Source organism: Secundilactobacillus silagincola, assembly GCF_002583405.1.
GTDB lineage: Bacteria > Bacillota > Bacilli > Lactobacillales > Lactobacillaceae > Secundilactobacillus > Secundilactobacillus silagincola.
This window is the reverse complement of record NZ_BCMJ01000003.1, coordinates 57,672-115,342: the sequence shown is the minus strand read 5'-3', so window position 1 is coordinate 115,342 and position 57,671 is coordinate 57,672. Positions and strand designations below refer to the sequence as shown.

55 protein-coding genes, 1 pseudogene and 2 other annotated features (2 of these 58 cut by a window edge) are annotated in these 57,671 nt (G+C 42.4%); of the genes and pseudogenes, 7 read left to right on the top strand and 49 right to left on the bottom strand.

Translation table 11 applies throughout. The features are described from left to right. From pheT to CES82_RS04425, 5 genes are all read right to left on the bottom strand, one after another. Positions 1-1,282: the 5' portion of a phenylalanine--tRNA ligase subunit beta gene (pheT, locus tag CES82_RS04445; protein WP_098824118.1), read on the bottom strand. Its footprint begins 1,133 nt before the window's first position; the window shows 1,282 of its 2,415 coding nt (coding positions 1-1,282); the start codon lies at positions 1,280-1,282; the stop codon falls past the left edge of the window. 9 nt (positions 1,283-1,291) lie between these two features. Next, positions 1,292-2,338, bottom strand: a complete 1,047-nt coding sequence (gene pheS / locus CES82_RS04440) for a phenylalanine--tRNA ligase subunit alpha (RefSeq protein ID WP_098824117.1) — start codon at positions 2,336-2,338, stop codon at positions 1,292-1,294. A 43-nt stretch (positions 2,339-2,381) separates the two neighbouring features. Continuing rightward, positions 2,382-2,600: a binding site (T-box leader), on the bottom strand. A gap of 20 nt (positions 2,601-2,620) precedes the next feature. After that, on the bottom strand, positions 2,621-3,004 hold the full coding sequence (locus CES82_RS04435) for a winged helix-turn-helix transcriptional regulator (RefSeq protein WP_098824116.1): 384 nt from the start codon (positions 3,002-3,004) through the stop codon (positions 2,621-2,623). A gap of 25 nt (positions 3,005-3,029) precedes the next feature. Then, a complete protein-coding gene (locus tag CES82_RS04430; protein ID WP_098824115.1) occupies positions 3,030-3,545 on the bottom strand; it encodes an HD domain-containing protein in 516 nt (171 codons plus the stop codon). Positions 3,546-3,637: 92 nt separating this feature from the next. Further along, positions 3,638-4,414 (bottom strand): TrmH family RNA methyltransferase, encoded by a 777-nt coding sequence (locus CES82_RS04425; RefSeq protein WP_098824367.1) that lies wholly within the window; start codon positions 4,412-4,414, stop codon positions 3,638-3,640. 68 nt (positions 4,415-4,482) lie between these two features. On the opposite strand from CES82_RS04425, the gene CES82_RS04420 reads away from it, so the two are divergent. Then, positions 4,483-4,755, top strand: a complete 273-nt coding sequence (locus CES82_RS04420; protein WP_225364838.1) for an acylphosphatase — start codon at positions 4,483-4,485, stop codon at positions 4,753-4,755. 107 nt (positions 4,756-4,862) lie between these two features. After that, entirely contained in the window at positions 4,863-5,798 is a 936-nt protein-coding gene (gene yidC / locus CES82_RS04415) for a membrane protein insertase YidC (protein ID WP_098824113.1), read from the top strand. Between the two features lie 55 nt (positions 5,799-5,853). Here yidC and CES82_RS04410 read toward each other — a convergent pair whose 3' ends face one another. From CES82_RS04410 to CES82_RS04385, 6 genes are all read right to left on the bottom strand, one after another. Beyond that, positions 5,854-6,801: a zinc ribbon domain-containing protein gene (locus CES82_RS04410; RefSeq protein ID WP_098824112.1), complete on the bottom strand. Its 948-nt coding sequence runs from the start codon at positions 6,799-6,801 to the stop codon at positions 5,854-5,856. Positions 6,802-7,172: 371 nt separating this feature from the next. Further along, on the bottom strand, positions 7,173-8,417 hold the full coding sequence (locus CES82_RS04405; protein WP_098824111.1) for an acyltransferase family protein: 1,245 nt from the start codon (positions 8,415-8,417) through the stop codon (positions 7,173-7,175). A gap of 63 nt (positions 8,418-8,480) precedes the next feature. After that, complete coding sequence (locus CES82_RS04400; protein ID WP_098824366.1) at positions 8,481-9,665, bottom strand: alpha/beta hydrolase; 1,185 nt, start codon at positions 9,663-9,665, stop codon at positions 8,481-8,483. Positions 9,666-9,804: 139 nt separating this feature from the next. Beyond that, on the bottom strand, positions 9,805-11,019 hold the full coding sequence (locus tag CES82_RS04395; protein ID WP_098824110.1) for an acyltransferase family protein: 1,215 nt from the start codon (positions 11,017-11,019) through the stop codon (positions 9,805-9,807). Between the two features lie 199 nt (positions 11,020-11,218). After that, on the bottom strand, positions 11,219-12,925 hold the full coding sequence (locus tag CES82_RS04390) for a HAMP domain-containing sensor histidine kinase (RefSeq protein ID WP_098824109.1): 1,707 nt from the start codon (positions 12,923-12,925) through the stop codon (positions 11,219-11,221). Then, on the bottom strand, positions 12,922-13,608 hold the full coding sequence (locus CES82_RS04385) for a response regulator transcription factor (protein WP_098824108.1): 687 nt from the start codon (positions 13,606-13,608) through the stop codon (positions 12,922-12,924). The genes CES82_RS04390 and CES82_RS04385 overlap by 4 nt, the downstream gene beginning before the upstream one ends. Before the next feature lie 375 nt (positions 13,609-13,983). On the opposite strand from CES82_RS04385, the gene adhP reads away from it, so the two are divergent. After that, on the top strand, positions 13,984-15,003 hold the full coding sequence (gene adhP / locus CES82_RS04380) for an alcohol dehydrogenase AdhP (protein WP_098824107.1): 1,020 nt from the start codon (positions 13,984-13,986) through the stop codon (positions 15,001-15,003). A gap of 280 nt (positions 15,004-15,283) precedes the next feature. Here the strand turns inward: adhP and rpmF are convergent, their stop codons facing one another. The 28 genes and pseudogenes from rpmF to CES82_RS04245 all read right to left on the bottom strand — a co-directional run bounded on the left by rpmF (position 15,284) and on the right by CES82_RS04245 (position 42,342). Next, positions 15,284-15,463, bottom strand: a complete 180-nt coding sequence (rpmF, locus tag CES82_RS04375) for a 50S ribosomal protein L32 (RefSeq protein WP_054655005.1) — start codon at positions 15,461-15,463, stop codon at positions 15,284-15,286. Positions 15,464-15,516: 53 nt separating this feature from the next. Further along, the gene (locus CES82_RS04370) at positions 15,517-16,074 is read right to left on the bottom strand and encodes a DUF177 domain-containing protein (RefSeq protein WP_098824106.1); all 558 of its coding nucleotides are present in this window, start codon (positions 16,072-16,074) and stop codon (positions 15,517-15,519) included. Between the two features lie 134 nt (positions 16,075-16,208). Further along, the gene (locus CES82_RS04365; RefSeq protein ID WP_098824105.1) at positions 16,209-17,345 is read right to left on the bottom strand and encodes a nucleotidyltransferase; all 1,137 of its coding nucleotides are present in this window, start codon (positions 17,343-17,345) and stop codon (positions 16,209-16,211) included. A 30-nt stretch (positions 17,346-17,375) separates the two neighbouring features. Next, positions 17,376-18,110 carry a class I SAM-dependent DNA methyltransferase gene (locus CES82_RS04360; protein ID WP_098824104.1) on the bottom strand — a complete coding sequence of 245 codons (735 nt, stop codon included), beginning with the start codon at positions 18,108-18,110 and terminating at the stop codon, positions 17,376-17,378. After that, positions 18,107-18,463, bottom strand: a complete 357-nt coding sequence (gene rsfS / locus CES82_RS04355; protein WP_098824103.1) for a ribosome silencing factor — start codon at positions 18,461-18,463, stop codon at positions 18,107-18,109. The genes CES82_RS04360 and rsfS overlap by 4 nt, the downstream gene beginning before the upstream one ends. Before the next feature lie 12 nt (positions 18,464-18,475). Continuing rightward, positions 18,476-19,087: a bis(5'-nucleosyl)-tetraphosphatase (symmetrical) YqeK gene (gene yqeK, locus CES82_RS04350; RefSeq protein ID WP_098824102.1), complete on the bottom strand. Its 612-nt coding sequence runs from the start codon at positions 19,085-19,087 to the stop codon at positions 18,476-18,478. Next, positions 19,080-19,712 carry a nicotinate-nucleotide adenylyltransferase gene (locus CES82_RS04345; protein WP_098824101.1) on the bottom strand — a complete coding sequence of 211 codons (633 nt, stop codon included), beginning with the start codon at positions 19,710-19,712 and terminating at the stop codon, positions 19,080-19,082. The genes yqeK and CES82_RS04345 overlap by 8 nt, the downstream gene beginning before the upstream one ends. Before the next feature lie 26 nt (positions 19,713-19,738). Continuing rightward, positions 19,739-20,053 (bottom strand): ribosome assembly RNA-binding protein YhbY, encoded by a 315-nt coding sequence (gene yhbY / locus CES82_RS04340; protein WP_098824100.1) that lies wholly within the window; start codon positions 20,051-20,053, stop codon positions 19,739-19,741. A 12-nt stretch (positions 20,054-20,065) separates the two neighbouring features. Beyond that, positions 20,066-21,205 carry a ribosome biogenesis GTPase YqeH gene (yqeH, locus tag CES82_RS04335; protein WP_098824099.1) on the bottom strand — a complete coding sequence of 380 codons (1,140 nt, stop codon included), beginning with the start codon at positions 21,203-21,205 and terminating at the stop codon, positions 20,066-20,068. Next, complete coding sequence (locus CES82_RS04330; RefSeq protein WP_098824098.1) at positions 21,189-21,731, bottom strand: YqeG family HAD IIIA-type phosphatase; 543 nt, start codon at positions 21,729-21,731, stop codon at positions 21,189-21,191. The genes yqeH and CES82_RS04330 overlap by 17 nt, the downstream gene beginning before the upstream one ends. Positions 21,732-21,867: 136 nt before the next feature. Continuing rightward, the gene (rplT, locus tag CES82_RS04325) at positions 21,868-22,221 is read right to left on the bottom strand and encodes a 50S ribosomal protein L20 (protein ID WP_098824097.1); all 354 of its coding nucleotides are present in this window, start codon (positions 22,219-22,221) and stop codon (positions 21,868-21,870) included. Between the two features lie 72 nt (positions 22,222-22,293). Further along, positions 22,294-22,491, bottom strand: a complete 198-nt coding sequence (gene rpmI / locus CES82_RS04320; protein ID WP_054654993.1) for a 50S ribosomal protein L35 — start codon at positions 22,489-22,491, stop codon at positions 22,294-22,296. Between the two features lie 30 nt (positions 22,492-22,521). After that, positions 22,522-23,043 carry a translation initiation factor IF-3 gene (gene infC / locus CES82_RS04315; RefSeq protein ID WP_098824096.1) on the bottom strand — a complete coding sequence of 174 codons (522 nt, stop codon included), beginning with the start codon at positions 23,041-23,043 and terminating at the stop codon, positions 22,522-22,524. 40 nt (positions 23,044-23,083) lie between these two features. Next, positions 23,084-23,213 (bottom strand) — a sequence feature (ribosomal protein L20 leader region). Positions 23,214-23,327: 114 nt separating this feature from the next. Further along, positions 23,328-25,265: a threonine--tRNA ligase gene (gene thrS, locus CES82_RS04310; protein ID WP_098824095.1), complete on the bottom strand. Its 1,938-nt coding sequence runs from the start codon at positions 25,263-25,265 to the stop codon at positions 23,328-23,330. Positions 25,266-25,623: 358 nt separating this feature from the next. Continuing rightward, the gene (dnaI, locus tag CES82_RS04305; RefSeq protein ID WP_098824094.1) at positions 25,624-26,550 is read right to left on the bottom strand and encodes a primosomal protein DnaI; all 927 of its coding nucleotides are present in this window, start codon (positions 26,548-26,550) and stop codon (positions 25,624-25,626) included. Between the two features lies 1 nt (position 26,551). Then, on the bottom strand, positions 26,552-27,913 hold the full coding sequence (locus CES82_RS04300; protein WP_180245661.1) for a DnaD domain protein: 1,362 nt from the start codon (positions 27,911-27,913) through the stop codon (positions 26,552-26,554). Between the two features lie 14 nt (positions 27,914-27,927). After that, complete coding sequence (gene nrdR, locus CES82_RS04295) at positions 27,928-28,416, bottom strand: transcriptional regulator NrdR (protein ID WP_098824092.1); 489 nt, start codon at positions 28,414-28,416, stop codon at positions 27,928-27,930. A 41-nt stretch (positions 28,417-28,457) separates the two neighbouring features. After that, complete coding sequence (gene coaE / locus CES82_RS12690) at positions 28,458-29,075, bottom strand: dephospho-CoA kinase (RefSeq protein ID WP_225364848.1); 618 nt, start codon at positions 29,073-29,075, stop codon at positions 28,458-28,460. A 36-nt stretch (positions 29,076-29,111) separates the two neighbouring features. Next, positions 29,112-29,921 (bottom strand): annotated as a pseudogene (gene mutM / locus CES82_RS12685) (DNA-formamidopyrimidine glycosylase); the annotation flags it as partial. A gap of 21 nt (positions 29,922-29,942) precedes the next feature. Beyond that, entirely contained in the window at positions 29,943-32,603 is a 2,661-nt protein-coding gene (gene polA, locus CES82_RS04285; protein ID WP_098824091.1) for a DNA polymerase I, read from the bottom strand. A 163-nt stretch (positions 32,604-32,766) separates the two neighbouring features. Continuing rightward, complete coding sequence (locus CES82_RS04280) at positions 32,767-33,642, bottom strand: PfkB family carbohydrate kinase (protein ID WP_098824090.1); 876 nt, start codon at positions 33,640-33,642, stop codon at positions 32,767-32,769. Continuing rightward, positions 33,642-35,006, bottom strand: a complete 1,365-nt coding sequence (locus tag CES82_RS04275; protein WP_098824089.1) for a purine-cytosine permease family protein — start codon at positions 35,004-35,006, stop codon at positions 33,642-33,644. The genes CES82_RS04280 and CES82_RS04275 overlap by 1 nt, the downstream gene beginning before the upstream one ends. A 14-nt stretch (positions 35,007-35,020) precedes the next feature. Beyond that, a complete protein-coding gene (locus tag CES82_RS04270; protein ID WP_098824088.1) occupies positions 35,021-36,028 on the bottom strand; it encodes an ADP-ribosylglycohydrolase family protein in 1,008 nt (335 codons plus the stop codon). 416 nt (positions 36,029-36,444) lie between these two features. Further along, entirely contained in the window at positions 36,445-37,149 is a 705-nt protein-coding gene (locus tag CES82_RS04265; protein WP_098824087.1) for a Bax inhibitor-1/YccA family protein, read from the bottom strand. 119 nt (positions 37,150-37,268) lie between these two features. Beyond that, complete coding sequence (gene murC, locus CES82_RS04260) at positions 37,269-38,600, bottom strand: UDP-N-acetylmuramate--L-alanine ligase (protein ID WP_098824086.1); 1,332 nt, start codon at positions 38,598-38,600, stop codon at positions 37,269-37,271. Positions 38,601-38,750: 150 nt separating this feature from the next. Next, a complete protein-coding gene (locus tag CES82_RS04255; RefSeq protein WP_098824085.1) occupies positions 38,751-41,264 on the bottom strand; it encodes a DNA translocase FtsK in 2,514 nt (837 codons plus the stop codon). A gap of 98 nt (positions 41,265-41,362) precedes the next feature. Further along, positions 41,363-41,998: a YtpR family tRNA-binding protein gene (gene ytpR, locus CES82_RS04250; protein WP_098824084.1), complete on the bottom strand. Its 636-nt coding sequence runs from the start codon at positions 41,996-41,998 to the stop codon at positions 41,363-41,365. Positions 41,999-42,024: 26 nt separating this feature from the next. After that, positions 42,025-42,342, bottom strand: coding sequence for a thioredoxin family protein (locus CES82_RS04245; protein ID WP_098824083.1), 318 nt, complete (start codon positions 42,340-42,342; stop codon positions 42,025-42,027). Between the two features lie 130 nt (positions 42,343-42,472). Here CES82_RS04245 and CES82_RS04240 point away from each other — a divergent pair, with 130 nt between their 5' ends. Further along, positions 42,473-42,799, top strand: a complete 327-nt coding sequence (locus CES82_RS04240; protein WP_098824082.1) for a hypothetical protein — start codon at positions 42,473-42,475, stop codon at positions 42,797-42,799. Between the two features lie 58 nt (positions 42,800-42,857). On the opposite strand, the gene trmB is transcribed toward CES82_RS04240, so the two are convergent. The 3 genes from trmB to CES82_RS04225 form a co-directional block, all read right to left on the bottom strand. Continuing rightward, on the bottom strand, positions 42,858-43,508 hold the full coding sequence (gene trmB, locus CES82_RS04235) for a tRNA (guanosine(46)-N7)-methyltransferase TrmB (protein WP_098824081.1): 651 nt from the start codon (positions 43,506-43,508) through the stop codon (positions 42,858-42,860). 107 nt (positions 43,509-43,615) lie between these two features. Then, the gene (locus CES82_RS04230; RefSeq protein WP_098824080.1) at positions 43,616-44,827 is read right to left on the bottom strand and encodes an ABC transporter permease; all 1,212 of its coding nucleotides are present in this window, start codon (positions 44,825-44,827) and stop codon (positions 43,616-43,618) included. After that, positions 44,820-45,557: an ABC transporter ATP-binding protein gene (locus CES82_RS04225; protein WP_098824079.1), complete on the bottom strand. Its 738-nt coding sequence runs from the start codon at positions 45,555-45,557 to the stop codon at positions 44,820-44,822. Before CES82_RS04225 ends, CES82_RS04230 begins: the two co-directional genes overlap by 8 nt. Positions 45,558-45,686: 129 nt before the next feature. Between CES82_RS04225 and CES82_RS04220 the strand changes: the two genes are divergently transcribed. From CES82_RS04220 to CES82_RS04210, 3 genes are all read left to right on the top strand, one after another. Continuing rightward, the gene (locus tag CES82_RS04220) at positions 45,687-46,124 is read left to right on the top strand and encodes an HIT family protein (RefSeq protein WP_098824078.1); all 438 of its coding nucleotides are present in this window, start codon (positions 45,687-45,689) and stop codon (positions 46,122-46,124) included. 14 nt (positions 46,125-46,138) lie between these two features. Next, positions 46,139-46,465 (top strand): hypothetical protein, encoded by a 327-nt coding sequence (locus CES82_RS04215; RefSeq protein WP_098824077.1) that lies wholly within the window; start codon positions 46,139-46,141, stop codon positions 46,463-46,465. Positions 46,466-46,585: 120 nt separating this feature from the next. Then, complete coding sequence (locus tag CES82_RS04210; protein WP_098824076.1) at positions 46,586-47,476, top strand: peptidylprolyl isomerase PrsA; 891 nt, start codon at positions 46,586-46,588, stop codon at positions 47,474-47,476. A 77-nt stretch (positions 47,477-47,553) separates the two neighbouring features. On the opposite strand, the gene CES82_RS04205 is transcribed toward CES82_RS04210, so the two are convergent. The 7 genes from CES82_RS04205 to argS form a co-directional block, all read right to left on the bottom strand. Next, positions 47,554-48,531, bottom strand: a complete 978-nt coding sequence (locus CES82_RS04205; RefSeq protein ID WP_098824075.1) for a 3'-5' exoribonuclease YhaM family protein — start codon at positions 48,529-48,531, stop codon at positions 47,554-47,556. Positions 48,532-48,568: 37 nt separating this feature from the next. Beyond that, complete coding sequence (locus tag CES82_RS04200; RefSeq protein ID WP_098824074.1) at positions 48,569-51,223, bottom strand: ATP-binding protein; 2,655 nt, start codon at positions 51,221-51,223, stop codon at positions 48,569-48,571. Next, entirely contained in the window at positions 51,204-52,433 is a 1,230-nt protein-coding gene (locus tag CES82_RS04195; protein ID WP_180245658.1) for a metallophosphoesterase family protein, read from the bottom strand. Before CES82_RS04195 ends, CES82_RS04200 begins: the two co-directional genes overlap by 20 nt. A gap of 78 nt (positions 52,434-52,511) precedes the next feature. Next, positions 52,512-52,853: a YlbF family regulator gene (locus CES82_RS04190; protein WP_098824072.1), complete on the bottom strand. Its 342-nt coding sequence runs from the start codon at positions 52,851-52,853 to the stop codon at positions 52,512-52,514. A gap of 245 nt (positions 52,854-53,098) precedes the next feature. Further along, positions 53,099-55,219 carry a transglycosylase domain-containing protein gene (locus CES82_RS04185; protein WP_098824071.1) on the bottom strand — a complete coding sequence of 707 codons (2,121 nt, stop codon included), beginning with the start codon at positions 55,217-55,219 and terminating at the stop codon, positions 53,099-53,101. A 340-nt stretch (positions 55,220-55,559) separates the two neighbouring features. Next, positions 55,560-56,027, bottom strand: coding sequence for an arginine repressor (argR, locus tag CES82_RS04180; RefSeq protein WP_098824070.1), 468 nt, complete (start codon positions 56,025-56,027; stop codon positions 55,560-55,562). A gap of 366 nt (positions 56,028-56,393) precedes the next feature. Beyond that, positions 56,394-57,671, bottom strand: partial view of an arginine--tRNA ligase gene (gene argS / locus CES82_RS04175; RefSeq protein WP_098824069.1) — the 3' portion only. The gene runs 414 nt beyond the window's last position; only the last 1,278 of its 1,692 coding nucleotides appear in the window; its start codon lies off the right edge, out of view — the gene reads right to left on this strand; its stop codon occupies positions 56,394-56,396.

Genomic DNA, 57,671 nt, shown 5'->3' with positions numbered 1-57,671 from the left:
TCAATTCAGTACCCAGCACGTGGTTCACACGTGATAACGTCACTTCAACCACTGCGTCTTTAACGTCATAGCTTGATCCAGTGACAATCCCCTTCAAGACATCACCATCAGCAAGTTCATGCATCATTTGAGCTGCTGCGTTAACGGCTTCTTCAACTCCGCCACGGTCAACACCACGTTCAAAATGTTGTGATGCATCAGTATGCAAATTTTGACGCTGAGCAGTTTTCCGAATCAGAGTTGGTGTGAAAACAGCTGATTCAATGGCAACCGTTGTAGTTTGGTCATCAATTTCAGAATTGAGACCACCCATGACACCAGCCAACGCAATTGGCTTTTGGTCATCAGCAATCACAATATCTTTTTCGTTTAATTCGTGCTCTGCTTCATCCAAAGTGGTGAGCTTTTCACCTTTTTGTGCATAGCGTGCTTTGATGGTTGATCCTGAAACCTTACCGTAATCAAAAGCATGTAATGGTTGACCATACTTCAATAAAATGTAGTTAGTGACATCAACCACGTTGTTGATTGGCCGCATGCCAGCATTCCACAATTTAATTTGCAGCCATACAGGACTCGGTTGAATCTTCACATTTTCAACGATACGCATCTTATAGATTGGCGCTAAATCTTTATCAACATCAAGTGCAACCTTATCAGCAGCGGATGTTGCTACTTCTTCGACCTTGGGATGATTTAATTTTGGCGTCTGACCATAAATCGCACCTAAATCTCGAGCAACACCGTAAACACTCAGCATGTCACCACGGTTAGGCGTAACATCGACGTCAATAAGATGATCATCCATTCCCAGATAAGGAAAAACGGGATCACCAATCTTAGCATCATCAGGTAAGAAGTAAATACCATCTGCCCATTCCTTAGGGACAACGTCTTTTGAAAAACCAATTTCGTCAAGGGCGCAGATCATGCCGTTAGACACCACGCCACGCATCTTAGAACGCTTGATTTTAACGTTGTCACCAATTCTTGAACCGGGCAAAGCCACGATAACTTTCTTATCTGCTGCAACATTAGGGGCACCACAAACGATTTGGGACAATTCGTCCTCACCGATGTCAACGCTGCAAATCTTCAAATGATCTGAATCAGGGTGTGATTCCATGGATACAATTTTACCAACGACGATTTTCTTTAAGCCATCGCTGGGTTGAGTAACAGAGTCAACTTCAACTGATGAACGTTCAATTTTTTCGGCCAAATCCTTAGGCGAGACTTGGAGATCTAAATATTCTTGTAACCAACTGTAAGAGATTTTCATTTTGGCTGATTATCCTTTCTTTGAGAATTGAGTGAGGAAGCGAATATCATTTAAGTAGAAGTTCCTGATATCATCCACACCATATTTCAGCATTGCAAACCGATCAGGACCAAGGCCAAAGGCAAAACCACCGTAAACTTCGGCGTCTACACCAGCCATTTCGAGAACGTTTGGATGAACCATACCGGCTCCTAAAACTTCGATCCAACCAGTGTACTTGCAGACTGCACAGCCCTTACCACCACAGTTAAAGCAGGTAATATCCGCTTCAACTGAAGGTTCAGTAAATGGGAAGTAGCTTGGTCGTAAACGAATGTCAAATCGGTCACCAAAGAGTTCATGTGCAACCAGCTCTAAAGTGCCCTTCAAATCAGCCATAGTGATATGCTTGTCGATCACAATTCCTTCAACTTGATGGAATTGATGTGAATGAGTCGGATCATCGGTATCACGACGGTAAACAACACCTGGTGAAATCATTTTTAAAGGTCCCTGACTAAAGTCGTGCTTTTCTAGCGTTCTCGCTTGCATCGGTGAAGTTTGCGTCCGCATGAGGATCTCTTTTGTAATATAGAACGTATCCTGCATATCACGAGCCGGATGATCTTTGGGCAGGTTCATCATTTCAAAGTTATATTTATCCTCTTCAACTTCAGGACCAGATAAAACTTGGTAGCCCATCCCAATAAACAAGTCCTCAATTTGATCAATAATTTGTTGAATGACGTGAGGCTGGCCTTGAGCAACTGGCTTACCTGGCAACGTCACATCAATTTTTTCGTGCTCTAGCTGCTTATTGAGCATGTCTTTCTTTAATTCATCACGGCGGGTCTCAATGGCACTTTGCAGTTCATCTCTAACACTGTTAGCGAATTGACCAAAACTTGGCCGTTCGTCAGCAGGTAAATCGCGCATTCCTCGCAAAGCCTGCGTAATCGGGCCCTTCTTACCTAACAGTTCCACTCGTAGTGAATCCAGTTTCTTTAGATCGACTACGTCTTTGATGTCTTCTTTTCGTTCTTGCCGGATTTTATCCAGCTGGTCTTTCAGTGTCATGTCTGATCCTCCTTAACAAAATAAAAAAGCTTCGCCCCTAACATAAAGGGACGAAGCTTTCGCGGTACCACCCTTGTTTACTTTAATAAAGTACACTCGGTAATTTGATAACGGTCATCAACCGGAAGATTTTTTGTTACCTGAGTAACGCCCAACCTCTGCTTAAAGAGTGAATTCATTCTTAACAAACTGCGGGTTTCCACCAAACACCCGCTTCTCTATGATTGTGTCGGAAATACTAATCTCTCGTCATTGCATTTTTCAATTTGCACAATCACTAGTTTACAGCGGTTGGTGACATTGGTCAACCTCTGATGTGGTTTGATTGTCACACCATTTTTCCGACCAGCCATGAATTGACCGCATCACGTTTGCTAAATCCTGACCCTTTTCCGTTAACGCATACTCAATCAAAGCTGAGTTACGGTAAGTCTTCCGCATAACGATGCCGTCACTTTCTAATTCCTTCAGGCGTTCAACTAATACCCGATCAGAACACCTACTAACCTTATTGGCGATGTCCTTAAACCGTTGTGGCCCAAGGTTTAATAAAACATCAATAATCAGGCCGTTCCATTTTTTCCCTAAAATTGAAAACGTCCATTCAAACTTCGGACAAAGCTCAAAGTCAATGGCGTCTGTTGTCTTTTCTGCAACTTGATCCATATACGCACCCCTAATCTAATCCAACTTACTTGTCTAATAAATTCAATACACGGTCAACATTACGTTTCCGCCAAGCCATGGCGCGCTTTTTCATCGGTGATAAAAATTCCACAACAGCATCCTTATCATCCACCAAGCTAACAACAACGCTTTCGCGATACTTTGGTAGTGCAGCTGTTGCACCCCACATATGTTTAAGAATAATATCTTTTTCCATAGGGCTAAGTTCCGTTAATTTCTCTGCGTTTCGTAAAGCTACTCGCGGATGAATGAAGGCGTGAGACCCCAAGTTAAACTTGGTTGTCCGCCAATCATAGTAAAATAAATCGTGGAGCAAGCCCGCCCGTGCAGTCGCACGAACGTTTAAATGATGCTTTTTAGCAATTAAATAGCTATCGTAAGAAACGGAGATGGAATGATCTAACCGATTGGAGTGATGATGCTGGGTATAATTAGCCAATTTTTGAACTTCTGGCTTAGCCAACAAATCAGCAACTAAAGCAACGTATTCCGAGTCTTGGCGCCAATCATTTCGTGTCATACAACGCTTCCTTTACTTTTTGTAAGTTTATCTGAGTAAACTATACTGAATATACCATTATATTGCAAGCAAAATACTCTAAAGACAAAGATTTAAGCTAAATTTTGATTTAATTTAAACATTAGTATACCCGCGGCAACCGCAACGTTCAACGATTCAGCTTGACCTTTGATTGGAATGTATAGATTAGTTGTTGTTTGCGTCATTAGTTTTTCAGACATCCCCTGACCTTCATTGCCCAAAATTAAACCAAATTCTGATTGTGGCGTAACCGTACTATAATCTTTGGCCTCCGCATTGAGCGCTGAACCATAAACTGGGATTTTTCTGGCTTCTAAAGCACTTACCCATTCTTCAAGGTTACCGTGAGTGATTTGAATGTGAAATTGACTGCCCTGCATTGCGCGAACAACCTTTGGCGTATACTGGCTAGATGTACCATTACCAAATACAACGCCTCTAAAACCGGCTGCATCTGCCGTTCGCACCATTGTTCCAATGTTACCTGGATCTTGGATACGGTCCAATAACAGCCATGCACCAGTTGCCGTTTCAGGATCAACGTGCTCAGCAGCCAAAATATCCAGAACGGCAAAAATTCCCTGCGGTGTCACCGTATCGGATAGTTTTTTGGCAATCTCATCCGTAATTTCAAACGTTTCAACGTTTTCCGGAAATTGATGTTGATGCAGGTTTAACTGTTCAGCAGTTGCGATGATTTGAACCACCGGCTGTTCAGCTGTAATGGCATCGCCAACTATATGCCAACCTTCTACCAAATACTGATGATACTTTTGATGCCCCTTCTTAGTGGTTAAATGTTGCCATTTTTTAACCTTTGCATTTTGAGTTGATGTAATTTCTTCAATCATGAACTGCCTCTTCTTTCCGATTTTTGATACTATTATATATAGTATCACGATTAGGGAGTGTAATGATGAAATCAGTAACAATTTCAATTCATGGGCGAGTCCAAGGTGTCGGTTTTCGATGGACGACTGCTCATTTAGCTAACCGAATGCACGTCGTAGGCTGGGTCAAAAATGAACTAGATGGATCCGTAACGGTTCGCGCACAGGCTGACGATAATAGTCTAAACGCTTTCATCGAGGCCATAAGACATTCACCAACACCTTACGCCCGAGTAAATGACGTGAAGGTTACTCTTAGTAATATTGAAGACTTTAAGAAATTTACCATTACCGATTGAAAAACCCTTCCATATCAAGTAAGATTTATCTTGTTGTCATCTTTAGAGAACTTCGCTACTATATTATAAATCATGAATTTGTTTAGAAGGGATTTGAGTAATAGTCAATGAAATCAAAAAAGCCTTTACAGTTAGGTCTTGTGGTGGCTGCACTGCTACCACTGCTAAGCGGCTGTGTGCAACGAACCAAGAGCGGTAAGCCATACGGGATCGTGTATGATTACCTTGCTGTTCCAGGACAGCACGTTATGGAATGGTTAGCCAATATGTTAGGCCATTCATACGGTTGGGCCATTATTGTCGTGACTGTGGTCGTTCGAATGGTACTGTTACCACTGATGGTAAGACAGTTACGTAGCTCAACGATTCAGCAAGAAAAAATTGCGGCTATCAAGCCACAAATGACTGAAATTCAAAAACGTCAAAAAGCAGCTACCACTACTGAAGAACAAAACGCTGTTGGTCAAGAAATGATGGCACTTTACCGGGATAACGGTATCAGTATGACTGGTGGAATCGGCTGTTTACCATTGCTGATTCAAATGCCGATTTTTGCAGGATTGTACGCTGCGATTCAATACTCACCAGAACTATCATCATCAACTTTCATGGGTATCCCACTTGGGAAGTCTTCAGTTTTGCTGGCCATACTTTCGTTCTTAGTCTATCTTCTGCAAGGTTACCTCTCGATGATTGGTATGCCCGCTGACCAGAAAAAGACCATGCGGATGACCATGATTGCCAGTCCAGTCATGATTTTGTTCTTCACGATTTCGACCTCTGCTGGCTTAGGTCTCTACTTCTTCATCGGTGGGATTTTCGCCTGTGTCCAAACGCTGATCATTAATCTCTATCGGCCACGGATTCGTCGCGAGATTGAAGCCGAAATGAAAAAGAACCCGCCAAAGGTTGTTAAACCTAGACCGGTAGTTGCTGCAGAAACAACCTCAACTACTAGTGCGAAGTCGACGGTTCAACCAAGTACCGTTTCTCAGGATAACCGTAACCGGAATCGTAACGCCGGTAAGCAACGGCACCATTAATAAACGTGCATCAAACAAAAAACTTTCCTCGTAATTGGGGAAAGTTTTTTTGGTTCTAAATCATTTTTTGCGGGGTAAGCAGATTTTTCACGATGCCCAGTCCATAAAAGATCGCTGCTAACCAAGGCAAGAACGGCATTAAAAACGCGCCAACAGCACTCACTATGGCTCCCGCCGATGTCGCAGTAACGGTATCTTGATACATAGCCACAGCCAATAGAATGGTTAATACAGCGGTGATTACTCCCCACCGCTTGAATTTCTGTCCACCAAAGGGATGGTGAACCATTGATTTGACTAAACCACCAAGAATCATGGCAGTCGCAATGCCTAAAACGCCTAAACTAATGAAATAAACATCAGCAGTGGTTCCTAGGCTAGTTTGATTAAAAATTTGATCAATTTGAATGCCACGCTTACTGATGAGTTGTTTAGCCACTAAATAGCAGACTAAACTAGGAATAATCAAGATACTCCCTGTTTGAAACTCAAGATTAGACTTAAAATGAAAACGACCTGATTTAGCTGGTTTACGAAACTGAGTCTGTTGCGCTGTCGTCTTCGATTGATTCTTGACTACTTGTTCTGGTTCATCAAACTGCTGATCAGCAGGGACGTCTCGGCGTGATGGATGACGTTGTGGGCGTCCAAAAGAATCTTGACCAGTCAATAACGGATACAAATAACTGCTCAGAATAAACAAAGCAAATATTCCCCAGCGCCATTGATTGAATATCAAACTGATCACGTAAATGAATAATAGAAACCAGCCGTTATTAACAATGAACCGACCAACCCGTTTTAAATTTGTTACGTTAGGAATCAATCGTCTCTGCCAAGAATTAGTTACCCGCTGACGCCGATGTAGCTGAGTACTCTCCTCTTCAGCTAAACGTGATGACCTGTGTGTTTCATTTTCAGTTAACTTAAAGCCACAATCCGGGCAGAATGTTGATTCTGTAGGAATTGAGTGGCCACAGCTTGGACAAATCATTGTTGCCATTTTCGTCACTCCGATCTACGAATAGGTCATTGAATCTACAAATACTATAAGCAATTTAAACAGTTGATGAAACTAAAAGACGGAAAATTAAGGGAAACGAAAGAGTCTAACTAGTGACTAAAGGACTGTGACATAAGTCTATATTGATAAAAGTTTTATCTAGTTTCTTTACTGAAAGATAACTAAGAATTTGCTCATGTGCACCACTTTAATCTAGCCTAAATATGCTCCACAACTCGGTAGATTCCGGCCATTTAACCCGAAGAAACGCCATCCCGACAAAAAGCATCGGAATGACGTTTCTTCGGGTTAAATTCTGGAATCTACCGAGTTGTGTCACACGTTCTTCAGTTTAATAGCGATCGTTTTGACTACAACTTATCATTTTCTTGCGGCTTAGCTACTGGTGACTGAATCATGCTTTTCAACTGTTCACCAACCTGAGTGCGCTGAAATTTTTTGTAGGCCATCCCAATTAGTAACGGAACAGCCACCGCTATCAGTGCCTGAACCCAAAACGAACTGACAACCTGGGTAATATCTAAAACATCTAAAACGATTTTGTGCATATACATAATAATTAAAGTGTGATTGCCAGTAACGAACAATGTTTTAGCAATTAATCGAACGGGTGACAACACAATCTTTGCAAATAACTGGGTGAATCCTAATGAATACGCAATTATTCGACTTATCCCAAACACGGTCAGACTACAGAAAATTGGCACAAGGCCAACCATTAAGGCCAATTGAACATGAGTGAAAGGCACGTTTTGATAATAGCCAGAAAATTGATGGCTACGCATAAAAAGCCCAAACGCCAGTCTAAGTGTCTTAAGCTGAATGAACAGCCAGCCTACGATGACGAAAGACGGTAGAAAAACGTACCATTTGGTCAAATAATGTTTCCCAAAGTAAAACATATTGTAGCCAATCAGCATATAAGCCATCACCAACACAGCAACATCCATATCCCAAGGTGCCGTCACCACACCAAACGCTTTAAAACTCGTTAACTGCGTGTAACTGGTAGACCAGTAAACAAAGTAAGCTGCAATAATGAGTTGCAAGGGTTTAAATCGGATAAGACTAATAATGACGGTTGTACCGATAATCCCTAAAATATAAGTTTCTGGATACCAGAAAATAGTGGTGTAATGGGTTAAAGTTTTACCACCGTAAAACAGCTTTAGGACATAAATCAAACTATATGTAATCGACTTATTATGAATAAACTTATATCCAGTAATCAGTAAAAGACCAGCGATAAAATAACTACGTAATAACGGTGTAACGCGTTTTTTTAAAAAGGCAATGACCCTTTGAATATCCCTCAAATTAATGGGCTTTAAGAAAAAACCGGCAATTAAAAAGAATAGCGGCATATGCCACCAATAAAGAAAATCGTACCAAAACCGATTTTCTTTAACGTGCAGAACATAATCTGGCATGTTATGCCCAAAAACCACCGCAATCATGGCAATTCCTTTAGCAATATCCAACCAGATAATTCGTTTCCGCTTCTTTTTGATAGGATGCTGATCAGTCTCCTGATTTGAATCACTGTTACGTTCTAATGATAAAAATTGATGTTTACTATCTAAAGTAGGATTCATAATAAGAAATTATTCACCACCATATACGCTGCCCACCCATAACGGTTAGGTAGTTAGATTAAATTATTTATATAATAAAAAGTCCTTAATTAAATGATTAACTTTCAAATTATTATAATGTAACAAGCTGTGTTGCGCTTTTGGACCAGTAACTTGGCTTTCCTGATAGCCAACTTTGACGTGACTGGTTTTAACTAAATAACCTAAAGATCTGGCACTAGTCGTTGTCACAAGCCCATCACTGTCGGTACCATCTTTCAAATTACCATAAATATTCAAAATATCTAAACCAGCCGGCAGACGATGTTTATACTTTAAAAGATGCTTAAATTCCGCTCGTTCGATTTTCGGACGGCCATTCTTATCTAAAGAATTTTCGCCTACTTGGTCATCCCATAAACGACCAACTTTTGATTTAAATATTGGCTGATCAGGTTTGTGGCGGTCTAAAATACCATTAAACGGCCCCGCAATTGTGACGACACGATGTGGCTTGATCTGAGCAACTTGTTTTGGATGGGTTTCAAAATAATTGATCCAAGCATACGAACCCATCGAATGCCCCACCGCATCATAACTCTTAATATGATATCTCCGATTAAGCCTCGGCATAATCTTTGCTAGCATCGCACTATAGTAAATCTCACCGGCATGATTATTCTTAATGACAATGGGGATAACTACTTTATGACTGGCACTTGGTTGATATTTACCAATGAGGTGGATACGACTAGACCGATCCACATAAACCATTAATTGCTGCTTTGCCAAATGTGTTTGAACGAGGCTGGCCGAAATATACCTCTCTGAGTTATACGAACCGCCAAAACCGTGTAGCAGTAAAATTGGTCGTTTTGAATTCTGTGGCACTTTTGAAGCAGGTTCTTGAATGGACTGCCCATGCGTTGCGGCAACCTGATTTTCGTGTCTCAAACTCTTAATCGCCTGAGACAGCTCTCTTTGAATGCGCATTTCCTGCTTGTGTAACTGATACTGATAAGAAACACCGAATAGTACACAGAAAAACAAAATACCTGATAGTGAGATAAACCACCTTTGTTTTACTAATGAACGACCAATTTTTTTGAGATGGGCAAAGCGGCCCTGCCCCTGAAATTCCCCCTTATCCTTTGATTTTTGCGAAATATTTTCTGCTTTGGTCGGGGTTAAGTGGTAACCGCAATTTGGACAGATAGTAGAACTTTCAGGGATTGATTTACCACAATTTGGGCAAATAATCGTTGCCATTTTTTTCACTCCGATCTGCGAATAGCTTACTAAATATATTACCACTATCCCAAATTTTTGTGTATGATGGCATGAACAGTTAATCTATTTGAAATATCAAAAATTTTGGTAAGAAAAAATAAATTGTAAGCCAGCGATATTAAACCGGTTGTTTGATAACTTCGAATCTACCGGCCTTGGCTAATTGATATTGTTTAAAGAAAACACCAATGATGAGTGGTATTGCAGCAGCAATGAGAACCTGTAACCAATATAAATCGGTCACATGATTCACATCAAGCAGATCCAAAATCATTTTATGCATATACATCATAATGAGCGTATGATTACCAGCCACTGATAAAATCCGGGCAATCAATCTCACCGGAAATAAACCGACTTTTGCCACTGAACGTGTGACCTCCAAAGGATAAGCAACAATCTGACTCACCCCAAAAATCACTAAACAGCACAACACTGGGATGATTCCTACCATTAACGCTAACTCATTGTGACCTAGCGAGAGATGCTGATAAGCACCAGAAAATTGGTGACTACGCATGAACAGTGAGAATGACAGTTTTTGATTTTTCAACTGAAGAAATAGCCAACTAACCGTCAGTAAAGCCGGTAAAAAAATATACCATTTTGTCAGGTACTGTTTACCGAAATAAAACAAGTTGTAACCAATCAGCATATACGCCATTACCAACACAGCAACGTCCATATCCCAAGGTGCTGTCACCACACCAAACGCTTTAAAATTGGTCAATTGCTGATAGCTAGTCGACCAATAAACAAAACTACCCGCAATGATAAGTTGTATCGATTTCAAACGAATAGCACTAATAATAATCGTTGTTCCCATTACACCTAATAGATAAGTTTCTGGATACCAGAATACCGTGGTGTAATCACTTAAAGTTTTGCCGCCATAAAGTAATTTTAAAAGATAAGTCAAACTGTATGTGACAGACGTTTTATGAATCAACATATACGCGATGATAAGCAACAGGCCAGCGAGAAAATAACTAGATAATAATGACCTAACCCTTTTCTTCAAGAAAGTAGTAACCGTTTTAAAATCCAGTAAATTAATCGGTTTTAAGAAAAAACCACCAATTAAAAAGAATAACGGCATATGCCACCAGTAAATAAAATCGTACCAGTACCGATTAGCTTGAACATTGAGAATATAATCGGGCATGTTATGTCCGCAAATGACTGCAAGAATCCCGATTCCTTTGGCAATATCTAACCAAGTTAACCGTTTATGCACCGAATTTTTTGATCGTTGCTTATCAGTTCTGGTATAAACACCAATCATTGAATTAGACGTTAAATAGCGATTTTTTCGATTAATGCTTAAATCCATAACGAGAAGTAACTCACCCCACTAATTATCCGAATTGTTTTTCATCCTTTAGAAATCAGACCAGCCGGTAAACTACCGACCTTTTATCTTCTGCTTTCATTGCATAAATGTGATTGTAGACGACTTAAATTAAACGAACCTAAAAAAGCAGGCTCCTGATTACAGGAACCTGCTTTAATGGTTAATTCGTATGATTTTGTTAATGCGTTGGCTTGGACTCATCATCCTGCGACTCAGAACTATCCGGTTTAGATGGTTCCGAGTTGGTTTGATCACTAGCGCGATAAACGCCTGGGATAGCCAATGAATCAGTTGGGTTAGCGCCTAAATTAGTGGCTAAAGGATCACTAACCGTTCGCTCCTCTTCGTCTTCTTCCTTGGCGTGATCCAGTTGGATCTTGATATCTTCTGAAATCAACGGCAATTCAATCTGAAAAATTGAACCATAGCCAAGTGCACTTTCAATACTAATCTTACCGTGATAAGCCTCTACCAAACGTTTGGCAATGGACAGTCCTAAACCGTTCCCACCTTTATTTCGACTACGAGCCTTATCCACCCGATAAAATCGGTTAAACACTCGTTCACGGTTTTCTTCGGAAAGGCCTTCGCCAAAGTCTTGAACAGCAATTTGAGCAACGTGCCCGCTAGATGATAAGGACAAGTGGATTTCCTTACGTTTAACCGAATATTTAACGGCGTTATCCAGTAAAATAATCAGTACCTGTTCAAGGTGATTCCGGTAAATCTGCGAATAGGCGTGTTTTTTGACGTCGTCATCTAAAATGAACGTAAAGTCTGGATGAATCATCTTAAAATCGTTGAAAACTTGGTTCACAACTTCTTTAATATCGGAAGTTTCGTGATTCATCGTGATTTGAATCTGTTCAGCTCGGGTCAGATCCAGCATTTCGGTAACCAGACTCTGCATCCGCTTGGTTTCCTGCATAGCCGCTGAAAGTGATTCATTCAGCACTTCAGGATCATCTTTCCCCCACCGCTGGAGTAATTCAATATGTCCCTGGATAACGGCAACAGGCGTCCGCAGTTCATGAGAAACATCACCAACAAATTGCTGTTGCTGATCGATATAACGCTGCATCTGATCCAGCATATCATTAAACAACTCGCTTAAATCAGATAGTTCGTCATTTCGACGCGTTTCAGGCACCCGTTCATCAGACTGGGGGTCTGAACGAACTGCCTGCATGGTCTTGTTGAGGTCAATGATTGGTTTTAGCAATAAATCTGCTAAGAAATAACTGAACACAGAAGCTGCGAACACAACCGAAATCACAAGCACAATCAGGATCAACGAGAAACGGTGACGAGCAGCTTTGTACTCTGTCATGGCATTAGCCACTTGTACGTAGCCAAGTAGCTTATGTCCACTCTGACTATAAATTGGTGCTCGTCCAACCAGCCCATCAAAACTGCGGGTCTTTTCCATTTTCATCTCACGTTTTTCCGACAATCGACTATTATCAACGTGCGAATTACGAGAATTAAAAATTTCTTTTTTCTGAGCGTTATAAACAGAAACCCCCGTACTATCACGAGACAAATCTGTGATCACGGAATTTTGATAGATATTTGCGTGATCCGAAACTGATCCGCTGGGTTGATTCAGATTAGGTTGCAAAGCATTACTGACCGAATCAGCCGTAAAATGCCCCTGCAAGGTATCGACTCGGCTAATCACCGTGTCCAGCGTACTGCTGACGTGCGTTCGTTCCTGTTGAAGCAAGACCCCTGATAGGCCTTGAAACATCAACACGGAAAAAACGACAAAGATAACAAAAACGCCGGTTGCACTACCCAGCGCCCACTTCCACTTCATCGATAATCGATGATGCTTTTTTAAAGTTGATTCATTTTTGTTAACTGGGGTATCTGTTTCATTCATGAACGCATCACGTACCCAGTACCACGAACCGTTTGAATGTAACTCTTTTCACCCGGTCGATCAATCTTATTACGTAAGTAACGAACGTATACATCAACCACGTTAGTTTCAACTTCTGATTCGTAGCCCCAAACTTTGTTCAAGAGAACATCGCGGGCAAGGACAACGTTGACGTTTTCCATCAAGGTCAATAGCAGTTCGTATTCACGTTTAGTCAAGTTAATCACTTCATCGCCACGACGAACAACCCGATTTTCCTTTTCAATAGTTAAATCTTTGTAAGTCACCGTGGTTTGCTTAAAGTCTTTTTGTTCGCTTTCAATGTGAATCCGACGAAGCAATGCCCGAACACGCGCTAATAGCTCTTCAATCGCGAAAGGTTTAACAATGTAATCATCAGCACCATGATCAAAACCAGAAACCCGGTCAATAACGGAATCACGGGCGGTCATCATGATAATTGGTGTATTCTTCACTTCACGAATACGGCGAGCAACGTCAATACCGTTAAGTTCAGGTAACATCAAATCCAGTAATATAACGTCAAAATCTTCAGCCAAAGCAGCATCTAAGCCAGTATTACCGTTAAACTGGACCTCGGTATCGTAACCTTCATGCTTTAATTCTAGCTCCACGAAACGGGCTAAGTTCTTTTCATCTTCAATAATTAAAATTCGACTCATTTTTAATGAACTCCTCTTACTTATAATTTTCTTATTTACGTTTAGAAAAAACTTCTGGCACATCGCTAATAGTGTACCATACTGTCAATCAAATTACTTTTCCATCTTACTATATAAATTAAAATTTGGCGAATCTATTCTGATTCATTGAAAAAAATTATCAGTAAAAATACTTAGTGAAAAAATTTTTATCAACAATCAAATTTATAAACAATTCAAAAAATCGCCATGGTACCGGATAATCAAGCTTTCTTATTTGAACATGATTTTTGCAAACATTTGCAATTGCTCAAAAAATCACTTGAACTTTTTGAAACTGTGTGTTTAAATTACATTGTGAAAACATACACACATACGAAAGAGGTAATTGTAAAAATGAAAGCTGCTGTTGTACGCGACCCAGTTGATGGGTATGTAGATATTAAAGATGTCAAGCTTCGTGATTTAAACTATGGTGAAGCCTTAGTTGACGTTGAATACTGTGGCCTGTGCCACACCGACCTTCACGTTGCTGCTGGTGACTTTGGTAAAGTTCCTGGCCGTATCATTGGTCACGAAGGTGTTGGGATCGTTTCTAAACTTGGCGAAGGTGTCGAGAACTTAAAAGTCGGCGATCGTGTATCTATCGCTTGGTTCTTCAAAGGCTGTGGCCACTGTGAATATTGTTTGACTGGCCGCGAAACTCTTTGCCGCAATGTTCAAAACTCTGGTTTCACTGTTGATGGTGCTATGGCACAACAAGTTATTGTTGACGCTAACTACGCTGTTAAAGTACCAGAAGGTTTGGATCCAGTTGAAGCCACTAGTTTAACTTGTGCCGGTGTTACCATGTACAAAGCTCTTAAAGTCGGCGAAACAAAACCAGGCCAATGGGTTGAAGTTGTTGGTGCCGGTGGTTTAGGTAACTTAGCTATCCAATATGCTAAGCACGTCTTTGGCGCACACGTTGTTGCCGTTGATGGTAACCCTGATAAATTGAAAGCTGCTAAAGAAATGGGCGCTGATATCTTAATCAACCGTAAGACCCAAAACGTTTCTGAAGAAATTCAAAAACAAGTCGGTGGCGTTCACAATGCCCAAGTAACAGCTGTTAACGATGCAGCATTCACTCAATCAGTTAATGCGCTTCGTCCAGATGGTCGTTTAGTCGCCGTTGCCCTTCCACAAGGTAACATGGAATTAAACATTGCTAAGACTGTTTTGGATGGCATCCAAGTGGCTGGTTCACTTGTTGGTACCCGTCAAGACTTAGCTGAAACTTTCCAATTTGGTGCTGAAGGTTTGGTACATCCAATCGTTCAGACTCGTCGTTTAAGCGAAATCAATGATATTATTGACGAAATGAAAGCTGGTAAAATCACTGGCCGTATGGTTGTTGACTTTACTAAGGAATAAACTAGTTCAATCTTAATCGAACAAGAGGAACTGGAGATTTAATTATCTCCGGTTCTTTTTTTCGGTACTTAATCACACATCACTAATAGATACAAGTAAGAAACGTCATAATTACCTTGTAAATGCTCATATGCACTATCCTGATGTTTTCCCTACTGACAAGGCTAAACCGTATCAGACAAGCAATTTGACCCTCTTGATTTGATTACCAGGCTATAAATAAACAAAAAAAGAAGCATCCAGAGACCGCGGTTCTCTTGGATGCTTCTTTTTTTATTAACTAGTTGTTAGTCTTAACAACCTGACGACCATCATAGAAGCCGCAGTTAGGGCAAACAACGTGTGATTTACGTAATTCACCACAGTTTGGGCAAGCACTCAAATTAGGTACTTGCAACTTAATGTTTCCTCGACGCATACGTTTCTTCGTCTTAGAAGTCTTACGTGCTGGTACAGCCAATGGAAACACCTCCTTAAATTTAAAATTATCCACTAGTGAAAGATTTTTAAGTCCTACTGTTCATCGTCTTTCGACGAATCATCAAAGAAGTTTTTTAACTTAGCAAGACGTGGATCAACAGTTTTAGAATCTGACTCCTCAGCTTCGCCTTCAATGGTTACCTGCCAGTCTTGACCTTCGGGTAATTCATCTTCAGACTGTTCAGCCTTCGTCAGTACTTGCATCGGAATCTGTAGTAACAGATTGTCAGCAATTGCTTTGTCTACATCAATCACATCGTCCTCTACCACGAGAACCACGTCGGTTTTTTCGTAACGGGTTAAAGCTGCCTGAGAGGCAACGTAAAACTCGGTAACATCAAAATCCGTGGGTAACTCAACCGGTGTAAGTGAACGTGTCGACGGTACCGTCAATGTAGCCGAAACGTGAGTATAAAGCAGCACGTCCCCACCATCTTCAACACTAACCATCCCATTGATGTGAACTGGTGTTACGTCAAGCACTTCGTCAGGATAACGATCCATCAGATCTGCTTTCAAATCCAGGGCTTCATCGAATTTGAGTGGTTCATGCCGGTACTCTTTTTGTAACTCGGATAACGACAACTTCAATTCAGTATCCTCCTAACGCAACTTTATTATTATAACTATGGGTTGTGACGATGTCAAGGGAATTTACATGACACGTTGAAAACAACTTCAAAGTCATCATAAAAAGTTGATCTTATTCAAAACGGACAGGGCAACTATACAATGACGGCATGCTGTAAGCGATCTTGATCAACTTTAGTCAGCATTTGACGCATTAGACCCGCCTGATAATCAAGCCGGTACGGACCATTGATCCAGTCATCCGTCACACGCGATATTAAGGGCAGTTTAGAGCGTTTTTTTACCTGGTTCAGGTACCGCTGCCCCAAGCGGTCAAAACCCAGTACGTGCGCATATCTGACTTCTGTTGGTAGCTCCACCCGATTGACCTGTAACAAAATGTATACACATAATCGTTGCAGTCGCGCATAAGTAAACCGTTTGGTCTTTGCCGCACGCAAAAATTCATCAAAATTAGTGCTGGTTAACGCAGCCTGCTTTAGCCGATACTCAATACCTTCGCTCATTTGGTAAACCTCATGCAGATCAGCCAGCGAAGTTGAAAGTAACTGGTAACGTAAATACGGCCAATAATCGCTCCACGTCACCTGCTGATTTTTTTGAAGTGCGGCTAACGTCTCAGCTGGAACCATACGTGCAACTGACGGCCAGTCACCAGATTGGACGGCATAACGGATCGCTGCTCCACTAGCAACCGTTGCCTCTGAATCAAGTTGCGTCTCCTGGTGGGAACTCCCCCGTCTTTGAATCGGCAAGATTTCCAACGGCCGTTCTAATTGACGATTAGCAGCAACGTAACTAAACCCTAAGATATCGTTTGAAGCGCGCAGATTCATACCCGTCTGTGCCTGCAAGTAATCATTAAACAAGGTGGGATAAGTCTCATCAAATTGCTTAAAATGGCTACTAGCATTCGTTGGCTGATTAGCTACCAAGGTCTCAAAGTCCAAGTCCGGGTGTTCAGCACCGAAAGCAAGCGTCGTACACCCTAACGCTGACAGCAGCTGGATAGCACCCTGAGCAAATAAATGAGCAGGCTGGACCGCAAACTGAAAGGGCAATTCGATAACCAAATCAACACCACCAAGAAGCGCCAGTCTAGTTCGCTGCCACTTGTCTATTAAAGCGGGTTCACCGCGTTGCATCCAGTTACCACTCATTACAACCACCGTCACATCGGCTTGCGACTGCTGCTTAGCCTGTCGCAATTGGTAGGCATGACCGTTATGAAACGGATTATATTCTGCAACAATGCCCAAAACAGTTGCCATCATGCCACCTCCGTAGGATCAAGCTTAATTTTACTTACTGCAAACGAAGAACCAACGCGTTGTATCAGCCTGAATATCAGACTTACCAAAATCAGCACTCACCTTAACCTGCTTAAAACCAGCAGTCTTCAGTAACCGTTGATACGTCGATAGCTCATAGGTTCGTTCATGATGTAACTCAGCCACCTCATCATAAGCATCTTTAGCTTCATTATAGGTAAAGAACGTCAGATCATGGTCAACTGAATGCGGTTCTTCCCCTGTCTCGCTAGACCAGAGAAAGGCACGATCAGCATCACGATAGTTGTACATATAGCCAGGATAAACCCGATCCGTTTGATATGGTGAAATCACGTCAAACAAAAATTGCCCATCATCATCCAGATGACGTGCAACTTGTTCAAATGTCGTTGACAGTGATTCTTCGTTGGGTAAATAACACAGCGAATCAGCGAAACAAGTCACCGTGTGGTACGTTTCCAAATCACTCAAATCAAGCATATTGCCCTCGATTAAGGGTAACGTCACGTCTGCTTCACGCGCATGCTGATCAGCTAAACTTAGCATCTCATCCGAAAGGTCAAAACCACTCACATTATAGCCGTCTTGCGCTAACAATACGGCTAATCGGCCAGCACCACAGGCCAGTTCCAACAGCGGTTGCTGCTTATCAGTGACCTGTTGCTCAACAAAGGACCGCCATTCAAGATACAATTCACTGTCAAACAGCTCATCATACAATTTGGCGAAAGTTTGATAAATCATGCTTCTACCCAGTCATCAACGTTAACTAAGGGTGCTTCTGACCACAATTTTTCCAAATTATAGTGAGCCCGTTCGTCCTTCTGGAAAACGTGCACCATGACATCACCAAGGTCGATTAAAACCCAGCGAGCTGAGTCACGACCCTCAATTCGTTTAACTGGAATATCAGCCTTTTCACATGCTTCTTGAATGTTATCAGTAATCGCTTGTACTTGACGGCCAGAGGTGGCGTCGGTGATCATGAAATAGTCCGTAATCAAACTAACATTCTGCATGTCTAGGGCAACGGTATCTTCCGCCCGCTTATCTGAAGCAGCTTTAACAGCAACTTCTAAAATATCTTTACTATTCATTAAATACCTCCATTAATCTTTCAATCCGCTTTGGGGAACCCAAGCGTTATACGTTTCAATCGTTTTCGGGTAAACTCGTTGATTATTCTCCAACAAGTATAGCAAGGTGTGTTTGGTTTGGTAAGCCACCGCCAGTTCGAGGCTTTGTGAAGTGAGCAACCGTGCTTTTTCCACCCCATCAAAATCACGCGCTGGTTCAATGTAGTCTGCCATATAAATAATTTGCGCTAATTTAGTCATATACCGGTTACCAGTCGTATGATAACGAACAGCATTCAAAATGTCTTCATCATCGATACCCAGCTCGGCCTTGATGAGTTCAGCCCCAACTACCCCATGCCAAATGGCGTTGTTCCAATTAACCAAATCAGTATCTAGCTGATAGTGGTGAATGGCGGCAATAAAGTCCTCATCAGGTCGTTGCTTGGCGTAATCGTGAACTAAACCAGCAATCGAAGCCTTTTCAACCTCGACGCCATACTGTTTTGCCAGTTGAATAGCAGTTTTCTCCACCCGTTGCACGTGGGCAAAACGAGCCGGTTTTAACTGCTCTGAAATTTTGGCCAATAACTGGTCACGACTATCAGTAGTGTAACGGCCAGTATACGATACTTCTTCATTCATGATATAACTGTCGCTCCTTAATATACTTCGCTACTGGATCCTTCACAAAGTATCTGATTGACTGTCCCTGTCTGACTCGGCTGCGAATCATTGAAGAACTAATATCAATCGAGGGGATATCGACCCAGAGAACTGGATACTTAGAGGTTACTGGATAGTCTTCACGACGAACACCAACAAACTGCACCAGTTTAATTAAATCGTCGATTCGATACCATTTTGGCAGGTAATCAACCATATCGGCACCAACAATAAAATAATATTCATTCTCAGGGTGCTTGCGTTTCAATTCCAACATCGTGTCGTAGGTATAACTGATACCACCCCGCTGAACCTCAGCCAGTTCGATACCAAAATTGGGATTGTCCGCAATACTGTCTGCTACCATCTTAACGCGGTCGGCAGCGTCAATGGCTACTTTCCGGTCAACGTGTGGTGGATTGGCATCCGGCATGAACAAAACGCGATCAAGTCCCAACTGCGTCATGACTTGGTCCGCCATGATCAAATGCCCAATGTGGGGTGGATTGAACGTTCCGCCGAGAATACCAATTCTTTTTTTCTTGATAGTGGCTGCCAGCTGTTCAACAACCTGTGTCTTCGTCTGTTCAACTACCTTAACCATCGTGATTTCCCCTTATTTCAAAATGATTATGCTAATTTTGCTACTTGTAATGAAAGATCTTGATATTTTTCTTCAGATGCTGGCTGGAATAAAACCAGTACCCGACCAATGGTTTGGACAACCTGAATCTGAGTGTTGTCTTCAATGTAAGCCTGAACTTCGTCAACCGTTTCGTCAGCACTTTGCTGAAGATTGATTTTGATGAGTTCGCGCTTTTGAAGCGCACCATCTAATTGAGCTAACCAGGTTTGGTTAAGCCCGTTTTTGCCAACCGAAAAGATTGGGTTCAAATGGTGTGCTTGGGCACGTAAAAACCGTTTTTGTTTACCTTTTAAATTCAAATTAATTTCTCCTTATATCATTGCTCGACGAACCACAACACCAACACCTTTAGGCGCATAGCCGGCAACGACTACACCAGCAGGTACGGTGATCCAACCAAGCCCTTCAAACACTAAATCACTTTTGTCAGTAATCTTAAATTCGTGTCTTTCTAAAGGCGGCAGATCATTATCTGGGCTTTCAGGTGGTGTCAACAAATCGCCAACGTGTTTACTGTAAAAGTTATCCGCATTTTCCAGCTTAGTCCGATGCAACGGTAAGTTGTTTTCAACGTACACCGTAAAACCATGTTTAGGGCCAGAAACATAATCAAAACGCGCAACACCAGCTAAGAAAATGGTTTGCTGATCATTTAACTGATAAACTTTTGGCTTGATTTGCTTTTGTGGTGTCACAATTTTTAATTCTTTACCCGATAAGTAATGGGCCATCTGTGATGGATGGATAATTCCTGGCGTATCCACTAACACGTGATCGTCATCCAATGGAATCTCGATCTTGTCTAACGTAGTACCTGGGAAACGGGACGTGGTGATCACGTCCTTAGCCCCAGTACTGCGACGAATAATTTGATTGATCAGTGTTGACTTCCCAACATTAGTAACACCAACGATGTAGACATCGCGGTTATCACGGTGTTTTTCAACTTTATCCAAAAATTGGTCCACTGATTGATTCGTTTTAGCTGATAACAAGGAAACATCGATTGGGCGAATTCCCTGTTCATTAGCGCGTTGACGTAACCAATCACGCAGTTTTGAACGTCGCAGAGAACTTGGCAGCAAATCTTCTTTATTACCCACTAACATTACGGGATTATCACCAACAAAGCGGTGCAGTCCTGGAATGATTGAGCCGTTGAAATCAAAAATATCAACAACATAGACGATCAACGCATTTGCATCACGAATTTGAGTCAGCAGACGCAGAAAATCATCATCCGTCAGACCAACCGGTACGATTTCATTGTAGTGTCGCAGTCTAAAGCAACGCTGACAGTATAATTCACCCGTTTCCAACCCTTTATCTAAGGCTGATTTCGGCGTGTAACCAGGCTTGTTTTTATCCGTGGTCTGAATCTGTGCACCACAGCCAATACAAAACACGGCTTCACCGTCAACTAATACTTCATCTTTATTTGTTTCGCTCATTGATTAAGTCCTTTCGAAACTTGAGTTCTGGATGTCTTTTACGGATTGCGTGCATCACAAATCGTTCGAAAAACCGATTGATTTTGGTGTTCCACGCATCGCTTTCAATAATTGGTTTGACCAAGATACTAGAGATGCCACTGAAGTTTGCTGCAGCCACATCCGTCAATAACTGATCACCAACCATCACAACTTCATTTTTACCAACATGGTATTGACGCATCGCCCGCCGAATACCACCCGAAAATGGTTTAAGCGCGCGTGAAATAAAGGGAAGCTGCAAAGTCGCCACCGCCTTTTTAACCCGCCGGTGAGAATTGTTCGACACAACCACCAACTGGATGTTCTCACGTTCTAGTGACATCATCCAGTCCCTGAGTTCTTCCGTCCCATAAGGATTATTCCATGCAATGAGGGTATTATCAAGATCCGTCAAAACAACTTTGATCCCCAACCGTTTTAATTGTTCGGGGTTAATGTCATAAGTTGCGTCGATCATCCAAGTTGGTGTAAATTGCGCTAACATTTACTAACTCCTTTATCCTATACTGAGGTTATATTATACGAGATTTTAGCCAACATTACTATGATTATGGCGTATCTCTACTGAATCAAACAAAAACGAGGTTGGAAGTCTTCATCCAGCCTCGTTTAGGTTTAAATTATAATGCCTTTTTTGCTTCGTCAGCTAATGCCTTGAAAGCATCAGCATCATTAACAGCTAAGTCAGCCAGCATCTTACGGTTAACTTCAACGTTAGCTTGCTTCAAGCCAAACATCATCTTGCTGTAGCTTAAACCGTTTAAACGGGCTGCAGCGTTGATCCGTGCGATCCAAAGACGACGGAAGTTACGCTTGTTGGCCTTACGATCACGATAAGCGTATTCGCGGCCCTTCATTACTTGGTCCTTAGCAACCTTAAACAAACGGTGCTTTGAACCACGGTAACCTTTAGCTAATTTAAGAATCTTTTTGTGACGTGCGCGTGTTACTGTTCCACCTTTTACTCGTGGCATATTGAATTCCTCCTACTAATACTTACGGTTATCATCGTTTTAACAGATTAATTTTTGAAACAGCTTAGCGAATTACTTTTGCAGTAATTGACGATAAGTTTTCTTAATCGTGTTTGATTTCATCATTGAAGTCCCACGTAATTGACGACGTTGCTTCTTAGTCTTACCGTGGAAACGGTGACTCGTGTAAGCATTCGCACTCTTAATGCCGCCCTTAGCAGTTACTTTGAAACGCTTGGCACTGGCGCGGTTTGTCTTCATCTTTGGCATAATCGAAAATCCTCCTCAAATACTAAACAACTAGTCTTCTTTTTTTGGTGCAAGCATCAAAAACATGCTCCGTCCGTCCATCTTAGGACGTTGTTCAACGGTCGCAAAATCGCTTGTTTCTTCAGCCATCCGGTTCAAAACTTGGCGGCCAATATCTTTATGAGTAATTGCCCGACCCTTGAACCGAATTGAAACCCGAACTTTTTCGCCCTTGCTTAAGAACTTCTTAGCGTTCTTAAGTTTCGTATTGAAATCGTTCGTATCAATTGATGGACTTAAGCGAACTTCCTTAACGCTAACGACCTTTTGCTTCTTACGAGCTTCACGCTGCTTCTTTTGCATCTCGAACCGATACTTCCCGTAATCCATGATCCGGGCAACCGGTGGCTTCGCTTTCGCTGCCACCAAAACAAGATCCAAGTCCGCATCTTCAGCCAGTTGAAGCGCATCTCGCTTACTCTTAATGCCCAGTTGTTCGCCATTATTACCGATCAACCGTACTTCACGAGCGCGGATTCCTTCGTTAACCATCATATCGTTTGCTATGGTCATTCACCTCCGAGTGATTTTGAAAACAATGAAACGTAAGTCTTACCCAAACAAATAACGGGCACGCAATGCGCACCCGTTAAATATCCAAACCTTCTCAGGCTCGGTTTATTTACGTATCGGCCAGGCAGCGTTAACCACGAGGCGAGAAGCGGGTGCTTCTACTTACATTTTTTCAACTCCACTAATATACCATGACACGATACATTAGTCAAATCACTTGGCTTTAAGCTCACGAATAATAAGTATAGCCTATTTAATTCATGTGTCAAGCCACTTTTAACAATCTAGTTATTACTGTAATTAGCAATATCCTTCAAAATTTCGGTTTCGAAATCATCGGCACTCATAGACTTGCTGTCTTGTTCACCGTACTTACGAACACTGACGGCCTTATCAGCGACTTCTTGATCACCAACAACCAACGTATATGGAATCTTGTGAGTTTGCGCATCACGGATCAAGTAGTTCATCTTTTCACCACGGTGGTCAACTTCGGCACGAACGCCAGCAGCCAGCAATTGTTTGCTTAAACTCTCAGCATATTCACCATGCTTATCATCACTAACTGGGATGATCTTAACTTGCTTTGGCGCTAACCAAGTTGGGAAAGCACCCTTGTAAATTTCAGTCAAGTAAGCGATAAACCGTTCCATAGTACCAACGATCCCACGGTGAATCATAACTGGACGGTGATCTTCACCATCGGCACCGACGTACTTCAAATCGAAGCGGTCTGGCAACATGAAGTCTAATTGAATGGTTGACATCGTTTCGTCGTTACCTAAAGCAGTCTTAGTTTGGATATCCAACTTAGGACCGTAGAAAGCAGCTTCACCTTCAGCTTCGTAGTAGTCCAAGCCAAGGTCATCCATGGCACCCTTCAACATGGTTTGGCTACGGTTCCACATTTCGTCATCATCGAAGTACTTTTCTGTATTCTCAGGGTCACGATATGAAAGACGGAAGCTGTAATCGTTGATGTTAAAGTCCTTGTAAACGTCCATGATCAACCGCAAGATCTTCTTGAATTCGTCTTGAACTTGATCCAAGGCAACGAAGGTGTGACCATCGTTCAAAGTCATTTCACGAACACGTTGCAAACCTGATAAGGCACCTGATTTTTCGTAACGGTGCATCATCCCTAATTCAGCGATCCGTAATGGCAATTCACGGTATGAACGAATGTGGTGGTTATAAATTTGAATATGGCTTGGGCAATTCATTGGCCGTAATTCAAGCATTTCGCCATCGCCCATGTCCATTGGTGGGAACATGTCTTCGCGGTAGTGAGCCCAGTGACCTGAAGTCTTGTAAAGGTCAAGGTTAGCAAGAACTGGTGTGTAAACGTGCTTGTAGCCGTCAGCCACTTCCTTGTCGATGATGTAACGTTCGATGGTACGACGAATGGTAGCACCGTTTGGCATCCAGTATGGTAAACCGGCACCAACTTTAGGATCAACGAAGAACAAGTCCAGATCGTTACCAATCACACGGTGATCATGTTCGCGGGCTTCTTGACGAGCTTGTAGATCAGCATCAAGATCAGCTTGCTTGTAGAATGCGGTACCGTAGATCCGTTGTAGCATTGGGTTAGATGACTTACCTTCAAAGTAAGCACCGGCAACTGATAACAGACGGAAGAACTTGATGTCACCAGTATTAGCGAAACTAACACCACTAGCTAAGACAGAAACGCCATCAATTTCGTAAAATGGAAATTCTTCTTCATCGCTGTCTTCAACAAGCTTGGCTTCGTATGAAGTACCTTCAAGCTTCTTCAAGGCATCTGCTTTGCTTAAGCGAACGTGCTTAATCGCCAATTTTTGGTTGATGAATGCTTGTACTTTGTCAGAAATAGCTGGTAATGAATCAACACTGACCTGGCCGTCTTCCTTATCGGTATCAACGTAAAAGCCGTTTTCATCGCCGACTTCTTCACCAAATTGAATTGATGGAAAGCTTTCCTTTAAAGCAACCTTAGTTAGTAAGGCAACGGATTGACGTAATACAGCCAAACCATCTTCGCTGTCCTTTGTGACGATTTCAATCTTGCCATCGTGCTTCAAAGGTGCGTTTAAATCAATCAATTTACCGTCTAACTTACCTGCAACAGCCTTTTTAGCTAAACTAATAGCGATGGACTGTGCGACGTCTTTGGTAGTTGCTTCGGCATCAAACTGTTTCTTTTTACCATCTGGGAATTCAATCGTAATATCTGCCATTCTACTCTTCTCCTTATATATTCATTACTTTAAACATTGAAAGCCACCGAACCGTGAAACTAAAAAATCCCGGCATGCACATTACTGTACATACCGGGACGTCTCTACGCGGTTCCACCCGAAATTCATCTGATTCACACTGCGAACCAAACCTTCATTCAGTGATAACGGGACAGCCGATGCGATATTATCCATCGCACATTCGAGAAAGTGGTAACTCAATATCGCTCACAAAGCACTTCCAGAAGTGGTGCTTCTCTCTTGGAGAGTTCAATTAAATCTTGTCTTTCAAACATTTAAAATTCTTTGAATTTGATTACAATTCACATTAAACCACTTTGAAAAATAAGTGTCAACACTATTTTTGCCGACGGTTCTCACCAATCATCTCAATTTCTTGAGCCAAGAAGCGAATCCGCTCCATCAGACGCTTAGCTTTTAAAGGCTCTACATCACCCTTTTGCGTCTCTGCTAAATGCTCAGTTTCTAACTGCTGCATCGAGAAATTAGACGAAAAGAAAGTTGGTAATTCATTTTGCATCCGATATTCCAAAATCACGCCGAGAATATCATCGCGTACCCAAGCGGACATCGCATCCGCGCCAATATCATCGATCATCAAGATCTGCGCCTGCTTAACATCGTCTAGACGACCAGCAACTTGATTACTAGCAATGGCATTCTTCATTTCCACCGCAAAACTCGGAAAATGCACTAGGGTTGTTTTCACGCCCATATCAGCTAGTTGATTGGCAATAGCCCCGAGTAAATAAGTCTTACCCACGCCAAAACTGCCATACAGGTAGAGTCCCTGGTGGAAATGCTTCGAATCTTTCGAATACGCCTCAATAAACGCCACTGCAGCTTGTAGTGCCTGCGCTCGATCGGGGTCGTTGATAAAATGATCAAACGTCGCATTCTTAATCAGTTTCGGCATCATAATGGCATTGACTCTTCGTTTCAAAGCAGCCTGCTTCAGCTTTGCTTTTTGAGCATCGGTTGGCTGATACGACACTTCCACCAAGTGGTCATTTAAAACCAGCTTAGGTTCATATCCTGGGGCAAAAGTCGTTTCACCAGCCGCCAATTTATTGCGTTCGTTAACGTATTCGTATAATTTGGCCGATGAACGGTCAATCTGTTCGGCGTTTAACTGATCAGCATTGGCCTTTAAAAATGCCTGAACATCAGCATCTTGATACACACTATTCATCAGTTTTTGGTAATTAGCATTAAGTTGGTGTTGGTCCATATAACGTTTCATAGACTCGCTGATATTTTCCATACTAATCACCTCCATCCCGCAGTTTTTTAAGTTTATTTAATTGTTCGTTAAATTGATCCTGGTCAGACTTGGACAACGTCTTTTTCTTCTTTGGCTGATAATCACTTTTCGCCCAATCCGGTAATGTTTCTTTGATATTCTTAGTGCCGCCACGCCGCCGAGTCGTTTTGGGTTTCGCCCGGTCTGCTTTAAATTTACGAATACTTGCTAGCGCATCTTCTGGCGTTTTGACACCATCTTGCGCCCAACGATTGGCAATAGTATCGGTGAGTCGCTGAGTAATCGTTGAATTATTCAGATCAATCAAAACCTCGTAAATCAGCATATTAATCACAGAACTGGAAAAAATCTGTTTACTGGCAATTTGCTCAACGATACGTTGCTCGCCACTAGCGACATAACCACCCTGCTGCTGACGAATCTGGGCTAAGAAAGCCATTGGTTCGTACTGTTTAGCAGTATCAATCAGGGTTGCTTCTTCCTGACTCTCACTGGCTTTTTGAGTAGTAACCGTTTTTGGGGCTGATACTACCGGTGTTGTTCCACCTTGATAGGCAGCAGCGATTGCACGTTTAAACTGGTTGGCATCTAACTTATTCGTGGCTAAATTAGTGGCATCACCTATGTAGCGTGCCATTTCCGTTTCATCAATACCGTACAATAAATGTTCGTTAATAATCAACTGACGATATTGCCGCAAATCGTTCAAGTCAATGTATGACCGCTTCAGCAGTTCAGAAAGCAAACCAAAGTCAAAGTCAGGCGCCGTAGGTTGTTCATGTTCTACAGTGGTTTCTTCCTGATTAAAAGCTGCTTTGGTTGCCTCGATCAATTTAGGTGGTGCCGCTATTAGTCGGTTATCCAGTGAAAAAACGTCTAAAAACGACTTGGAAATTTCGTGCCACCTATCCCGTTTAAGTTGCCGTGGCAAGAAGGCTTGCCGCAGTCGTTCAAACTGCCGCTCACCTACTACTTCCAGTAACAGCAAGCTTAACAGGTCATCTTTAAAGAACATTTCACCACTAACGGGTTGCTGTAATTCATAGATCAATTCTGGTAATCGATCAGGCTGATTTTCAAAAGTCCGTAGTAGTCCCGCAGCCTCCAGCCGTTGTCTTGAGTCTTGAAGCGTCACCATACTAATATTGAGCAGTGCCAATAGATCAGTATGGGTCACTTCGACTTTTAAATCAGCTGTCAAAGATACTTGTCGCCACATCACTGTTGCTAGACTGTAGGCTGATACGCCTAAAATTGGTTGGTAAAGCAAGTCCAACACCCGTCGCCGCTCTTCTTGAAGCCGCGTTGTGGTGACAATTGCGACAGATGTTTTAGGCATCAATGGTTGCTTTGACTCCGCCATGATCAAGCCCCGTTTCATTTCTTTTTATCAGAGGAAGCCCCTTTTTTCTTATCCTTATTCATCACATCTTTGAGTTCTTCCAAAAAGACACTCATGTCCTTGAACTGACGGTAAACACTGGCGAAACGAATATAGGAAATCTCATCGATATCTGCTAAGCGCTTCATCACATATTCACCGATCAATTGACTGGAAACTTCATTTTCACCCAGTGAACGGACTTCATTTTCAACCTCATCAACCAGTTTGGTCATGACATCCATACCAACTGGGCGTTTTTCCGCTGAGCGAATAATTCCCCGTAAGATTTTCTCACGATTGAATTCTTCACGAGTACCGTTCTTCTTGATGACTAATAATGGTGTTGCTTCGATGCGTTCAAACGTTGTGAACCGAAAGCCGCAATTTTCACATTCACGGCGCCGTCTAATAACCCGACCCTCATCTGTTGGCCGACTATCAACAACTCGTGAACCATTATGGTGACAGTGTGGACAATGCATAGTTTCACCTCTTATCCTTATCAAACATTTTACTTTTTAACCTAATTAGATTTATCTGTTATTAATGAGCCAAATCCGGCTTCATTCAGCCATCTTACCACTTGCGCTTTTGTTTTATCAACTGAATCACTATTATCGATCACCACATCAGCCCTTTTTACCTTTTCAGCTAATGGCATTTGCGCGTTGATTCGCTCCAATGCTTCTTTTTTAGACAAGTGGTCACGTGCCATTAATCGCTGAAGCTGTACTTGATCCGGTACGTTGACGACCATAATTTCGTTCATGCCGGCTGCACCATGGGCTTCAAAAAGCGTGGGCGCATCGTAAATCACCAGCGGCACTTGACGCCTTCGGTAACCCCGTAATTTGCGCACTACGGCCTTTTTAATTAATGGTCCGGTAATACTGTTTAACTGTGCTAACTTCTCGGGTTGGCTGAACACCAAGGTACCAAGTGCATGGCGATCCAAAGTACCGTCCGGCTGAATCATCTGCCAACCAAAAGTGGTTTGAATTTCTTTCAGCCCCTTGGTTCCCGGTTCAACAACTTCTCGGGCAACTTTATCAGCATCAATCACCGGAATCTGATAGGCTTTGAAAAATTCGCTCACAGTTGATTTCCCTGTAGCAATACCACCTGTTAGTCCTAGCACCATGGTCACCCCAGGGTCCTTACGCAAGACCTGACAGTCTGGGCAAAAGTGCGTACCACGTTGAGCAACCTTAGTTTTTTCAATTGGTGTATCACACCGAAAACAAGGTTCACCCTTACGACCATATACCATTAAATGATTCTGAAATTCACCAGCTTCGCCATAAGCGGTAGAGAAGGAATGCACCGTCGTACCGTGCCCTTCAATTGCGCGCTTAATTTCCGCAATAATATTCTCACGCAGCTGACGAATCTGAAATTCCGGAATCGTGTTGGTGGGTTGTTCCGGATGAATCCGGCTTAACCACAGCGTTTCATCAACGTAAATATTACCCAAGCCGGCAATATTGCTTTGATCTAATAAAAATGGCTTGATGGCCTTTTTACTCTTGCTAAAAATCTGCTTCATATATTCCACAGTCAGCGTTTCTGGTGTGGGTTCCGGCCCCATCTTTTTCAAACCGGAAACCAGCTTCGTCTCGTCACCCGTCTTTAACAAGTGCATCCGGCCAAACTTCCGGGTATCGGTATATCTTAAATCACGGTGATCATCGAGGTGAAACACTACATGCGTATGCTTAGTAATCGGATTACCATCTGGTTGCACGTCGTACTTACCTTCCATTCTCAGATGTGACACCATAGTCAAATCATCATTGAATCTGAACAACAGATATTTTCCTCGCCGGTCGATCCGTTCAATCGTTTTGCCAGCAAGCATTTTTTTAAATTGATCAGCCTCTGGTGAGACCATTTTTTCATAGTAAACATCAACGGACGTAATTTTAGCGTTGCCGACTAAGCGCGTCAGGCCACGCCGAACCGTTTCAACTTCGGGTAATTCAGGCATCCTTAGTGCCTCCTTGTATCATTACTTTGCTTCGTACCAGGTATTGCCGTAATGAGATTCCACTTTCAGCGGAATTTCCAGTTTCACGGCTGAATCCATGACACTTGGCACTAATTTTTCCAGTGTTGGGATCTCTTCAGCAGGTGCCTCAAAGATCAATTCATCATGAACTTGCAACAGCATCGTAGCCTGCAAGTCTTTAATAGCATCTTCCATTTTGATCATGGCAATCTTAATGATATCAGCGGCACTGCCTTGGATTGGCGTGTTCATCGCTGTTCGTTCAGCAAATGATCGTTGATTAAAGTTCCGGGCGTTGATATCTGGCAAATAACGGCGACGATGTGCAATCGTTTCAACGTACCCCTTGTCCTTAGCGGAAGCAACGATATCAGTCATGTACTGCTTAACGCCGGGATATTCCTCGAAGTAGGTATCAATGAACTGACGTGCTTGCTTGCGAGTAATTCCAATATTTTGGGACAAACCGAAATCACTGATCCCGTACACGATACCAAAGTTCACCGCCTTGGCCTGACGTCGCATATTCGGATCAATTTCAGCGTCTGGACCTAAATGGAAAATCCGACGAGCGGTTGACGCATGAATATCATCGCCCTCTTTAAAGGCTTCCTGCAAATTCTTATCATGAGTGATATGAGCCAACACCCGCAATTCAATTTGTGAATAATCAGAAGAAAAAATCTGCCAGCCCTTATGACTAGGGATAAATGCCTGACGAATCCGCCGGCCTTCCTCAGTCCTAATAGGAATATTTTGCAAGTTAGGGTCTACTGAAGACAAGCGTCCAGTTTGCGTCAAAGTTTGCAAATAACGGGTATGGACCTTTTGATCCGTGCTGTGAACCACTTTTAATAAGCCTTCAACATAGGTGGATTGAATCTTTGAAATTTGACGATACTTCAAAATGTTTTCAACGATTGGTGCTTCAGCTGCCAATTTTTCAAGCACGTCAACTGAGGTAGAATAACCAGTCTTAGTTTTTTTGATTGGGGTTAACCCTAATTTTTCAAACAAAATATGCTGTAATTGTTTGGGTGAGCCAATATTGAACTCTTCGCCAGCTTCTTGAAAAATGGTCTGCTGAGTCTGAGCCAATAACTCGGTGAACTCGCTTTGCATTGCTGACAAACGGTCCGTATCCACCATAATTCCCGCAATTTCCATGTGTGCCAATACATAAGCCATCGGCAACTCTAAGTCGCGGTACAGCTTAGTCTGCTCGTTTTCATCCAACTGTTTAAATAACGATTTCTTCAACGATTCAATCGTAATCCCTTTTCGAGTTAAGTGTTCAAAAAAGAGTTGATCATCATCTGGGATCGCCCGTTTGGCACCCTTACCATAGACCTCCTCATCAGATTGAATCTGATGGTAACCGTGCTGAAAAGCTAAACGGCCGAGGTCGTTACTATTTTCATTGGTATCCAGTAAATACGAAGCCAACAACAAATCAAAATCAACGTTACTTAGGTGAATGCCCAGTCGATTTAAGCCAACGTAAGTCCGCTTCAGGTCGAAAACATCTTTTTGAACCTTATCACTGGTTAATAAATCTTTTACTGGAGCCTGCTTTAGTAATTCCACGTCACGACTAACAAACCACTTATCGCCCTCACCAATCACAAACCCTGCAAAAGTTGACGTGTGATAGTTTGCGTCTGGCATTTCCAAATAAAATGAAACGTGGTCTTTGAACTGCGCTAATTCATTTAAATTATCGGCAGTTAAAACGGTGAATTCGACGGGCTTTAAGCCAAGAACGTCCTCGTCACCCGCATCTGTATTCATTTTATTTAAATATGACTGGAAGTTCATTTCCTGATAGAACTTAACTAGTTCGTCTTGCTGATCTCCCTTGTAAGTCAAGTCGCTTAGCTTGATTTCAATCGGGGCATCCCGACGAATGGTTGCTAAATCACGGGATTGAAAGGCTGAATCTTTGTCTTCAATCAAATGTTCCTTCATTTTTTTAGCAGTAATCTTATCCATGTTTTCGTAAACACCATCAATGGTGCCATACTTCTGAATCAGTGAAACGGCGGTTTTAGGCCCCACACCGGTTACTCCCGGATAATTATCTGAAGTGTCACCCTGCAGCCCTTTGATTTCAATGATCTGGTCTGGCCGAACCCCAAGTTTTTCCTCAACGTGTTCGGGGGTGTAGGTTTCTACTTCAGTAACACCTTTTTTAGACACAGCAACACTGGTCTTGTCAGACGTCAACTGAGTCAAATCACGATCCCCGGTAAAAATGGTCGTTTCGTAACCAGCAGTTTCAGCCTGCTTAGCCATCGTGCCAATGATATCATCAGCTTCATAATTCTTTAATTCATAAGATTTAATGCCTCGTGCGGCTAATAATTGACGGATCACTGGCATCTGTTCAGAAAGTTCTGGTGGTGTCTTTGAACGACCACCCTTATAATCAGCATATTTCTTGGTTCGAAAAGTCACTTTACCGGCATCAAAAGCCACTAATGCGTCCGTCGGCTTAACATCTTCTAACATAATATCCAGCATCCGGTTAAAGCCAAAAATAGCATTGGTGTGCAAGCCGTCTGCGTTTGTCATACTATTCAATGCCGTGTACAGCGCGAAGAAGGCCCGAAAGGCCACACTGTTGCCATCGATAAGTAATAATCGTTTTGATTCAGTCATTGATAAGCCTCCGCAATTTGTATTACCTCTAGTTTAACAGAGAATTTAGACAATTAAAAATCAGTTTAACAGTAAATGCGGTAGGCGCTCACGTCGCTAGTTATTGCTCCAAAAATAATTTCCTGCAAAACAAAAAAGCACTGCCCAGCAGCGCCTTTTTGATTCACAAACTACTATTCTCCTGTGCCACAACCGTAGCCGCAAGCTTATTAGCCATACTGATTGCATCCACTAAATTCATCCCGCTCGCGAGTCCAGCTAAGAAACCACCACAATGGGTATCACCCGCACCAATGGTATTCACAACCTTGACGTGATGACTGGGAATGATGTCAGAACTTTTACCATCGTAATAAAAGGTTCCCTTAGCACCTAGTGTCACTAACACTGGACTTTGGGTTTGCTCAAAAATTGATTTTGCAATTTCATCCACCGGTTCTCCAGGTTTTCCGAAATAGCCGATTTCATCTTCATTGCAATGAATAATCACGTGTTTGTGCAGGAGCCACCGCACCGTTTTGTCGGTTAAATGGCTCATTCGCGGGGAGGCATCAAATAGCACATAAGCATCCGCATTGCGTTGCGTTAATCTGCCCAGAATCTGATCAGCAATGTGTTCATTCTCGATTTGATAGCCGCTCACGTAGAAATAACGATAATCCGCTAAATTAATACGATCAAACCAGTCATCCTGCCAAATCTGATCAATGCCAGGAATCGTTAAAAAGCTTCGCTCACCAGAAGGTTCCACCATAGAAATGTCCCAGCCGTTGTCCGCTTCCGTCACTGGTAATAATTCTGGGATTTGCCGGCGTTGCAATTCTGCGCGCACAATATCCGCGTACTGGCCTTTGCCCACTGGTACAAACAGGTCTGCATCAGCGTGGGCGGCATGCATGGCACCATAAACATTGAAGGCTGATCCGCCAACAATGTCATCTTTCAAATCTCCTGTGACATCACCACCTGAAAATGGTAGCCGTGGGACATTAATGATCACATCGACGTATGCCGCACCCAAAATCAAGGTTTTGTTCATTATGCCACCTTCTCACGTTGACCGCCCTTAATCAGTTTGACAACGAACATGCAGATAATGGCCAAAATAGCGGATATAAAGACCCCTAAACTATTGTTAGCAAAAATTCCGTGTGCAAAAGGCCCCGTCCAAACCGCGTTATTAGTGAAGAGGAAGCCGGTAATCGTGGCAATCAGCCAGGAAATAATTCCTCCCCAGTTATAGTGGGTGCTAGATTGCGGATCGACCAACTTGGTATCATAACCATTTTTCCGAAACATCACACTGTCACATAGGAAAATAGCAACCCAACTTGCTAGGCAAATTCCCAGGAAGTTAAGGAAAATCTCAAAATTACTGAGAAAGTTACCGGAGATAAACAAAACGTACACCGGAATTAAAATAACGATTAAACCGTGAATAGTCAATGAAGTCCGCTGCGATACATTAATACCAATTGTTGACAAGTTGATTCGTGCCGAACGCAGTGAAACGATACATTGAGGAATGATGCCACCAGCTGCCACCAAGAAATAAATCACACCGATCCAACTTGGCAAAGCGCTGTACATCACATCAAAAGGATTACCCGTAGTGGCAAGTTTGGGTTCAATGGTACTCAGCAAAACACCACCAGCCATCAGCACAAATAGTGGGACAGCGCCACCCATCGTGGTGTTCCAAAAAGTAGCAGCTGGTTTTGTATTAGGCTTAACGTATGCACCCCAATCAGCAGCAGCCATGGACCAGGAAATTCCGGATCCGGCCGCTACGATACTAACAGCAGGTAGAAAACCGGTGATCCAGCTACCGCTTGGTAAATCTAAAGCTTCCTGCCAATTTGCTTTCATCAGAAAAATCACCAGAATGACAGCTGTTAAAACACCAAAGATCCAACTCAACCAAGTTTGAATCTTCGCCAAAGTTGCTTCTTTCAGCAGTCCAGAAAGTAAGACCAGTCCCCCAAAGATAATTAAAGCAATGGCAGTCGTCAATGTATTTTTCTGAACGTGAATCACTCTGAATAAGGAAGTCAGTAACAACGTTCCGGTAATAATGTTAACTGCCAGCCAGCCCACCATGTTGAACCAGGCAATGGCGTTGGGAATCTTATTGCCATACGTCCCATATGCAGCCCGGCTCAGCTTGAAGGTGGTAATACCCTCCCGTTGACCAACCATAGCCACCCAGCCAGGAACCAGAAAAGATAATGCGCCAACTAAGGAAGCCGCAATGGCTTGCATAAAAGATAAATGATAGCTCACAATAATGGCGCCGTACACAAAACCCATGATTCCGATGTTAGCTGCAAACCAGTTATAGAATAACTTACCAGGTGTTAATGTCTTATCCGCCTCAGGAACTTTAATAATCTTATCGTCCATAATGTTATACCGTCCTATTTTTTGGTTGTCCGAAACTGCAACATTTGCTCAGCATATTCTTCAAAATGGTGCTGTGGATTCTTAGTATCAATTAAATGGATCCATGATTGGTCAATTGATGAAGCTCCATTTTTAGCACCACAAATTGCCGTTGCCATAGCACCAATCGTATCGGTATCACCACCTAAATTAGCACAAAGCAATGCTGATTTATGGACCGTTTTGGCGTAATAAGCAATGGAAAGAGCTGCCGGAATACTTTCAGAAATCATGGTTCCTGTGCCAATCACGTTATAAATAGCCTGGCTGAAACGAACTTCATCGCTTGGATAACGGTTTGCCAGCTCAATGCCCAATTTTAGCCGCTCATGAGTCTTGGCAGCCCAAGTTGGAGCACCCATTTTGAACCCTTGATCATTACAATTCAGCGCGAAGTCAATAATTTCATCCCACGAGTAGTCAGCCACGGCGGCCGTCACCGCCCCCGCAATCATAGAAGCCCCGCTCATTGCCACGTCGCTGGAATGCGTCACTCGGGTAACTTCGTAAACCATTTTGATCAGCCCACTCAGTTCCTGCGGGCCAAACAGTGCACCGATGGGAGCAATTCGCATGCCGGCACCGTTAGTCAATGCCTTGTCGGTTACCGGACGCGGATCCTCACCTTTTTTAATAGCGGTCAATGCCGCTTTACTGCTGGGTCCCAGAATGTTATTCTCCCAGGCACCCACTTCATCGGCCCACTTCATAATGTGTTGAACCAGATTTTCCTGATTCGGCTGCCAATCAGTTTCAATCAATGAATCTAAAATGGCTAACGCCTGATTGGTATCATCCGTATATTCACCCTTAGTAAAATTCACAGCGATATCATTATTTGCCGGTCCGTCTAAAAACGTCGTGATCCGACCGTTAAATTGTTGCCGAATCTGTTGTACCGGCCATAATTCAGACGGCATGCCCATGGCATCCCCGATAGCTTGACCGTACAGTGTTCCCAAAATTTTATCTTTAATGATCATTCAAATGAGCTCCTCCTAAAAAATTATTCAACGCTTAACCGTATATTAGCAATTAATCTAGTCCCCTCTCCTCATTCAAAAGTTAATGCCGTTAACGATATTTTAAAGTTAAAAATACTTATAAAATAAAAGAATAAGCCGCTTTTCAAACGTATTGTCTAACTTCGTCGCTAAAGCACTTAAAAAGATGGTAAAACATCAGCATAGTTACGTCAAGGTCTTAGAACAATATATGTAAAATATACTTATTTTTTGCTGTAACTTCAGACTTTTCATTTATCTAATAAAAAACGAAATTCGTACCCAAAATAAAAGAGTCTGATTAACAGTCAAAATAGTACGACTGTTAATCAGACTCAAATTTAATCATTTTTATATGTCACAATTATCTTTTTTAATGATTGATTTTAGCCACTTTAATCCCTGTCACCCATGCCACCAAAAATCTGCAGTAATAAAATAAACAGGTTTACGAAGTCTAGGTAAAGCTGCATCGCACCGATGATGGCTAAACCAGTGGAACTGGTTGCACTACCATCACTTTGCAAATACAAGCGTTTCATCTTTTGGCTATCTGATGCTGTTAAAGCAGTGAAGATAACCACTCCAATAATAGAAAAGACAAACGCAATCATTGAACTCTTCAACCAGATATTAATCAAGAAGGCAACGATTAACGCAATCAAAGCAGCAGTTGCTTGTGCACCCACTCGTGACAAATCACGTTTCGTTGCAATCCCATAAACGGCCATTGCAATGAAAATCGTTGCGCTAGAAGCAAATGCGCTCACCATGGTTGTTCCCGTGTACACCAAAGCGTACATTGACATAATGCCACCGGTTAACAACCCATAAGCCATTAACAGCACAAAACTAACCGATGGCCGCTTCATTGCTTGACCACTAACCAGGAATGGAAAGACAAACCATACAATGATTGGTACGATTCGATATGAACCCGTAAAAAGTGACATCAAAGCTGGCGTGGTTGAAACGTAGAACGCTGCAAAGGCTGATAACAACACGGCTACTGCCATCCAACCATACATTTTGGTTAAAAATTTGTTCAAACCAACATCCGCATTGATTACGCGTCGTGGCTGTTCATCGTAATTGTTCATTAAGGTTCCTCCTTTTTATATCCCTCATTAAGAATACATTTTAACAACCTTAGTGGAAAAAGCAATGAAAAGCGATTTCTTACGGCTTGAATAAGTTACCTTTTAGAAAATATTAATAATTAGTTATCTTTTAATGACAAATGGCTCAATAGCTCTTCATAAGCACGTTCGTACTTTTGAACGTCACCCGCACCCATGAAGACCACAACAGCATCATGATAGTCCAACAATGGTGACATATTATCTAGCTTCAAAATTTCGCCGCCCTTGTTAATCTTCTTAGCAAGGTCTTCACTGGAAACCTTACCATTCGATTCACGAGCTGAACTGAAAATGTCAGTCAGATAAACCACATCCGCGTTGTTTAAAGCCTTCGCGAAATCATCCATTAACGCAATCACACGGGTAAACGTATGTGGCTGGAAAACAGCAATCACTTTTTTGTCAGGATATTTTTGACGAGCAGCGTCCAAGGTTGCCCGAATTTCTGATGGATGATGAGCGTAATCATCAATAATGGTCATATCAGCCACTTTACGTTCAGCAAACCGACGCTTAACACCCTTAAAGCTCAATAATTCATCTTTGATGGCATCCAGATCAACGTCTTCAAAGTATGCAACAGCAATCACAGCCAAACTGTTTAAGACATTGTGTTCACCAAACAGCGGTACATGGTAGTTCCCTAAAAATTCATCATGATAGTAAACATCGAACTGAGAACCCTTAGTTGTTCGCTTGATATTGCGCGCCTGAAAATCGTCCCGGTCACTGGTACCATAGTAATAAATTGGCACATCAGTCTTTAACTTACGTAAGTTCTCATCGTCGCCCCAAGCAAAGATGCCCTTTGTCACTTGGTTAGCAAACGTTTGGAAAGCACTAAACACATCATTGATATCCTTGTAGTAATCAGGATGGTCAAAATCAATGTTAGTCATAATTGCGTAGTCGGGTTTAGTGGCCAAGAAATGACGGCGGTACTCATCGGCTTCATAAACGAAGAACCGCGCATTTGGCGTACCCTTACCAGTTCCATCACCAATGAGATAACTAGTTGGTGCGATGCCGGACAACACGTGCGAGAGTAATCCAGTGGTACTGGTCTTACCATGAGCACCGGCAACCCCAATACTAGTATAGCCTTCGATTAACTTACCTAAAAATTCATGATAACGGTAAACGGGTAAGCCCATTTCCCGTGCTTTTTTGATTTCTGGATGATCGTCGGTGAAGGAATTCCCAGCAATGACCGTTAAGCCTTCGTGAATATTCGCTTCGTCGAATGGATAAACCGGGATCTTAGCCTGTTCAAGGCCACGTTGCGTAAACGTGTACTGTGTAATATCTGATCCTGCTACCTTAAAGCCTTTGTCATGAAGAATGAGTGCAAGTGAGCTCATCCCTGATCCTTTGATTCCAACAAAATAATAAGTGGTTGTGTTGTCCATCAAAATCCTCTTTTCATCGTTTCAATGATTTAATTTAGGCCGACTATTGCTGGTTAATCAGCCATCATTGGTCCATATCAATATTTTAGCAGAGCAAACACATCTTGAACAGTGCATTTTCTGCACTGTAACATGAGTGGTTTTCACCTTTTAATCCGTTCTGGGTGCTCGCATTTCGGCGAGTTGTTTTTCAGTGAGAAAAACGTCCCGGGGTTTAGAACCATTTTGGCCAGAAATATATTGCTTGTTTTCAAGGGTATCGATCAAGTTCGCTGCCCGATTGTAGCCAATTGAAAAGACCCGTTGCAGTTTCGACGTAGAGACCGTCTTTTCCTGAACAATATAGTCCAAAACCTCCGGCATCAATTCATCCTGACTTTCTTGAACCTGCTGTTTTTCTAACAAGCCATCTGGATCAAAGGCATAGTGTGGCTTACCCTGAGTCCGTACGAAATCAGTCACCCGATCGACTTCCTTATCGACAAAAGTACCTTGCAATCGAAGTGGTTGCGAAGCGCCATTGCCTAAGAACAGCATATCGCCCTTCCCTAGCAAGCGTTCCGCACCAGACGTATCAATAATCGTCCGGGAATCTACCTGTGAAGACACCATGAAGGCTACTCGAGTTGGAATATTATTTTTAATGGTTCCAGTAACGATGTCTACGCTTGGCCGTTGGGTAGCAATCAGCAGATGAATCCCGGCTGCACGTGCTTTTTGCGTAATTCGGACGATGTAGTCCTGAACCTCGCTGGAAGCCATCATCATCAGGTCAGCTAATTCGTCGATCACAATCACGATGTATGGCAGTTTCTGCGCGTAATCACCAGTTAACTCAGCACGGTCGTTATATTGTTCAATGTTCCGTACACCGGCAGCCGCCAATCGATCATACCGATCATCCATTTCCTTGACCGCCCATTTGAGTGCGGCAGCAGCGGCCTGAGGATCAGAAATCACGGGTGAAAGTAAGTGTGGCAACCCATCGTAAGGCGCTAATTCAACTGCTTTAGGATCAATCAACAATAATCTCAGCTGAGCTGGTGTCGCTTTGTAAAGCAACGAAATCAGCAGACTGTTAATAAAGACTGATTTACCGGAACCCGTAGCCCCAGCAATCAACCCATGAGGCATTTTCCGAAGATCAGTCACTCTTGGTTGGCCGAACAAGTCCACCCCAAGTGCAACCGTCAACGGCGAAGTGCTGTCTTTAAAGGCTTTTGATTCCAACACTTCTGATAACATTACTGGCCGTGTCTTGGGATTAGGAATCTCTATCCCCACCGTAGTCTTGCCAGGAATGGGTGCTTCAATCCGGATATCCTTAGCCGCCAACGCCAGCTTTAAATCATCTGTCAAATTAGTAATTTTGTTAACTTTAACTCCCAGCGCTAAATGAACCTGGAACTGGGTGACGGTTGGACCAACTGTCCAGTCCACCACGTGTGCGTCCACGTGGAAAGCCTGCAAAGTTTCATCCAAAACTTCACCTTGATGTTCGATCCATTCATCCAAGGCGTTTTCATCCGTAACAACGGGTGGTGTTAATAAAGAAGTAGCCGGAAATTGATAACCACGGGTACCTTGATCATTCTCACTTACCGGCTTGGCAGTGGGTTTATCCTGAAACAGCGCCAGTTTATTCATCTGTGAACTGGTATTTTCCTCCTGCAGGATATCGCCGAGAGAATGGCCTAACCCATGTTCCAGCTCAGGCTTTGTTTCTGGCTCTGACGATTGCTCGATACTGTCTTGCTTTTCATCATCAGTTGAATCAACGACATTATCTTCCGGCATCGTGTCCGCAGGTGCCATGGTAACATCCGCCTGATCGTCAGTAGATTTAACATCCGCTTCGTCCTGTGACGTTGCCGGATTAGTCTCAACCCCTTGCACTTCAGGCTGTTGTTCAGTAACTGAAACAGGTTGATTTGTATCTTCCGTCTGCTCAAGCAGTTGCGGCTTATTTTCAGATTCGTCCGTTGTAAGACTCGAACCTGTCAGATCACTGTCATGTGATTCTGACTGATCGGATGCTGACGGTGTTTCAACAACACTCGTTTCGGAATCTTCAAGCGGTTCTTGAACCGTCTCAGTTTGCTGTTCGCTATCAGGTTCAGGATGATTGGATACTTCTGTGTCGTTCTGAGTCGATTGCGGTGCCTGTGTTGACTGATTAAACTCAGGCTGTTCAGTGGCTGTTCCCGTATCAGTACTGTTATCCGTTTCAAACGCTAACCGTGGTTGCTCTGCCATTACCGAATCAGTGGTCACTTGGGTGCCATCGTCAAAGACCAGCACATCACCATCATCTTTTTGAAAGTATTGCTTCATAAGAGCGGTGTAATCAATTTTGGGTTGGTGGATCACCCTTCTATTAAGTTGTTTAGGTACCTGTGTTGGTCGAAAAGGTGTTGAGGAACGCCAGTCATTGCTAACCGTTTGCTTAGGTTCTGGCTTTGGCCGCGTTTCAGGTCGTCTGTTGATCTCACGCCGTGGAGTCTCTTCGTGGCGTAGTTCTTTTCGTTGAAAAATTGCGGGTTCTTCATCCGCCTGTTTTGACCGTTTACCAGGCACTTTAAACTGTGGCGAAACTGGCTCTTTAGCCGATTTCTCCGGTCGGCGATATCTCCGGTAAAAAGCTGGTCCATCATAGTGATTCATATTTAGTCATCCATTCAGTATTCAAGTTAGTTTAGTTTGATTATTTTATGGCCGAGGGCAAAATAAAAAGGAGCCGAGGCCCCTTTCACGTCGTTCATCTAACTGAATAAAGTCTGTGCCTTGTTAAAGTCAAATGGCGTTCCAACTTCGTAATCATCAGGTAAAATCAACGCGCCCGGCCGATCGGGTGCCCCAGGAATCTTTAATTCTCTTCCTGATGAAATCATACCATCACTTTCAACGCCACGCAATTTACCAGGCCAAATAATCAGACCATCTGGCATCATTGCACCAACTTCGGCCACAACCACTTTGATATCAGCTTGCATGTTAGGCGAACCCGACACGATTTGCAGCGTTTTGCCATCTTGAACCCGCGTCTTGGTCACCAATAAGTGATTAGAATCTGGGTGCGGCTCTGCTGATTCAACATAACCCACAATGAATTTCGGCGTTAAATCGGCCTTTAACTCTGGCTCAAAACCAGCATCTGACAGTGCCTGATTCAAAGTCGATACCTGTTCTTCCGTTAAAAAGACCTGACCATTTTGATTAATGGGTCCCAGGATATCTGACACGTGAGCCACGTTGTAGCCCAGCGTGGTATCAGTTTCTGGATCAAAAATACGGGTAAAATTACCCTTAGTAACAACGGATTGTTCTTTGACATCTGGTGCCACGTAGATAATCATCACGTCGCCAAGTGCCTTTTGATTATAACTAGAAATTAACATGGAGCATCCTTTCAAAAGCAGAAGAACTACAGTGCATTAATAAATTCTTCCACTTGTTGTTTTGTTTTGCGGTCTTTGTTTACGAAGCGACCGATTTCTTCACCATTATTATACGCAATAAAGCTAGGAATGCCTAATACGTTTAATTCTACAGCAAGATCAATGTTTTTATCACGGTCAACGTTGATGAACTTAAAGTCTGGGTATTCGGCTTCAATAGCTGGCATTGAAGGCTTAATGAACGCGCAGTCAGTGCACCACGTTGCTGAGAAAAACAGCATGTAGCGACCATCCTTAATTTTTTCAAGTAGTTGATCCTTTGTCATTTGAGGTAATTTTTCCATTACTATCGCTCCTTACTTACTTTTATTCAGTAAATTGATTATACCCTGTTTTCAGAAAAAGTACATTAATGTGGTATCAAAGAGAGATTTGAGCTAACATAATACTAAATAGCGTAGGAGGAAAACGCGTATGGAACTAAACATCAAAGATTATCAACAACTCAGTCTACTATCCCTATTAAGTATTTTATTTGGTTTCCTGATGGGTAAATCAGCATTTAACCGTCAATATATGACGCCCAATGATATTTTAAACAGTGTTAAACAAGCCTTCAGAAAAGAATCAACCATTGAGGGTGCCTGGATCAATGAGCATCCGTACAAGCACGCACAATTTGCCATTCACACTATGGTTTATTCCGGTGGTCTTTCCCGCATGGAAGACAATAAGCTCGTATCATATGAGTTTATTGCAGATGCTAAGACCGGTAGTATTCTAAAAATAAACCGCCTGTAAAAAAATCGTTAAAAATATATCTAACCCGTGTCCCGATTGCAAGTTAATCGGGATTTTTTTATGCCGGATTGCTATCAAAATGAGCTACTAACTTATAAATTGGTCCTTTAGCACTAAACTTCTCTTCATACTCGGTTTGAACGTTGCCTTCGTTGCCTTCACTGTTGTGCAGATCTAGCCAAACTTCGTCAAAAACCATGCCAAAGTTGTTAAAACTCGTTAATGAGTATTCAAACAGACCACGGTTATCAGTTTTGAACTGAATCCGACCATCTTCTTTGAGCACTTTTTGATAGTGAGTTAAGAAATTAGGTGAAGTCAGCCGACGCTTAGCGTGTCGCTTCTTAGGCCACGGATCCGAAAAGTTAAGGTAGAGCTTATCGATTTCGCCTTCAGCAAACAAGGTATCTACAAACGCACCGTCAGTTTCCACCAACTGGACGTTAGGCAGCTCACTTTCTACTAATTTACGAAGTGCTGTGGCAATCACTGATTCTTGAATTTCAATCCCTAAAAAGTTGATCTCTGGATTCTGTCGTGCCATTTCAATAATAAACTGACCCTTCCCAATTCCAATTTCAACTTGAATGGGCTGGCGACTAGGAAAACGTTCCTGCCAATGACCTAACTGTGATTCAGGCTCCGTCACAATTAAATCCGAATGATCCTTAATGTACTGTGCTGCCCACGGCTTCTTACGTACCCGCATGTTGTTCCTCCGATTTCCATTATAAAACGACGAACTTGATACAAGCCCGTCGTTTAAGATTACTGTTCATTTTAGGCAAACAAACCAATTGAGTCAACTGGTTTTTACTACTTCTTCTTTCTTAGACGTAACGGCAAATAGTATTGAACCATCAAAACCACTTCAACAAGTTCAACCGCAAACGCAATCAGTCCAACCATCCAATCTTGATTAGCAACGAAGATCATCACCAAGAACAGAATCGCGGTGATGCCAATTAGCGAAAACATCAGGCGTCTAAAGCTGTTCACTCGTTGTTTTTCCTCAACAGGGTATAGATGAGTAAAGACAATATCATCAAACTGCCAATAAAACGGAATCAGCTGGAAACCAATCAGATAGAGGAATAGCGCAGCCAACGCCACTGGCAGCCACGTTCCACGAACGAAGTAGAGCAAAATCATTCCCAGAATCGTCAACCGGGAGTACAAGCCACTGAACTCCCCACTACGAACGATGCCACGGCTGTAAAGATAGAGATACGTGTTCTTTGGCGTAATCTTGACAATGTTCAATAACCAGTCTAAATAACGGCGCCGTTTGGCCACCCCTTTGAGCATGGGAACGTTAGTGAATAAGTTAAAGAATCGGTAGACGCCCATCATTCGATTATTCTCCAACGTAATGGCTTGCCACCAGTCAAACGGTACGGCATTATAACGTTTGTCCGCTACCCGTAAACATACTGCCAAAACGAGTGCCAGCAACGTGCCAACCATCGGCATCCCATACACACTGGCCACTAAAATAATCAACGGTACCACCCATTTAAACCAGACTGATTCTTTTAACCAAGCTGATTTAACCTTAAACCGTCTGGCAATTGCTAAACTGAACAAACTATCTTTTAAGAGTAGTTGTGCAACCGCAATCAAAGCTAAATCAAACACTGGCATAGCATCCGTCACCTGAATGAACGGGAGTAAAACGAACATACCAAACAGCTCGTAGACAACTGCCAAACTTTCGCTGTATGTACGAGCGCCACTCAAATACTGACGAACTTCAGCTTCTTTTGGCAACAGGAATACCACATCAGCGTCCTGAAACAGCGTCGCAAATCGTCCTAACTGCAGCACCAGCAGCAACACGATAACGATTACCGGCTTGGCCCACCAAAGATTCGGCTGCAATTCCTTCAGCCCATTGGAGTAGGCATATCCCAAACCACCAATAAAAATCAGCAACGCAAAAACAAAGTGGTCGTTAAACACCAGCCGCAGGTATTTAAACATTTCTTTTAAATGACTAGACAAACGCTGTCGGTATAAATTATTCATGCTGATCCGCCCTCGTCATTGACATGTAGATATCGTCCAAGGATTCACCCGCATCCGGCAGAGCTTGGCGTAACTCTGGTAAGGTCCCTTCCGTTTTAACTGTGCCATCATGCAGCAACACAAACCGGTCGCAGTACTTTTCAGCGGTGTCCAAAACGTGAGTTGACATCAACACACTGGCACCCTTGGCCTTTTGTTCGTCAATCAAATTTAACAGGTCATGTACCGCCAATGGATCCAACCCTAAGAACGGTTCGTCAATGATGAACAATGGTGCTTCCGTAATAAAGGCACACACGATCATCACCTTTTGCTTCATCCCCTTAGAAAAGTTAGCTGGAAACCAGTCTAGCTTGTTATCTAGTCGGAAAATGCTCAGCAAATGATTGGCCTTTTGCCAAGCTTTATCACGGTCAAGGCTGTACGCCATCATGGTCATTTCCAAATGTTCTTTTAGCGTTAATTCTTGATAAAGGATCGGTGTTTCTGGAATATAAGCAATTTGTTTTTTATAGCCATTTTTATCTTCGTTTAAGGTAAGTCCGTTAATCTTGATTTCACCCTTAAAGGGCGTTAACAGCCCAATAATGTGATTGATCGTGGTTGATTTACCCGCACCATTCAGTCCAATTAAGCCCACAAGCTCGCCATCTTGAACATCAAATGTCACTTCTTTTAAGACGGGTATTTGTGAATAACCGCCGACAACTTTGGTCACCTGAAGCGTCATGAACATCCCTTCATTTCTCTGTAATTTTGGTCAATTGTTTTCATTATATCATACGCCGGGGTGTATGGAATTTTGGAATAATGCGTTATACTTAACGTAACTTTTATGATTTTTAAAGGAGGATTTAAAATGGTTCATAACTATGATGATGATTGTATTTTCTGCAAAATTATTAAGGGTGAAGTTCCAAGTTACACCGTCTATGAAGACGATGATGTTAAAGCCTTTTTGGATATTTCACAGGGTACCCCTGGCCATACTTTAGTTGTACCTAAGACTCACGTTGCGGATATCTTTGCCTATGACGCTGATTTGGCAGCCACTGTTTTCAGTAAGATTCCCGCAATTGCTCGAGCCGTGAAGAACTCTAATCCTGAGATCAAAGGTCTTAACATTTTGAACAATAACGGTAAAGTGGCTTATCAGTCCGTCTTTCATTCTCATATTCACCTTATCCCTCGCTACACCGACCACGATGATTTCGGGATGACCTTTAAGGATAATTCCAGCAAATATGATGAAAAAGCTTATACCGATATTCAAAATGCCATCAAGTCACAATTTTAATTTGAGGTGATGATATGAAACGATTTTTAACCAGTGCCTTATTCACGGCTGGTGCTTCGTTAGCTGTTCACCTTTACCGTAAACAGCAGTCGCCCATGGCTTTTGTTCAGGAAACAGTTGAACATGTTCGGGCTCGTAAGACAGCGCTAAATAACGTTAGACAACAGGCCGCGGTAGTTCAATCACGTTTGGCGAATCTACAAACTGAACTCAAAAAGGCACAGCCAGCCATTGATAGTATCGAATCGGCAGTGGATCAGTTTCAGTTCAAAATTCAACCACATCTGGATGCGATTAATCAGCGTGCAGCCGGTCTAGAGAGCACCGACTCAAATAAATAGAAGTATTCAATTTTTATTAAGTTCCCTTTACAGCTGAAAATTATTTTGAGTTTATGTTATATTAAGTAAGATGTCCCAACGGGATGAAACTAATCTAAAGAAATGGATGTGTTTTCAGATATGAAAAAATGGTTCGTTGCTCTTGCAGGTGTCATGTTAAGCTTGACCCTTGCAGCATGTGGTAGCAAAACAGTTGCCACCACTTCAGGCGGTAAAATTACGGAAAGTCAATTTTACAGCAGCTTGAAGAACACTTCTAGCGGTAAGCAAGTCTTACAGCAAATGATTTTGAACAAAGTGCTTGATAAGCAATTTGGTAGCAAGGTAAAAGATTCAGACGTTACCAAAGAATACAATAGTTACAAGAAGCAATATGGTTCATCATTCAACTCTGTTCTTCAGCAAAGCGGTATGACTGCTTCTCAATTGAAACAGCAAATCAAAAGCAACTTACTTTTGAAGGAAGCTGTTAAGGCTGATACCAAAGTTACCGATGCCCAACTTAAAGATCAATTTAAGAGTTACCAACCAAAGGTCACTGTTTCCCACATCTTAGTCTCTAAGAAATCAACTGCTGAAAATGTTATCAAGCAGTTGAACCAAGGTAAGAGCTTCGCTTCATTAGCTAAGAAGTACTCTACTGACAGTGCTACTAAGAACAAGGGTGGTAAGTTAGATCCATTCGATAACACCGATACTCAGTTGGACTCAACCTTTAAGAAGGCTGCCTTCAAGTTGAAGACTAACCAATACACCAAGACGCCTGTTAAGACTTCTTATGGCTATCACGTCATCAAGATGGACAGCAATCCTGGTAAGGGCACTTACAAGCAACACGAAACTGAATTGAAGAACCAAATCTATGACAAGCGTATGAACGATAGCGCAACCTTGAAGAGCGTTGTATCTAAGGTGCTCAAGAAGGGTAATGTTTCAATTAAGGACAGTCAATTACAAAACGTTCTTGCTGACTACTTGACTTCAAGCAGTTCATCAAAGAGCAGTAAGTAATTCTGCTTTAACCAAAGTATTAAAAAGGATTGAAATCCCTGACGAAAATCAGGAATTTCAATCCTTTTTGTTTTGAGTTATTTTTGATCCTCTTGACCGCCAACTTGTGGCTGATTCGGCCGATAAAATGAACGGCCATCCATGGCAAATAACCGTTCACCGAATTCGCCTGGCGTTGTCTTTTCTACTGCGTTAGTCACCATCATGATTGAAGCATCCAGTTCATCCAATTGGTGCAAAATTTCGGCTTCTAATAGACGTGGCCGAACTGGCGAACCATACTCCAACAAGCCGTGATGAGCTAAAATCATGTGTCTAAGTAAAACGACATCTTCGTTATTTAAATCGAATTTAAGTTCGTTGCAGGCAGAAACAATCTCACCATCCACAATACTAATATGGCCCAGCAAATTTCCCTCCACCGTGTATTGAGTAGAAACGGGGCCGGACAGCTCAATCACTTTTCCAAGATCGTGCAATATGGCGCCCGCATACAGCAACGGTGCATTGATCGATGGATACTGATTGACCACGCTGTGCGCCAATCGCAGAATCGACAGCGTATGGTATGCCAGCCCACCTTGAAACGCGTGGTGATTATGTTTGGCAGCCGGATACGTAAAGAAAGCATCACGATGCTTAGCGATTAAGTAGCGAACGATACGGTTCCAGACCTGGTTGGTGATCTCAAATACCACCTGATTTAATTCGTCTTCCATTTCGCTAGCTTTCATTGGCGCATGAACCACAAACTCATTGGGATCATTGGGTTCATCCGCGTTTGCCAATCTTAAAGAACCAATCTTAACCTGTGGGGAACCCTGGTAATTCTCCCGTTTACCGGCCAGCCGAACCACCCGACCCGCTTTATAACGCTCAATATCAGCAGTGCTGGCATCCCAAAACTTACCAGTGATCTCACCAGACTGATCTTCAAATGTCAGATCAAGGTACTGCTTACCATTTTTAGCCACCCGAACGTTCACGTTTTTCAGGAGCGCCATCAGATTCATCTGTTCACCAACTGCGTAAGCCATTAATTGTTTTTCTGCCATGGTTAATCCCCCTTATTTACACTAATTCTACAGTTTTTCAAACTGACTTTCCAGCATCCAAACGATAGACTTCACTCTCATCTACGAACCCAAGATTATCGTGGTTCGCCGTTAAATAAATAACCTGACTTGTTTGAGCTAATTTTCTTAGCATTTTCAACGCTAACTGTGTCCGCTGACGATCAAAATTCACAAAAGCATCATCAATGATGATTGGCATCGCGATCACATCTGCCATCACTTTAGTGAACGCAAACCGTAACGCGACGTATAACTGTTCTGCTGTACCACTGGACAATTCACCCACGTCGAAGGTCAAATCATCATGACGGATAACTTGAACCGTCTGATCAGTAAATACCATTTGCTTATAACGACCATCAGTTAATTCTTGGAAGAACTGTTCAGCAACCTTAATGATTTGCGGCTGACGTCCCTGTGACGCGTTAATTAGTGTTTGATCGATCCAATTGATCAGAAGCTTCTTTGTTAGCCAATCATCAGTTAATGAAAGAATTTCCGCCTGTAAATCAGCTTGCTGCTGGAGTAAATTCTGATACTTATCACTGGATGCTAAGCGTTCAAGTTGATAGTGTTGCTGACTGGACTGATTTAATAAGTCGGTTTGTTTTTGCTGCTTGAGAGTGGTTTGAGTCTGGATACTCTGGCTGAATTGCTCCAATGCTGCTAAAGACTCAGTGTCATCCAGAATTTCTCTGTCAGCCTGCGTTAACTGAGCATTCAGGACACTCAATCGCTGATCCTGTTCAGCAGTTGCCTGATCTTGCTGGTACTGGCGCTCAAATTCAGCAAATGTTGCAAGGTGGTACTGGACCAATAATTGACTTAACGCGGCCTGCTGCTCATCTAACTGCTGTTGAAGCTTCGTTTGGCGTTGTGTACTAGCGGTCAATGACTCGTTTGCCCACTGCAGTTTCTGACCTTCATCGCGCCTCTCCGACAAGAATTGATGAATTTGCTGCAATTGATAAGCCTGACTGCCTCCCAAACTAATAATTTCACCGGCAAATTGCCATTGTGCCAAAAAGGTACGAAGATTTTGATTAACCTGATTTTGTTGTTCCTGAAGCTGAATTTGCTGGGATTTAGCCGCTTGAAATTTACCAATATCAGCTTGTAAATCAAGCCACCGTTCTGGTGCAAACCCCTGCAGTTGATGTTCAGCACCAAACTGCGTTACTTGGGCATCAGCATCGATCAGCTGCTGATCTAGGCTGGCTAGTTGCTGGCGATCTTGATCTAACTGAGCCGACAACAGCGCCATTTGAGAATCAATAGCGGATTGCTGGTTCCCTGAAATAATCGGTTTAAAAATACCGTAACCCGCAATCAGCATACCAAGGATGCCACCAATCGTCCGTGCCAAACCACTTAGGACAAACAAAGCAACCAATACCACACCCACGCCACCAATCAACCACTTAAGATCCATTCCAGAAGTCGAGTCTTTATCTGCTTGTTGTCGTAACTGCTCAAACGTTTTTTGATGTTCCAGCCGTTGATCAGCACGTGAATCCCGTTCGATACTTAAGTGTTGCTGCTGATCGAACAATCCTTCAATTTGCTGCTGTTCACTGGGTGTTAACACTCTAAGGTTGGCCAATGAAGCCCCATATTGCTGGCTTAATATTTCTAGCTGCTGTTTTACAGCCGTAAGCTGATTTTCATTTTGCTGTTGTCGCTGTTCCAGTTGTTCCATGGCTGGCATCTGGGCACTCAACTGATCAATTTGCTGTTGATGACTGATATAAAATTGCTGTGCTTCGCTGGGCATGTGTGCCTGACGCTGCTGCTTAATCGTTACTTCTTGAGCAGCTAAATCTTGTTTCAATTGTCTGATAGCCGTTGCCAGTTGTGTAGCCTTCTGCCAGTCGGTACGACTGATTAACATGGTTGTTTGAACTGGTGAACTGTTTTTTAGTTGCTGATATTGTGGATAGAGCTTAATTAAACGCTGATATTGATTCTGTTGATCCCTGAGCTTTTCAAGTTGCTGTTGAATTTTCGACAGTGTTTTAGCCGTTCTTTGCGCGTCGACTTGTAATGTCTGATACTGTTGGAACTGAGTTTTGGCCGTTTCAATTTTATCAGCCATTTCATCGTATTCCCGCAATAATCGTACTAGTGGCTGAACTCGGCCGCGAGGTTTATATAACTCCCCAGCCGAAGCAGTTAGCTCCTGCGTTAATCCAATCCAGTTTTCACTGCCAATGGCGCCAATTCGCTGGATTCGCTTCACTAAATCAAAGCGGTTCAAGTCGAAAACGGCCTGCAGCTCCCGTTCGCCAAAGCAAAAAATTTGGTAAAATAATTCCTTATTTAAGGGCTGCAATAACTGCGTGAGATCTTCCTTAGATAAGGGCGTATTAGTGGTTAAATTACGGAAGGTCACTTTACCACCGTGAGTACCATCCACTCGTTTTAACCAATAATCATTTTGATTATGGTTAAAATAAAGTTCACCGCCATATTGCGACCCTTGCTTAGGCTGATACATCGCGTAACGGTGTTTTGCAGTTTCAAACCCGAACAACATACTGGAAATGAAAGCAACTAAAGTCGATTTTCCAGCCTCATTTTCACCATACAGGAGTGAAAAACGCTTCGACAGGTCAATGGTTGTATCATGAAACTTACCGAACCCGTAGATTTTAATCGTCTTGATCTGCATCGTTTTCTTCCTCCAAACGGGATTGGGCTAAAAGTTCGTTTTTGGCCCAATCAGTCAAATGACCCGTGGTTTCTGGATTACGCAAATGGTCTGCAATAAACGAATACTGCATGAGTTTACCAGCAGTCATCTCCACGTTATCTTGCGTAAAGACTGTTTTCTGGGCATCTTGCCAATATTCAGCGTCTAGTTTTGCATACTGTACTGGCCGACTAGTTGGCAACACATTAACTTCATAGACCCAAGCTTGATATTGGCGATAACCTTTTTTCTGAGTTTGGTCAAACCGCTCAAGCCAGGTACCATCGTTTAACCGGCTCAGCATACTAGCAGACAATTTTTCAATCCCGGTTAGTCTTAAATCAATTAATTCGAACACAGTCGCTTTTCGCTGCGTCAATGCTGTTCGTACGGCTTCAATCAGACTGGTATCCGTTGTATTCTCATCCACTGCCAGAGTTAGTGACGACCATCGAACTTGATCAACGGGCACAAATTGGCTCTGCAGACGTTTTTCTTGGCTGGTCACGAGCTGGTAACCATGTTCACCGGTTTCCAGTTTATGACGACCCTGAATGGTACCAGCGTAGACTACAGGGGGGGTCTTAGTTAGTACGCTGGGTTTATGTATATGACCTAATGCCCAGTAATCGTAATGCGTCGCCGACAGTTCACTGACCGTAAATGGCGCGTAATGATTAGTGCTACCTTGCTTAACCGCCCCATGCAACATGCCGATTTGAAAGTCAACGGATCCGCGTTCTGGAAACTGCGGGACAACGTCTTGCTCCAGCCATCGGTCAGCATAACTAAAGCCGCTGATAGCAACTCGGGTATGATCTGCAGCTGTCAATGTTTTAGTGGTCACGTCACTGCCAAAAACAGTGACACCGTCAGGCAAATCAAGCTGCTGATCCCCCGTCAAATAATCGTGATTACCAAATGAAACAAAAACAGTGATGCCTGCATCTACCAGACGCTGCAATTGTTCATTTAAAAACACCTGAGCTTGAACACTCTGCGTTTCACGGTCAAATAAGTCACCCACTAATAATACAAAGTCTACTTTTTGTTTGATTGCATCGTTTACCATTGTTTTAGTGGCATTGAACGGTGCTTCGTGAATTTGCTGCCACAACGCTTTGGGTAATCGCTGCAAACCTTCAAAAGGACTGTCTAAATGTAAATCTGCTGCATGAATAAATTTCACAGTCGTCAACTCCTAAAAAAACGCCGAAGAAAAATCTTCGACGTTTTTGATCTATTAACCAACGATTAAACGCCTGTTTTAGTTTTCGTACAGGGCTTGGATTGGTTTTGTAATTTCGCTGTTTAATTTAGCCAATAACTGGTTGACGTCTTTTTCTTTGTCCATCAAATCTTTAATGGCGTCCTTGTCCCTAACTTTTCCGGCAAGGTCCTGTGCCTGCTTCATCTCATCTTCATCAGGCTGTTGTCCCTGCATTTGTTTTTGCTGTAACTTCAACTGCAGTCCCTGAAATTGTTTGAACAAATCATAGGCCTCTGCATCAGCCTTCATCTTGTTATAAGAATTTTGTAAAGCTGTGAATTCGTCAGAACTAGCTAACTCATCGCGTAACTCACCAGCGGTTTTTAAAATGTCTGCCATAAAAGCATCCTCCTGTCTTCAATACTTTCATATTGTATCATGAAATGTTAGAGGGGGAAAGAACGCTGTGTGAGTTTGAGGGTGAGTTTTTAACGGTTAAACATTTCCAACGTCTGTTTATTTTTCTCTAAACGTGTGTCGTGCGGCAGAGACCTGCATATAGTGAAGCCCCACCACAAACCCAAGTTCATGGTTTATGGTGGGGCTTCACTATACTCCGGTCTCTAAACGCCTTACTACACACTCTATTGTCCAAACGTACTCTGCCACCACTTTTTAACGGTGTTCGCAGCGTTATTGGCACCCTGTTGAATCTGATCTCCGACGCTTCCTGCGCCCTGTTGGACGTTATCCCAGAAATTATTATCTGATTTCGAAGCCTTCGCCAACGTTGACGCGTCCTGCGTGTCAAATTTGGTTTGTTTAGTATACGGCAAAATTTCTTCCATTTCAGTCTTAAACAGTGGTCCAACTCCCGTGCCGCTTAAATTTTCCAAATGGTGATCCTTGTTCGTACTGTCAAAACCTTCCCAGGTGGTTAAGACAACATCGGGCGTGTAACCCACGATCCATTTATCACGGGTGGCATCACCGTCTCCCGTATCATCAGCTTCGGTACTCCCAGTTTTACCAGCCACTGAATACCCGTAAGGCTTGGCATCCACACCCGTGCCGCTGTTGAAGACTCCCAGCATCATACTAGTCATCTGTTTTGCAACCTTGGGTGTCATTACCTTATGCGTTGAGACTTTTGGATTATCAACAATGACGTTACCGGAAGCATCCACGATTTTACGAATGTAGTGGGTATCGGTTCGCGTCCCATTATTGGCAAAAGCAGTGTATGCGCCCGCCAATTCCTGAGGTGAAACTCCCTTACTCAAACCACCCAGTGCTAACGCCAAATTTTTGTCCGACTTCGTCACTGGGAGGCCAAACTTTTTAACGGAATCATAGCCTTTATTGACACCAATCTTGTTTAAAAGCCAAACTGCCGGTGCATTCACACTGTTCGCTAACGCTTCATACATTGGCATCTTGCCAGTATAAACATTATTATAATTTTTGGGCGTGTAATGATTACTCCCGTATGAGGTTTTCTTATTTTGCAGTTCTGAATCATAAAAATAGCCGTTTTCAAGTGCTGGCGTATAAACTGCCAACGGTTTTATGGTTGATCCCGGTTGCCGTTTGACCTGTGTCGCCCGGTTATAGCCACGGAACACATGCTTGCCACGACCACCAACAACAGCCATTACACCGCCATTATTCGGATTAATGGCCACTGATGCTGCTTGAACTTTGGTACCATCAACGGCATTTTGAGGGAATAAATAATCACTCTTAAAGTTTGTTTGCAAGCTGGATTGATAATTTTGATCCAAATAAGTGTAAATTTTATAACCATGATTCATAATATCTGATTCGGTTAACCCATATTTGGAAATTGCTTCGTCGATCACCGCATCAAAGTAATATGGGTAACGGTACGAATCCTTATACTGATACGTATCCGCTGTCGCCAAAGGAGTTTGCTGAAAACCTGCTGCTTGTGATTTGGTGATGGCCCCCGTCTCAGCCATTAACCCAAGAACCACGTTGCGACGATCCTTTGATGCCTGCGGATGATCAATTGGATTAAAACCACTAGGTGACGTCAGCATTCCCGCCAAAACAGCAGACTGGGGAACCGTTAAACTCGCAGCATTCGTTCCAAAGTATTTATGGGCAGCATCCTGAACACCCCACACGCCATTGCCAAAGTAGGCGTTATTCAAATACATGGAAAGAATATCCTGCTTGGAATATACGTTTTCAACTTCAATAGCCAGAAAAATTTCCTTTAATTTTCTTGTCATTGTTTGTTCCTGCGTCAAAAAAGCGTTCTTAACCAGCTGTTGGGTCAGCGTACTCCCACCACCACTAATATAGTCTCGATGAAGGAGTTTATTTTTAGCTAACAAGTAAAACGCCCGCGCAATCCCTTTTACGGAAAAACCGTGTTCGTGGTAAAAATTACGGTCTTCTGTTGAAATAACCGCTTTTTGAACGTTAGGCGAAATCTTACTCAGTGGTACATACGTTCCTTTTTGAGCGTACAATGACCCCGCTTTATGATTACTCTTATCGTAAATATACGTTGTTTTTTCCAACTGGGCTTTTAAATTACCGACATTAGCCGTTTTAGCCTGAAAGGTCAAAGTTGCACTAACAACGAAGACCAAGGCCAAAACAATGACAATAAGCCATCGTGTTAACTGATAGCGATGCCAAAATTTGCCAAAATATCTTTTAAAGCTTTGATAGTATGGTGATAACCAAGCTCTAAAGCCCTGTTTTGATGAATTTCCCCGATTATTATTCATTCGTTTCCCTCAACAAGTAAAAGATTTGCACTTTTAATTCTATCATATTATATAAAGATGGCTGAAAAAGCCGTAAATTTTTAACGGAGCTTAAAAAACAAAAAGGCTGTGCCATAAGCCGATATTGGTAAGTATTTCAATCAATTGTTAGCCATAATAGTGATCACTGTCCTTTGGTTCTATATGTTAATATGGCCTAATTACGCGCCAAAACTCAGATTCCGGCCATTTAACGCAAATAATGCCTACTCCGCAAAAATTACGGAATAGGCATTATTCACGTTAAATTCTGGAATCTACCGAGTTTTGTCACAGCTTGTTGATTTATACCTACAAAGCGTTAGTGAACAATGTCAGGATTCATATTTTTGGCAATTTCCTCGTTCAACTGCTGAGCAACATCGGCATTTGGACTAATCACCAAAATTGTATCATGGCCGGCCAATGTTCCCACAACTTCAGGTAATTTTAAATCATCCAAAATCGCGGCTAACAGGTTGCCATTACTTGGCAGCGTTTTGATCACGTTCATAAACTCAATCTGTGTCAACCCAATCACAACTTCATTAATGGTCTCACGCAGATGTTCTTCTTCAGATTTATTTCCGGGTTTGAAAATTGTGTAACGCAAGTGTCCATGGCCATCCTGGGCTTTGACAACCTGCATCTCGCGAATGTCACGTGAGATTGTTGCTTGCGTCGCCTTAATCCCAATTTCATTTAGATGACGCATTAGGTCTTCTTGTGTACCAATCGGATACTGATTGATCAATTGTTCAATCCGTGATTGACGAATACTTTTCTTCATCCTAATGCAGCCCCCTTACTGTATAATACGTGATTATTATAACAAAATGAAAAAAGAAAAGAAAGCTCAATTTTAAATAACTATTCAAAGTGAGCATAAATTGGAATATAAATTAACCATCTGACATTCAAAAATTCGCTAATAGTGCTAAAAGTATCACTAACACAATTAATATTAATGCAGGAATCTTCTGGATACAATCAGTAACCAATCATTTAGAAGTTAATATTTTTTTAATGTTGCCTGCACACCAATTATTTTTTAACACGAATTATAAGCCCATCCTCAACGTTCATCAAGTCGCCTTCAAAATAAAAAAAACGTCTGGAAATTAATCCAGACGCCTCATGATTCATAATCTATGGCTTACATTTCATCCGGTGCTTGAACACCCAATAAGCGGAGTGATTCCTTCAGCACAGTTGAAACACTCTTAACCAATGCTAAACGAGCAGGCTTTTCTGCGTCATCAGCCAAAATCTTCGAGTGAGCATAATACTTGTTAAATGATTTAGCCAAACGAATAGCGTATTTAGCAATATCTGAAGGTTCGAATTCCTTCAGGGCTTCGACCACTGTATCAGGGAAGTCAGCCAAAGCCTTCACAGTCTCCCAAGCTTCTGGATCAGAGATCTTTGCACCATCCGTTGGAATGGTAACATCAGCTGCTTTCCGCAAGATACTTTCGGCACGAGCATGAGCATACTGAACGTAAGGACCCGTTTCCCCTTCAAACTTTAATTGTTCTTCAAGGTTGAAGTCAATACTATTCATCCGTTCGTTCTTCAAATCACCAAAGATGATGGCACCGACACCAACTTGTTTGGCAACTTCATCTTTATTAGGTAAATCAGGGTTCTTAGCTGCAATCTGTTTTTTAGCCATATCGATGGCATCATCCAGCACTGCATCCAATAGGATAATCCGGCCAGAACGAGTTGAAAGCTTCTTACCATCAACAGTGATCAAGCCGAATGGAATATGGTGCAAGTCCTTAGCGGAAGGTAAGCCCATTTCCATCAGCACAGCCTTTAATTGTTTGAAGTAATAAGTTTGTTCAGAACCAACAACGTAAAGGTTCATAGCTGGGTGATAAGTGTTCTCCCGATAAACAGCAGTGGCAATATCACGTGTAATGTAAAGTGAGGCGCCATCACTCTTCAAAATCAGGGCTGGATTTAAATCGTACTTTTCAAGGTTAACGACTTGAGCACCTTGAGATTCTTTCAACAGGCCCTTTTCTTTTAAGGTATCAATAACAGCTTGCATCTTGTCGTTATAGAAAGCTTCACCATTATAGGTATCGAATTTAACACCCAACTTGTCATAAATCGCATTGAAAGCCTTTAATGATTCGTCACGGAACCATGACCAAAGATGATGTGCTTCTTCGTCACCATTTTCCAGTTTTCTGAACCATTCACGGGCTTCGTCATCCAATTCTGGGTGTTCCACGTCTTCTTTATGGAACTTAACGTAGTACTTAACCAAATTAGTGATTGGGTCCTTCTTAACGTCTTCTTCGTTACCCCACTTCAGGTAAGCGGTGATCAACTTACCAAATTGAGTTCCCCAGTCGCCCAAGTGATTATCTTTGATTGGGTTATAGCCGTTCTTTCTCAGAATCTCGGCAATTGAATTACC

Coding starts and splice junctions, on each gene's coding strand:
- CES82_RS04330 (WP_098824098.1), bottom strand. CDS start 21,731: ATGTTAGCGCAATTTACACCAACTTGGATGATCGACGCAACTTATGAC.
- rsfS (WP_098824103.1), bottom strand. CDS start 18,463: ATGAATAGTAAAGATATTTTAGAAGTTGCTGTTAAAGCTGCTTCAGAT.
- CES82_RS04345 (WP_098824101.1), bottom strand. CDS start 19,712: ATGGTTAAGGTAGTTGAACAGACGAAGACACAGGTTGTTGAACAGCTG.
- CES82_RS04215 (WP_098824077.1), top strand. CDS start 46,139: ATGAAACGATTTTTAACCAGTGCCTTATTCACGGCTGGTGCTTCGTTA.
- infC (WP_098824096.1), bottom strand. CDS start 23,043: ATGACCATAGCAAACGATATGATGGTTAACGAAGGAATCCGCGCTCGT.
- CES82_RS04385 (WP_098824108.1), bottom strand. CDS start 13,608: ATGAGTCGAATTTTAATTATTGAAGATGAAAAGAACTTAGCCCGTTTC.
- CES82_RS04360 (WP_098824104.1), bottom strand. CDS start 18,110: ATGATTTATCAAACTTTCGCCAAATTGTATGATGAGCTGTTTGACAGT.
- pheS (WP_098824117.1), bottom strand. CDS start 2,338: ATGACACTGAAAGACCAGCTGGATAAAATCCGGCAAGAACGAAAAGAA.
- CES82_RS04400 (WP_098824366.1), bottom strand. CDS start 9,665: ATGGCAACGATTATTTGCCCAAATTGTGGTAAATCAATCCCTGAAAGT.
- CES82_RS04245 (WP_098824083.1), bottom strand. CDS start 42,342: ATGGAAAAATTACCTCAAATGACAAAGGATCAACTACTTGAAAAAATT.
- CES82_RS04190 (WP_098824072.1), bottom strand. CDS start 52,853: ATGGCAGACATTTTAAAAACCGCTGGTGAGTTACGCGATGAGTTAGCT.
- CES82_RS04280 (WP_098824090.1), bottom strand. CDS start 33,642: ATGAACAAAACCTTGATTTTGGGTGCGGCATACGTCGATGTGATCATT.
- rpmI (WP_054654993.1), bottom strand. CDS start 22,491: ATGCCAAAGATGAAGACAAACCGCGCCAGTGCCAAGCGTTTCAAAGTA.
- nrdR (WP_098824092.1), bottom strand. CDS start 28,416: ATGCATTGTCCACACTGTCACCATAATGGTTCACGAGTTGTTGATAGT.
- CES82_RS04430 (WP_098824115.1), bottom strand. CDS start 3,545: ATGACACGAAATGATTGGCGCCAAGACTCGGAATACGTTGCTTTAGTT.
- CES82_RS04300 (WP_180245661.1), bottom strand. CDS start 27,913: ATGGCGGAGTCAAAGCAACCATTGATGCCTAAAACATCTGTCGCAATT.
- adhP (WP_098824107.1), top strand. CDS start 13,984: ATGAAAGCTGCTGTTGTACGCGACCCAGTTGATGGGTATGTAGATATT.
- dnaI (WP_098824094.1), bottom strand. CDS start 26,550: ATGGAAAATATCAGCGAGTCTATGAAACGTTATATGGACCAACACCAA.
- trmB (WP_098824081.1), bottom strand. CDS start 43,508: ATGCGGGTACGTAAGAAGCCGTGGGCAGCACAGTACATTAAGGATCAT.
- CES82_RS04225 (WP_098824079.1), bottom strand. CDS start 45,557: ATGACGCTTCAGGTGACCAAAGTTGTCGGCGGTTATTCACAAATACCC.
- CES82_RS04270 (WP_098824088.1), bottom strand. CDS start 36,028: ATGATCATTAAAGATAAAATTTTGGGAACACTGTACGGTCAAGCTATC.
- CES82_RS04255 (WP_098824085.1), bottom strand. CDS start 41,264: ATGAATCACTATGATGGACCAGCTTTTTACCGGAGATATCGCCGACCG.
- CES82_RS04205 (WP_098824075.1), bottom strand. CDS start 48,531: ATGGCAGAAAAACAATTAATGGCTTACGCAGTTGGTGAACAGATGAAT.
- CES82_RS04185 (WP_098824071.1), bottom strand. CDS start 55,219: ATGAATAATAATCGGGGAAATTCATCAAAACAGGGCTTTAGAGCTTGG.
- CES82_RS04390 (WP_098824109.1), bottom strand. CDS start 12,925: ATGAATGAAACAGATACCCCAGTTAACAAAAATGAATCAACTTTAAAA.
- polA (WP_098824091.1), bottom strand. CDS start 32,603: ATGACTGAATCAAAACGATTATTACTTATCGATGGCAACAGTGTGGCC.
- coaE (WP_225364848.1), bottom strand. CDS start 29,075: ATGGTGCTAGGACTAACAGGTGGTATTGCTACAGGGAAATCAACTGTG.
- CES82_RS04240 (WP_098824082.1), top strand. CDS start 42,473: ATGGAACTAAACATCAAAGATTATCAACAACTCAGTCTACTATCCCTA.
- CES82_RS04210 (WP_098824076.1), top strand. CDS start 46,586: ATGAAAAAATGGTTCGTTGCTCTTGCAGGTGTCATGTTAAGCTTGACC.
- CES82_RS04365 (WP_098824105.1), bottom strand. CDS start 17,345: ATGGCAACTGTTTTGGGCATTGTTGCAGAATATAATCCGTTTCATAAC.
- yqeH (WP_098824099.1), bottom strand. CDS start 21,205: ATGAGCGAAACAAATAAAGATGAAGTATTAGTTGACGGTGAAGCCGTG.
- CES82_RS04410 (WP_098824112.1), bottom strand. CDS start 6,801: ATGGCAACAATGATTTGTCCAAGCTGTGGCCACTCAATTCCTACAGAA.
- thrS (WP_098824095.1), bottom strand. CDS start 25,265: ATGGCAGATATTACGATTGAATTCCCAGATGGTAAAAAGAAACAGTTT.
- yidC (WP_098824113.1), top strand. CDS start 4,863: ATGAAATCAAAAAAGCCTTTACAGTTAGGTCTTGTGGTGGCTGCACTG.
- murC (WP_098824086.1), bottom strand. CDS start 38,600: ATGGACAACACAACCACTTATTATTTTGTTGGAATCAAAGGATCAGGG.
- CES82_RS04435 (WP_098824116.1), bottom strand. CDS start 3,004: ATGGATCAAGTTGCAGAAAAGACAACAGACGCCATTGACTTTGAGCTT.
- CES82_RS04265 (WP_098824087.1), bottom strand. CDS start 37,149: ATGAACAATTACGATGAACAGCCACGACGCGTAATCAATGCGGATGTT.
- CES82_RS04230 (WP_098824080.1), bottom strand. CDS start 44,827: ATGAATAATTTATACCGACAGCGTTTGTCTAGTCATTTAAAAGAAATG.
- rplT (WP_098824097.1), bottom strand. CDS start 22,221: ATGCCACGAGTAAAAGGTGGAACAGTAACACGCGCACGTCACAAAAAG.
- argR (WP_098824070.1), bottom strand. CDS start 56,027: ATGAAGAAAAGTATTCGTCAATCACGGATTGAACAATTGATCAATCAG.
- yqeK (WP_098824102.1), bottom strand. CDS start 19,087: ATGAATGAAGAAGTATCGTATACTGGCCGTTACACTACTGATAGTCGT.
- CES82_RS04275 (WP_098824089.1), bottom strand. CDS start 35,006: ATGGACGATAAGATTATTAAAGTTCCTGAGGCGGATAAGACATTAACA.
- CES82_RS04395 (WP_098824110.1), bottom strand. CDS start 11,019: ATGGATTTAAGCATTAATCGAAAAAATCGCTATTTAACGTCTAATTCA.
- CES82_RS04220 (WP_098824078.1), top strand. CDS start 45,687: ATGGTTCATAACTATGATGATGATTGTATTTTCTGCAAAATTATTAAG.
- CES82_RS04200 (WP_098824074.1), bottom strand. CDS start 51,223: ATGCAGATCAAGACGATTAAAATCTACGGGTTCGGTAAGTTTCATGAT.
- CES82_RS04405 (WP_098824111.1), bottom strand. CDS start 8,417: ATGAATCCTACTTTAGATAGTAAACATCAATTTTTATCATTAGAACGT.
- ytpR (WP_098824084.1), bottom strand. CDS start 41,998: ATGTTAATTTCTAGTTATAATCAAAAGGCACTTGGCGACGTGATGATT.
- CES82_RS04420 (WP_225364838.1), top strand. CDS start 4,483: ATGAAATCAGTAACAATTTCAATTCATGGGCGAGTCCAAGGTGTCGGT.